Origin of the sequence: Veillonella caviae (assembly GCF_003992125.1) — a bacterium.
Classification (GTDB): Bacteria; Bacillota; Negativicutes; order Veillonellales; family Veillonellaceae; genus Veillonella; species Veillonella caviae.
In genome coordinates this window covers 57672-115342 of record NZ_RQUY01000002.1, presented here as the reverse complement: position 1 = coordinate 115342, position 57671 = coordinate 57672, and the positions used below count along the sequence as shown (strand labels likewise).

Below are 57671 nucleotides of genomic sequence, written 5' to 3'. Positions count from 1 at the left end.
TATATACCGTTTGCAATCCGAAATACCATTATAATCAGTAGGAAATAATAACCCCATGATGGTGCCACTATGGGCGATAATGGTACCTACACTCTGAAAAGCTATACCAATTTCGTGAAAGTCATATAAATGAGGTTTATATAATATTCTTTGATTGGCGAAGGCACTTAATGTAGCAGCTTGACCGATGAGTCTAATATCGTGAGCTACTAATCCTTCTTTAAATATATCTAGAGCTTCGCGGATAATAGATTCTTTTTCTTCTATCTTTTTTTGTAAATCCGCTTGTTGGTTAAAAGCTACCGTATCGATGATACCCCCTTCATCAAAAATAAGAATTTTTAATGGTGGGCATTGACCTAAATGTTGGCTAATAGATCCCGTAATATAATCAAATTGTGTAATGCCAGGATAAAAGGCTGCATCTGTAGGTTCTACAGATAAACAGATAGACTCTAATTCTTTTAAGGTCAATGTTTTTTGCAAAGCCAATGCGGTGGCCATAGCAGTTACAGAAATATCTGCAGAACTAGAGGCCATGCCTTTTCCTTGCACAATATCAGAGCGCACATATATAGGTGTATTAAATGATTCTTCATAACATGATGAAAAATCATTGAGCCTAATAGAGTCAATATCCATTGTATTGGCACCTTGTAATGTACGGAATACAATACGATGTGCTTCTTGAGCCTTAGGTTGTAATGAACAGTGATAAAAAGGCAAAGGATACATCACATCGCTAAGAGCATACGAATAGCGATTAATGGGACATGTAACAAGAAATGATTGTCCGTCGATAGATCCTTGAATGAATTCACCACATGTACCAGGTGCTCGTACATAATAGGCCACAATGCCCTCCTTAAGACTCATACAAATTCTAAGATACCTAGGCTATATACTTTCACAATTTATGGGCAATATATTGCCACATACTATTGGTTTAGCTATAAGGATAACCATTATAGGTTGAATATTATAAAATTCCAGTTGGTATATAAGCAGATAAAACCGTTAATGTTATGATATATACCAGCAACAAAATTACTTCTGTTACTTCTACAACAAATCCATATGTATCGCCTGTAGTACCACCTAATTGTTTTACAATGTAGTGATTTAATAAACGATTAATAAGAAAGCTTATTATCATGGAAAAAACATTAATTTCCATCATGCCTACCAATACATAGGATATGCCGAATAGAGCTATATTAGGCGATATAATAGGTATTTGCATGAGGCTCGTTATCAACCATACTATACCATATAAAAACCCAATAACAATACATAAACATATAGGCATACAGAATGTAGAAATAGTATTCCATGTGATAACATTCTTGGGAGCCAATTCCGCGAAGGCTTGGCCCATACCTGTTTTTCTTGCATATGGATAAGATCGAATACTATGGACCAATGTATAACGACTCATCAATGGCATCATAATTAAAATGATTGGAATAAACTCTGGAATTGGAATAGCTGTTAGCAATTGCCATTTTAATAATGTAACAAATACAAACGCTACCACTCCGAAGGATCCAATACGGCTATCCTTCATAATCTCTAATTGCTTTTCTCTGTCTCTACCAGAAAAAATACCATCACTAGTATCCATCAGCCCATCTGCATGAAGTCCTCCGGTGAATAGAAATTCACTAATGACTATGACAAGCATCAGCGGTGTAGTTGGTAAAAACTGAGAGCCTATGCCATATACGATAGTGAGAAATATACCTATAATAAGACCTACATAAGGGAATGCGGCTACTGATTTACCAAAATCCTCCATAGTCCATTCTGTTTGATTTACGATTTTTAATCTCGTTAAAAACTGTAATGCTATAAAAAATGGTGTCATTATACAGTTACTCCATCAAAATACCACTTTACTTGTTTACATATATTATTTATTACTAGATACCTTCTATACCTTCTATTAGGTTCTTAATTCATTGTGCCCCAAATAACCGCTGTAGATATGAGTATCGCAAGAAACGTCGCACCATACATCATATAAATAGTTCTAGTAATATGCAAACGATTCATGGTTTCTTTTGGGTCCCCCATGTATTCACGGAATGTACGTTTATTAAAATATTGATTAAAACCACCTAAACGAATATGTAATGCACCTGCCACAGGAGCTTCTGCATAACCGCCATTAGGACTAGGATGCTTCCATGCATCACGCAATCCAATACGTAAAGCTTCTGGGGCATCAAAGCGCATAATAAATGCCGTTATAACAAACAATAGAAAGGTAATACGTGCTGGAATCCAATTTAATATATCATCTAAACGAGCAGCAACGCGACCAAAGTACATATATTTATCATTTTTATACCCCATCATAGAATCCATAGTATTCGCTGTGCGGTATAAAATAGAACCAATGGGGCCTGCGATAAGGAAGAAAAACAACGGTGCTACAATACCATCCACAGTATTTTCTGCAATAGTTTCTACTGTAGCACGGGTGATTTCACTTTCATCCAAATGTTCCGTATCACGACCTACAATCCAAGATACGCGTTTTCGCGCATCATCGATGAAACCTTGTTTTAACAATCGAGTAATTTCAAACCCAGCACCACCTAAAGAACGGGGTGAAATCGTGACATACACAAGCACTACTTCTACAAGATAGTATACCCATTCATTGATAAGGCCTGCTAACCACAAGATAAGAGAAGTAATGATATAAATAGTAAGAAGGATAAATCCGACAGTAATACCTCCATACCATAATTTTTTAGTATCATTATCGGTGTCTTTATAAAATACAGCTTCAAAAAAACTAATTACTCGTCCAATGAGTACTACAGGATGCAAATTAGATCGTGGGTCACCGAGAATCATATCTAGGATGAATGCCAGTATAGGAATACAAACATAACTATGTTTGGTGAACCAGTCGAGTACTACTTGTAATTCCATAGCTATCACCGCATATCCTTTAATATAGACATGATATAGTCCATATCGAGATGTTCTTCTACAATATCAGCCAGTCGATTATAAGCATCATTCTTATGTTTAAAATAACGGAATAGTACAGGCTTTTCATCCAACCCTTTCGCCAATCGTAATTGATTGATAATAAAGCGACGGAATTCATCATTATCAAATACACCATGAACATAAGTGCCCATGATGCGGTGTGTACCATCAATAAAACCATCAACTACATCTACCGATTGTTCACTGCGACTAGTAATATTGAAACAACGTTGTACAGAAGCATCATTTGGAGTAGTATCCCCCATATGAATTTCATATCCTACAAGATTCTTGCCACTGTACACACCATTTAAGAAATGAAGATTTTCTACATCAAAAGTAACTTGGTGTGTTGTTTTTTTATCTTTCATTGTTGTAGTAGATTGAACTAAACCTAAACCTGTACTCTCTTCGATGTCACCTTCCATATGATGAGGGTCATAAATGGTAGTACCTAACATTTGATTGCCACCACATACGCCGATAATTGGTGTCCCCTTAACTGCTAATGATTTGATTTCATCGGCAAACCCAGTCTCTTGTAAGTACTTTAAGTCCGATAATGTATTTTTTGAACCTGGTAAAATTATCAAGTCGGGAGTACCTAATAGATCACCAGGGCCTACAAATCGAACCGACACATCTGGTTCGTAATTTAACGCATCAAAATCGGTAAAATTAGAAATTTTTGGCGTTTGTAATACAGCAATTTGAATTTCCTTTGTGCCCTCATATTTCTTATTTTCTAATGCCACAGAATCTTCTTCATCAATATCTAGATTTTCAATAGCAGGAATAACACCTACCACCTTTTTACCTGTTTTTTCTTCTATGAAAGTAAGAGCTGGTTCAAGAAGTTTAATGTCACCTCTAAATTTATTGATTACAATACCTTTAATTAAATCTCGTTCCTCTGGTTCTAACAATTCCAACGTGCCTACAATCGATGCAATAGCACCGCCTCTATCAATATCAGCAATAAGGAATACTGGGGCTTGTGTCATTTTGGCGATGCGCATATTTACAATATCATTAGCTTTTAAATTAACTTCTGCTGGGCTACCGGCTCCTTCAATGACAATCATTTCAAAATGGTCATCTAAAAAGGCTAATGATTCTTTAACTTTATCTAATGCTGTTAAAGAATATTGTGTGTGATATTCTTTTGCCGAAAATACGCCTACTGGTTTACCCATCAATACTACTTGTGATGATTGATTACCTGTTGGTTTTAATAAAACAGGATTCATTTGTACAATTGGATCTATACCAGCTGCTTCAGCTTGTGCTACTTGAGCTCGTCCAATTTCATCGCCCCATTTAGTAACATAAGAATTAAGAGCCATATTCTGAGCCTTAAAAGGAACCGTTTTAAATCCTTTACGATATAAAATACGGCACAAGGCTGTACATAATATACTTTTTCCTACATTAGAACTAGTACCTTGGAACATAATTTTCTTAGCCATCTATGTGAGCCTCCTGGGATTTTAATTCTATAGTAACACCACTAATGGTGAGATATACTTGATCAGCAGCTGTAGCTACTTCGCGATTGACACGACCTGCAATATCTCTAAAATATCGTGCCAATTTATTATCTGGTACGATACCAAGACCGATTTCATTAGTTACAAATATAATAACCTTATTATGAGACTGCTTGATATCTTGTAATAGATTATGAATATGTTCCATAATTTGTGACTCAAGATGATTAGCATCATCTTGATTTTCAATAGAACCAAAATTTAGCATATGGTTAGTAGTGAACATAGTTAAACAATCTATTAAAATAATATCGCTATCATTAGAAATCTGTTGCCAATAACCATGTAAATCATAAGGGATTTCAAAATTATTCCACTCTATACCACGACGCGCTTTATGCTTAGCAATACGGTCTCTCATTTCATTGTCAAAAGCTTGACCTGTTGCCACATAGGCTTTTTTCCCCGTGTAAGACAAGCTCAGACGTTCTGCAAATTCACTTTTTCCACTTCGTGCACCACCGGTGCACAATATAATTTTTGATTTCATAAATCACCTATACAAGTATATATAATTTCTGTATCATTATTAGTATAACAAAGGAGATGTACTATGGAAATTATGAACATGAAATTAAAATTGATGTCTACATTGTGGGAAAATACCTATCGTGTAGCAATTGAAGATGGCCAAGGCGGTTATATTGCTACTGTTCGTGCCGTAGTCAATGTTCCCATTGACCCATCGGAATTGCCACCTAACGCCCCCCAAGTAGAACCACAATTATTTGTATTGGTAGAAGATTTTAAATTTTGCGCTAATGATATCATTCGATTTGAAACGACCTTATCTGATTTATTACGAGAAAAATTCAGATATGAAATCCCACACATTTTTTTCTTCTACCCCAGCCCACAAGATGTGCTGAATCAAGAAATTACGCAAAACTAAATACTACCTATTTTACACAATCCAATAGACGTATTATATTGAATTACAATTAAATAGATAACAAATAAAAAAGCTATGTCATTCACATAGCTTTTTTATTTGTTATTCTGCACCTAGTTCTTCTTCTACACGACCTAATATAAAACATAAATCAGATAAACGATTTAAATATTTTAAATTTGATTCATGCACTTCTTCACCATTGTCTAAAACGCGCCACAATGCACGTTCTGCACGGCGCACAACAGTTCTAGCTACATGCAAATACGACGATGCTACATTATCGCCAGGAACTACAAATTGTGTAAGTGGCTCTAACGATTCATCAAACCGATCAATTACTTTTTCCAAATGTTTAACTTGTTGATCTGTTACTTTTGCAATCTGTCCCAAGCTTGCTACATCAGCCATCAAGGTCCACAACGTACGCTCAATATCGAGTAATTCAGTTTGAACCTTTTTGTTATGCGCATGTGCTCTTGCTAAGCCTAAAAAGGCTTGTAATTCGTCAATCGTACCATAGGCCTCCACGCGAAGTGAAGATTTTTGAACGCGTTCTCCTGTATAAAGGCCTGTGGTTCCTTTATCACCTGTTTTTGTATAAACGCTACTACCCATTTGCCGACCTCCTATTATTTATATTCTGGAAACCATAGATGGATCTCTCGACTAGCAGATTCCACGGAATCTGACGCGTGTACTACATTAGAGTCCATAGTTAAGGCATAGTCACCACGAATACTACCTGGTGCTGCATCTACTGGATTTGTTGCACCATTGATAGCTCGAACAGAAACAATAGCATTTTCACCTGCTAATACAAAGGCTAATACCGAGCCAGATGTAATGAAATCAACGAGTTCACCAAAAAATGATTTGCCTTTATGTTCAACATAATGTTCTTCAGCCAATTCTTTTGATGCTTCTAACAATTTCATTGCTTTAATGACGAGTCCTTTGCGCTCATATCGGCTTAGAATTTCGCCACATAGTTGACGACGTACGCCATCTGGTTTTATTAAAACTAATGTTTCTTGCATTAGTATGCCTCCTGTTCTACTATCTATACTTTTGATTTTGAGCTAATTGTTTTAACCTCGCAATACGATCTTCTGTGCGTGGATGCGTACTAAAAAGATTGGATAAGCTTTCACCAATGCCTACCATTGGATTAATGATAAACATATGTGCCGTAGCATTACTCGCATTTGGCAAGGAACCATATTTAGAATAATGGTCAATTTTTGCCAATGCTGATGCTAATGCCATAGGATTTTTTGAAAGTCTAGCGCCCCCCTCATCAGCACCAAATTCGCGAGTTCGAGAGATACTCATTTGAATAATCATAGCCGCAATAGGAGCTAAAATCATCATACCAATGAGTACCAATGGATTAGAACCTTCTTCGCGTTCGTCGGAACGACCGCCAAAGAACATACCGAATTGAGCAATCGTAGAAATAGCGCCACCAATGATGGCTGCAATGGTACTAATCAGAGTATCACGATTTTTAATATGCGTTAATTCGTGCCCTAGTACACCTTCCAATTCTTCATCTGTTAATAATTGTTGAATACCTGCTGTAACAGCCACTGCCGCATGCTGTGGATTACGACCTGTTGCAAAGGCATTAGGTACGTCACTAGGAATGATATACACTTTTGGCATTGGCAAATTGCCATTGTTAACCAAACGTTGAACCATACCGTAAAGTTTAGGGTTTGAATGTGCAGTTACTTCTTGTGCATTGTATTGAGCAAGTACTATCTTGTCACTATACCAATAAGACATAAATGACATAGCAGCTGACATGACGAACATCATCATAGCCCCTTTTGCACCTGCAAAGGCATTACCTAATGCTACAAGAAGCGCTGTTAGCAAAGCTAATAACATAGTAGTTTTTAAATTGTTCATAGATTCCTCCAACACTTGTTTTTGGACTATGCCATAACTGTTATTATTATACCACAAATTAAATAGTTGTGGCTCCTTTTGTATCAGCCACTAAGATGTATACTTTATTATCGATACCGTGAAGCGAAAAAACCTGTCCCATTGCATCAGCTACATTTTTTACATGCTCTTTATCTGCATAAGCAATTAATGTGGACCCAGAACCGCTGATAGTAGCCCCATAAGCACCAGTTGCTTTGGCAGCAGCAAAAACCTCATCACAATATGGAATCAATGTTTTGCGGTATGGTACATGTAAATTATCTTCTAAGGCAATAGATAAATTATCTAATTGATTCGTAATTAAACTCGTTACAAACAAAGATGCATGGCTGACATTTTGCACAGCCTCTTTAAATGGTACATGATTTGGTAATACAGAACGAGCATATTCTGTTGATACTAAAACTTCTGGCACTACCACGGCAAAACAAAGTGTTTCAGGTACGGGAATAACTGTATTTAACACGCGGTCTTTTAATCCTGTGGCACAGCATAGATTACCATAAATAGCTGGAGCTACATTATCTGGGTGTCCTTCCATACGGTTAGCAATCACTAATAATTCTTCTTTAGATAATGGTGTACTCACTAACTGATTGGCTAACAATAACCCACCAACAATAGCTGTACTACTGCTTCCTAAACCACGAGATGGTGGAATTAATGTATCCGATGTAATATGACCATATTGAATAGGTTCTTGAGCTTTTGCAAAAACTTGTTCTATAGCAATACCAATGAGATTTGTTTTAGGATCTTCTTGCTCTAATAATTCGGCACCATATCCTGTAAAGGTATAGGTAAATTCTTTAGCATCACTATTAGGTGTAAAGGAAAATATATTATATAAGTTTAAAGCTAGTCCTAAGCAATCAAATCCAGGTCCACAGTTAGCACTAGTAGCCGGCACTTGTACGCGAATTGTATTCATAAATTATGCTTCCATGATTCGGATAACACTGTTTACTTCTTGTACAGAACGTAAACTGTTAAAGGAATCTATTAAATTAAGGATATAAGAACGTGGGCATTTAGATGTTACGATAGCTAATACAGCTGTTTCCGGATCCATATTGCGTTGTACAATGGATAACACCGATATTTTTTGCTCTGCCATTTTTGCTGCAATTTTAGCTAATACACCTGTTTTATTATCTACAGCTAAACGAATATAATAGCTGGATTCAATTTTTCCAGGCGCATAAATATTTTTTTGATCGAAATAGAATGGTTTGAATCGTCCAGTAGAATCAAAAGCAATATTTTTTGCCACTTCCATAATATCGCTCACTACAGAACTACCTGTTGGCAAACTACCTGCACCGCGGCCATAGAACATAGCATCATCAATACCATTACCTTTAATATAAATCGCATTATAAGAGCCTCGCACGGATGCAAGAGGATGTGTTAATGGTACAAATGCTGGATATACATTTAAGGACAAGCCTTTATTAGTCTCTTTTGCAATACCAATAAGTTTAATATTATAACCAAACTCTTTACCGAAATCGATATCTTCTGTATCGATTTTAGTAATTCCTTCAACAGATACATCTTCAAAAAAAATGCGGCGATTAAAACTAATAGAAGCTAAAATAGCAAGCTTTCTAGCTGCATCAAGGCCTTCTACATCAGCAGTAGGATCTGCTTCTGCATAACCTAACGCTTGCGCTTCTTTTAATACATCGTTATAACTAAGGCCTTCATCTGTCATTTTAGATAAAATAAAATTAGTAGTACCATTCATAATACCTACTAATTCAGTAATACGATTGCCACCTAAAGAGTCATACAATGTTTTAATAATAGGAATACCACCTAATACTGAAGCTTCGAAACGTATGTCTACACCATTTTTATGAGCTAAGTCGAGTAAATATGGACCTGATTCAGCTAATAAATCTTTATTAGCTGTAACAACGGATTTTTTATGCTTTAATGCGGCTTCTACACATTCTTTAGCAAATGTAGTTCCCCCCATTAACTCTACAACTATACTGATGGAGTTATCTGTTAAAACATCTTGAATATCTGTAACATATTGAGCTGTACCAGGCAATGTAATATCTTTGTATTTATCTGGATTGCGTACAAAAATTTTTGAAATCTCAATATGCACATCAGAACGATTAGCAATCAATTCTGCATTGTCACGCAACAAATTAAATGTACCTTGAGAAACGGTACCAAAACCTAAAAGGGCGATTTTTACAGTCTTCATAATAGTCCTACTCTCTATACCTACGACTACGCTTGGCCTAAAATTTCAACCTTGATAATACCTTTCATAGAACGGATATCAAGCAATAAATCTTCTAAAGAACCTTGTAAGTTTTTAGTTTCAAAGGAAATACTACTATTAGCAATACCTTGTAATGGAATATCTTGATTAATTGTCAAAATGCTGCCGTTACGATCGGCAATAGCTTTCAATACGCTAGATAACATACCCGATTCATTTGACATGGAGACGGTAATACTAACGATTTTTCCTTGCGCAATCTCAAAAAATGGGAATACATAATCCTTGTATTTGTAATACGCTGAACGGCTGAGATCCATTTTTTCTACCGCTTCATTAATCGTTTTTACTTCCCCTAATTTCAAGATTTCCTTTACTTTAATTGTTTTCTTTATAGCTTCCGGCAAAATATCTTCTTGTACTAAATAAAATTTATCTTTCTTTGGTTTAGACATACTAATTCTCCTTACTTAATTTGATGTCTTACGAGCAACGAATTGACGGCCATATAAGGTTAATGTGCCATACATACCGATAAAAAATGGTATATATTCAGCCATAACGCGCCATGCTACAGCTATGATACCAACAGTACCAGATGGTACATAAGGGGCAAATAATACTACAAATAACCCTTCTGCAATCCCTGCCCCACCAGGCGTTGGCGCAAAATAAAGAATTAAATTGAGCAGAATCATACGGTCCAATACTTGTATGATAGGAACATCTGTAGTAAACGCAAACATTAAAGCTGGTGCTATGCCATAAAGACAAATCAAGCTTAATCCCGATTCGATAAAAACGATCAACGATTGCATGGGTTTTTTATACAATAAACCAAGACCTTGATTTAATGTTTCTAATTTAGCTAACCAGTCTTTTGTTTTATGAGCTTTAAATCGATGCGCTAGGGTATATACAAATTGTCGCATATATTTAGTTTGTAATAAATATGTTCCTAATAATGTAGCTATAACAGCTAAGAACGAAAGAATTAACAACATATCCCGTGAAATATAAGGGATTTCAATATTGTCATACATAAATACTAAGGGCAACATGATAACAAGGAACATAATAGAAAATACAGTGCGGATTAAAACGATAGGTGTCCCTTTTCCCAAGGGAATGCCATAGCTTTTTAATACTAACACTTGCGCTACAGCACCACCACTGGCGCCAGGAGTTAACATAGCCATAAAATAATTACTAAAAATAACCCGCAACACAGCTTTTATAGATAGATGATACCCACCAATTTTTACAAGTCGTTGTAACCGTAATCCATCAAAGTACATGCCTAATGTCAATGCTACAACAGATAACAATAATGATTCTTCATTAAAGGTTGATATTGTTTTCAATGCCTCTATATCTATGGTGTAATAGATAATCCCTATCGACACTAAAAACAGCAAGAGGAACATAGCTATGCCCCGTTTTATCATTTTACTCATAATAAATCACCATAATTGACTAATTCTATGTCGTGTTGTGTGATATATCTTCGTACATGGTCAGATATAAGACCACTTAGTTCTTCTTCCCAGTGATAGTTCCAATTATATTTATGGTTCAATTCCAAATTATTAGAACCAGGATGAGTCATGATTTCATGAACACCACCATAATTAGATACTTTTTTTAGAATCCCAATAAGTGCTGTTTCCGTTAATTGACCACCATTAATCATACCCCAAAAATATTGATTAAACCGAATACCATTTCGTCGAGCTATTGGCATAGCTTGACTAGCTACTGCGCTTAAACCTGTTTTTCCTAGTATACGTACAGGATTATGCACACCATTCAAAAAATTAATTTTTTCATTAGGTACTCGCATAGCTTTAATGTGATGAGCTAATGACTTTTCTATAACTATTGGCAAAATAGTTGGCAAAATATGCATATGTTGATGCCCATCTATGTGAGTGATACGTAATCCAGTATCTACAATTTTTTGTATTTGTGCCTCTATCTCCTTGCTCACTTCAGAATAGTTAATATGACCACTATATATGCGTTTCATAAATTCAATATAATTATCTACAAAAACGCCATCCTTAGTAACCAAACTCGGTACTTCGCTAGGGTCACTAACAGGAGATATGCCACCTACCAATGCAATATGTACACCGATTCCCAATTTTGGGTATTGCTGCGCCATTGAAACAGCTTCATCAAAAGCACTACCACTTGCTAATAGCGATGTGCTCGTTATAATACCTTTTGTATGCCCTTGAATGATTCCATCATTTACCATTGAATGCAAACCAAAATCATCGGCATTAATAATTAATTTGAACATATTCTATTTCCTTTTTATAAAAAAAAGGGAGAACAATGTTCTCCCAGAAAGGATATATGTTATTTTAACAAATACAAGCATATAAAATCAATACAATTTATAAACATTTGTATACTACATAAGGACTTTTTATATCATTTAGAAATACAATTAATCTAATTTTGTTATACATAACCAACAGAGTGTATATTATATATTACATTTCGACTTATAAATCGCATTGCAATCTAATGGCAGCTGTTCTCTCACCTTATACATACAAAGAGCAGCTGCTACTGATACATTAAGAGATTCAATGTTTCCATACATAGGAATTGTAATACCTTGATCTGCTAATTGCAGTATATCACTTGATACACCATTTCCTTCATTACCTACGATAATCATAGATTTATAGCTGTACTGCACCTCATCATAAGGCATAGCATTATCAAGTGTTGTCACATATGTAGTAATATCATTCTCTTTAACCACATCATAAAACTCAGAAATACCTACATCCTCAAAAATCGGAATATGATGTAATGCACTCATAGTACTACGTACACATTTTTCATTATATACATCTACTGTACCTTTTAACAAAAATACGGCTCTCACACCAGCGGCCACTGCTGTTCGTATAATAGTACCAAGATTGCCTGGATCTTGTACTCCATCAATAGCTATATATAATCCATCTGCAAATTCCATATGGCTTAACATATGCATAGGCTTTTGTGCAATACCAATAATCCCTTGACTATGTTGCGTATCCTCTAGTTTTGCAAATAAAGGGTCTTGTACTATGTATGTAGATATTCCTTTCGTTACCGCTAATTCAATAAGCGCTTGTATATCTGCAGCATCGCATTTAGATTCCTTCACCAACAAAACACGTAATACCCCGTTCTTAGCAATATCGCAAACTAAACGTAACCCTTCCACTAAATACTCTCCTAGTTTTTGACGTTGTTTACGTTGTTTTAATGACATTGCTCGTTTAATTGTCCGATTATCCTTAGACTGTATATATTCTAATTTTGGTGATTCCATAATTGATAGAATGCTCCTTTACGATTCATAAGCTCTGTAAACGTACCGACTTCTACGATATTACCATAAGACAGTACAACAATACGATCTGCCTGTTCCACAGTGGATAGTCGATGTGCTACATTGATAATAGTTTTTTCACCACGTATTGTTTCAATACTTTGTTGAATTTGATGTTCCGTATGACTATCAATATTCGACGTAGCTTCATCTAATAGTAAAATAGGTTTGTTTAAAATCAAGGTTCTTGCAAAAGCTAATAATTGCTTTTGTCCATCTGATAGCAAAGCCCCAAGGTAGCCAACAGGTGTATGATATCCTTTCGGCAACTTTTCTATCATACTATGTAGATTAACTTTTTTAGTAGCATGTATGATAGTTTCCCTATCAATAGTAGAATCATAGAGGTTTAAATTATCTTCAATAGATCCTTTAAATAAGTATGCATTTTGAAATACATATCCCATAATATTGCGTATCATAGAACTATCGTAATCAGCTAGATTATAGCCATTAATATAAATGGAGCCTCTCGTAGGTTGTAATATGCCCATCAATAATGAAAGTAATGTAGACTTTCCACTTCCTGATAAACCGACGATGCCGATATATTCTCCTCTATTAATAGTAAGATTAAAGTCCTCTAATGCATACATATCGTCATTATGATATGAATAAAACACATGATCAAAGACAATACTATCAATAGTTTTGAATTCCTCTGGTACAGTAGTGATTAATTCTCTTTTTGGTTCATCTAATACAGGAATTAATCGTTCTGCACCAGCCAAGGCACTTTGTAGTGAATTATATTTTTCTGCTATTTCTTTCATAGGTTGAAAAAAACGATCCATATATTGAATAAAAGCAAATACGGTACCTGCATCTGCTACAGAATCTAATAGATTGGTCATCGTAAATATGACGATAAGAGCCACAAAAAATAAGCCATCTACTAAAGGTCTAAAGATGGAGAATGTAGTCACCTCGAATAATCCAGCATTTAAAAACGCCTTATTAACAGAATCATATCGATTTTCAATGAGCTTTTCCCCCACATAGGTTTTAACGATAACTATATAATTCAATAATTCCTTAATACTTGAATTGGAAGTAGCTACAGAAGTCCTCACCTGACGAAAAGCGCGCCGTGAAAATTTTTGATAAACCCAAATAATCCCCCCCATAATAGGCAATAATAAGGTCATAACTAAAGCTAGTGGAACATTGATAGCATACATAAAACATAGTATACCGACAATCATAATACCATTACTGATGAGTTTTAAAATAACCTCTGTATATAAAGTACGCAATGATTCCACATCATTAGTAATGCGTGTCACCCAATTACCAATTGGTACTGATTGAAAATCGCCAGCACTTTTATGTAAAATCTTTTCAAATACTGTACTACGAATATGATAAATGATGTTCTGTCCAAAGGTGCTTAGTAGATAATTTTGTAACAAAATACAAATTATGCTTAGACCTATAGTTAATGCATATACACCAGCATAATAATATATAGTATTACTATCTTTAAGAGCAAATCCAAAATCAATAGCTTGTTTTGAAATATATGGTCGGCACAAAGATAAAAATAAATTGGAAAATAAAAAAATTGCCGCTACGACGAGAAACCCAAGATGAGGTTTTATAAATCTCGTCAAATACGCAAATAGAGCTACATCATTGTGCTGTTTCATGTATAGCCCTCCTATATTGTGCTTCATATAACTCAGAATAGAGACCATGAGAGGTTATTAATTCATCATGAGTACCTATTTCACGAATAGAACCATCATCAAAAACAATTATCATATCCGCTTCTTTAATTATTTCTAATCGTTGAGAAATACAAAGTATAGTTTTATTCTCTAATCGGCGCAATGTATGAACTATTGTATCTACTGTGATAGCATCTAATGCGGAAAAGCAATCATCTAATAATAAATATGGCGCATTTTTGTAAAATCCTCTAGCTATATTGATTCTTTGCTTTTGCCCACCTGACAAATCTCTACCTTCCTCTTCTAACAAATGAAAATTATCTTCTAAGCAATCTCCTAAATCACGATATAAGGTAGCCATCTGTGCTGATTCCTCTACAGACAAATGATTATTATTAAGATGACCAAAAGTAATATTATCCCTAATAGATGTACTTAATAAATATGACTGTGTTGGTACATATGCAATAGAATTACGCAAAGTACCTAGTGGGATAGTAGTAATGTCAATATTGTTAATGTAAATTGACTTAGCAGGTGTTTTCTGTAATCTTAGTAATAATTTAAATAATGTAGTTTTACCCGAACCTGGCTTTCCCACAATACCAATAAATTGATTCGGTTTTATTGTGAGATTAATTTGCTTTAATGATGTATTTTTAGCATCGGGATAAGAAAAATTTAAATAACGAATATCTATAGAACTTAATGGTAATTGGTTTTCACCAGGTTCATTATCCTCGTAGGGCAATTTCATAAAATCTACGATTCGATCTAAAGAAGCAAGACCTTTTTGCATAATAGCCACTAAAGACCCAAAGCCGATAAGAGGTCCTACAATAAGCATGATAAAAGCATTAATCGTTATAAATTCACCAACCGACATAAGTCCATCGACGGCTAATTGACCACACAAATACATGCTAATACTAATACAAATAAAAGGAGCAATCATAGTCAATGGAGACAAAACAGAATCATACATAGCGACTTGCATATTATGCACATAATTTCGATGATTTATAGAATTAAATAGATTGGTGATAATGTTTTCTTTGTTAAAAGCACGAATAACATCCATACCTTGGAATAATTCTTGGCCAAACTCTGTCATATCGCTATAAGTATTTTGTGCTTGACGCTGTTTCTTACGCAATTGACGTCCAAGCACAAAAATAGCGCATAATATGAAGAATATAGGCGTCATGATTTTTCCTACTAATGCAAAATCTATTTTTTGTATTAATATGATAGATCCTAATATCGAATAAAACATCATATCCACAATAATCATAACACCTAAACCGAGAGCAACACGTAGAGAGGTTACATCATTAGTCATGAGTGCCATAACCTTACCAGGACCATTTGCTTCGTAATAAGTAGTCGGTATATGTAGTGCATGAGTACATATTTTTTGCCGAAATACATATTCCATACGACGTATCGATCCTAATAAGGTACGCCTTGAAACAACCTTTAATAAGGTAACTATAAGGAAAAGGCCAACAAAATATAATATATAATTAACTAAACCAATTTTATCATTACTTAATGTATCGATAGCATCCCCAATCAATTGAGGCACAAATAAAAAGGCTATATCAATGGCAATGAGCATTAATAAACCAATACCATAACGCCAACCTTCGACACGAAAAAATTCTTTAAAAATAGCAGATGTCTTCATGCAATCCCCCTCTCTTACATATGTATCCTATCACGGACATCGTATTTCATCTACTACTAAATTAATATATCTCTTCTAATTTCCTACTATATTACACTAACTATTATATATATTACCGTCTATTTTGGAATTGAATATAGCAATAGTATATATCAATAATAAATTTATATTTATCGAAGTACATCGAAATTATTAGTTTACTATTGCATACAGAAATGATATACTACATATAGATATTAAATCTATCAATTATACAATTACACTCTTAGGAGGAATGAAACATGGAAAAACGTACAGGCATTGTAACATTTGCAGGCGGCCCTATCACTTTAGTAGGTCCAGAAGTAAAAGTAGGTCAACAAGCACCTGATTTCACTTTATTGTCCAATGATTTACAACCAAAAACATTAAAAGATTACGAAGGTAAAGTAAAAGTAATTTCCGTAGTACCATCCCTTGATACTGGTGTTTGTGATGCACAAACTCGTTGGTTCAATCAAGATGCTACAAAACTGTCTGATGAGGTTGTAGTTTTAACTGTATCTATGGATCTTCCATTTGCCCAAAAACGTTGGTGTGGCGCTGCTGGTGTTGATAAAGTAGAAACTTTATCTGACCATCGCGATGCTTCCTTTGGTACAAACTATGGTTTCTTAATCGAAGAACTTCGCCTTTTAACTCGTGGCGTTGTTATTATTAACAAAGACAACAAAGTAACATATGTTGAATATGTTCCAGAAGTAACTCAAGCAGTTAACTTCGATGCAGCTTTAGAAGCAATCAAAGCTGATATCTAATACTAAATTTCAGCGTACAATAAAAGCTAACTCATTAGAGTTAGCTTTTATTTATCTACAATCAATATTTAGGGATTTCCTCCCGCACTATAGTATGTATCTAATTACATATAGATACCATGATTCAATATACGTTTTATTAAGAGGTTTATCGTGCAATCTATGTTTATTAAAATATCTCGTAGTCTCACAGTAATTATGAATATTGCCATTTTTATTGTCGGTATTGCATTATGTGCGGCGCTCATCGATTCTTTAATCACTTTATGCATTACCGCATGGGACAAATTCTTTGTTCATGATGATTATAATAAAATTGTAGAAGAATTAATTACATTTTTCCTATACTTCGAATTCTTAGCACTCATTACAAAATATTTTAAAAACAACTTCCATTTCCCTCTCCACTATTTCCTTTATATAGGTATTACCGCTATTGTCCGTCTCATCATTGTATCTCATGATTTATCAACAGATATACTCATATGGTCTATTTCTATTTTAGTCCTTGTGATTAGCCTATTATTAGTTGAAAAATTTGTACAACGAGATTAATTTCATTCTTTATTTTGAAAGTATAAACTGAGTATATAACAATATCATAATGCTAATATTAATAATGATTTACTAAGACATTTATCATAATACAATATATAAAAGACCGGCCAAAGGACCGGTCTTTTATATTTCTAAATTAATTAGAAAATATTTTTACTGTAATTAGCATATTTATCTTCTAATTCTTCCATTTTATCGTTCATTTCGATTTGTAATTCAGAAGCTGTGTCATAGTCACCGCTACGTAATGCGTCTACAATACGAGTAAACAAGGATTTGCGATCATCGCTATCTTTTGCAAGGTAAAAACGCAAGTCGTTTACTTCCGCAAAACGTTTATCATCAATGCTGTTGCGACTATCAGTATGAATAGCAACCATATTTCGTACGATTTCCAAATTGTTAGGAATAATACGATGAGCTAATACAAGTTTCCAACGTTTCAAAATAGATGCAATAAACGATTCCATCAAATCACGGCTAAATGCATCACCTTGACACAATGTTTCTACCAATTCAGGATTATTTTTATAACCTAAGATATTTTCCCATACAGTAGCAGGTGCTACACCGAACATTTGATTACGTTCTTCTTGAGTAAAATCTTCAAATACATCTTTTTCAGAACGATATGCTCGATTTGTATCTAAATAGTCAGCTGATTCGCCTACTTCTTTAGATAATTCAGCCACTAATTGAGCTTGTGTTTTACCGCTGTTAATAGCGTATTTCATACCATCAAATGCAGAAATAAATATCAATGCTAATGCAGTGTAAGTATTAGTATAAGGATTCGGAGAGCGCAATTCATAACGAGTTGCCATAGGATTGTCAATATCGCGAATCAAACCACAAAGGATTGTACGGTTACGACTTGGTTCAGAAGGGTCTGTGCCAAGGGAGGTTACGATACATACAGGTGCTTCAAACCCTGGTTTCAAACGATTTAGGGAATCTGTTGTAGAACTAATGAATGGGTTAATAGCTTCGTAATGTTTTAACAAGCCCATAATAGCACCAATCCCCAAGGCGCTAGCCGCTTCTTTTTTCATATCTTCTGGGCTAAACAAGTTGACCATTTTGCCATTTTTCAATTTAGCCATAACACCAAAGTGAGTATGTTCACCAGAACCTGCTACACCGATAATAGGTTTTGCATTGAAAGTAACATCCAAACCATTTTCACGGAATACTTCACGAACGATAATTCGAGCTTGTAATTCATTATCTGCAGTTTGCAATGGATTATTGGAGAATTTCCAGTCGATTTCTAATTGTTCCAATACTGCATCTTCATGACCATCTTCGTCAAGTTTTGCTTTAACACCACCTACTTCTTTATGACCCATTTCAGCAACCATACCGTATTGATCAAGGCGTTCCACAGCTTGTTCAAGAGCAGTACGAACGGAACCATGTGTACGTTGCCAATATTGTTCTTGTAATCGTTGAGATACGGACAATTCTTTTTTAGTAATACTTTTGGTAGGTTTTTTTACCCAAAATTCAAGTTCTGTAGCAGATGTGAAAATAATATCTACCACGTCTTCTGCTTTCACATGAGGCATGCTTGGCAAACCTTTTTCTTTAATTAAAGAAAGCATTTCATTACGTACATAATCACAACTGCGTTTTAAAATGGAACGAGAGTCTACATAGCGGTAGTTGTGCATCAAGAATGCAGGAATACGCAAGGTACCAGTTGGTAATCCAGTTGCTTCATCGATATTTTCATAATTATAATCTACGAACCAATTTACACTTGGGTCCCCCCACATATCTACACGAGCGTTGTTCAATGTAGCAATATTAGTTAATACAACGGAAGAACCATCAGTTTGAACGGCACGACCTTCAAAAAAAGATTCATAATCATCAAAAAATGCAGACATTGGAATTTTTTCATCTGTATCATTACCAGCTAAATCTATACCTACTAAGGATACAAACTTAATTTCCGGATGTTGTTCTAATAATGCAAGAACACCTTCTTTACCATATTGACCTGCAGGAATGTAGTACAATAAATCTTTTGTAGCCATAATGTGCCTCCTAAAAATATATAAAAAAAGACCCCAACAACATAGATATACAAATATATATCTACTGAGTGGAGTCTTCATTGACTAATTATTTTCTTGAGTACATATTAGCACAAAATAAAAATATCTGTCAATAACTTTCTATAGAATTTTATAATTTAATAAGCTACGTATTAAATACTACAGCGATGGAATGTATAATGGCATTATATATCGCATTTTAAAGGTGAGCTTATATAAAATGAATCATTAGCCAAGTAATTCTTTTACAATAGCATTTACAATCTTGCCATCTGCACGGCCTTTTGTGTGTGGCATAACGTGTTTCATAACATTACCCATATTTACGGCATCACCACATTCAACAATAGCTTCTTTAACGATAGTACGAATTTCTTCTTCTGTTAATTGAGCTGGCATATATTTTTGTAATACTGTTATCTCATCCTTTACGTGAACGATTAAATCTTCACGCCCAGCTTTTTCAAACTCTTCTAAGGAATCTTGACGAGTTTTCATTTCTTTCGCTAAAATTCCTAAAATACCAGCATCATCTAATTCTACTTTATCATTAATTTCAGTATTTTTAATAGCACTGTTAACCATACGAATAACAGACAAAGCTACTTTACCTTCTTCACGGGCTTTCATCGCTGTTTTCATATCTTCTTTTAATTGATCTTTTAAGCTCATTATAGCCTCCTATATACACATTGATGTACATCCTATAAAACTGCAGTTTTATAGGATGTACATGAGATTAATTATAAAGAAACCCTAATTCATTTCTTAAATAGATTAGAATTAGGGTTATCATTCTTATGCTCTGAATTTGCGTTTTCTTGCTGCTTCAGATTTTTTCTTTCTTTTAACGCTTGGTTTTTCGTAGTGTTCGCGTTTTCTTACTTCAGACAAAACACCTGCTTTTTGGCAGGAGCGTTTGAATCGACGAAGAGCACTTTCAAGCGTCTCGTTTTTACCGACTTTAATTTCAGACATCTATATCCCTCCCTCCAAAAATAATATCAGGGAAGTGCTGATAATTTAACATACGCACATATACATATTATATGTAGAACACTACATTCTGTCAATATATACCAGCATATTTTATAGGAATTTTATAGAAAATTTTATGTAAAATTAATCTATACCTCAGGCCATCCCATAGGTTCACCACCAAGCAAATGAGCATGCATATGGAATACAGTTTGACCTGCTTCACTGCCAGTATTGAAAATCAATCGATAGCCAGATTTGCTAATGCCTAATTCTTTTGCTACATCCCGAACAAATGGCAAGAAACCATCTACATACTCTTCATTTTTCTCTGTTAAATGAGCAATATTAGCAACATGCTTTTTAGGGACAATCAATACATGTACTTTTTTTACAGGACTAATATCATGAAAAGCATAAAATTTATCATTTTCTAATACTTTGTTAGATGGAATTTCACCATTTACAATTTTACAAAAAATACAATCACTCATAGATTGACCTCCTAGGTATATTATTCGATAATAACAAAGCCATTTTCTACGGACACAACTGTACCACCAATTAAATCGCCTACATTATGTTGTTGATCAGATTTAACTTTACCATGAATATACTCATTTGTTAAGCCTATATAATAGCCATCTTCTTCTTTTTCGATGAGAATCTCTCCATGCTTGCCAATGCGCGACATAGCATATGCAGTATATCCGGACTCACTAAGACTATTTAAAAGAGCTACACGAGTCTTTTTAACAGCTTCAGGTACTTGATCATGCATAGTAGCCGCAGGTGTACCTTCACGAATAGAATATGGGAATGCATGAATATGAGTAAAACCGATGTCTCGTACTGTATCTATAGTTTCATCAAAATCTTCATCTGTCTCTTGTGGAAATCCTGCAATAATATCTGTTGTAATAGACAAATCAGGAATACGTTTACGCAAATTCTTGATTAAATCTTTGTACTCTTGTAATGTATAATGACGTCTCATTAAAGATAATACATGATCTGAACCGGCTTGCAATGGCAAATGCAAATGTGGACAGACTCGCTTATTAGTAGCCATTAATTCTACTAATTCATCAGACACCTCTACAGACTCAATGGAACCAAAACGTATGCGATGAAGATCTGGAATATCCAATAAGGCTTTTACCACATCCGCCAATGTAGGACGGCCTGGCAATTCCACACCGTAATTACCTAAGTGAATTCCAGTGAGTACAATTTCATGGAAACCATTATTCACCAAACGATTTGCTTCGTTCACAATATCATCAATTTTACGAGATTTTAATTTACCTCGTGTGTAGGGAATGATACAGAAAGCACAATAATTATTACAACCTTCTTGGATTTTCATGAAAGCTCGTGCTTTGTCAGATTCATTACCAAACAATGGCATTTCTTCAAAATTCGATTCTTTCATAATATCCCGAACAGCATTGATTTGGCGCTCTGTAGATTCTAATTGTTCTACTAGTTCAACGATTTTAGAGCGATTATTAGTACCAATAACAAGATTAACGCCTTCAATAGCAGCAATAGCATCTGGTGCAAGCTGAGCATAGCATCCTGTAACAATGACATAAGCATTGCTATTTTGACGTTTCGCTTTACGAATTAATTGACGAGATTTTTTCTCCCCCATATTCGTAACAGAACATGTATTAATAACGTAAATATCCGCCTTCTCATCGAAACCTACGGCTTCATAATTATTTTGTAAAAAAAGACCTTTCATAGCATCTGTGTCATATTGATTCACACGGCACCCTAAGGTCGTAAAGGCAACGGTTTTCATTGCACCTCCACTTCTATACCATTGTATATATTTTATAACTCTAATTCATACTGCATCATAGCTAGTGCAGTTATAGCAGCAGTTTCAGCCCGTAATATGGTAGACCCTAATGTAACAGATTGACCTCCACTTTTTATAATATCATTGATTTCATTCTCTTGAAAGCCCCCTTCAGGGCCAATGCAAATTAATACATCTTGGCTATTCTTATTATTTTGCAACGCGTGTTTAATTGAATATCCACATTCATTTTCATAAGCCACTAATTGTAACGCTTTTTTTTCAATTGCCAATACCGATGGTAATGTTTCATCAATTACAAGAGTTGGTAATTGGGTGCGACCGCATTGTTGTGCCGCTTCTAACATAATCTTTTCCCAACGACTATATTTTGCCTCTAGTTTTTTTCTATCATATTTAACTACATTGTTAGCTGTAGCCACTAAATAAATAGTGTCCACATTAAGCTCAGTAGCTTTTTGTAGTACCCATTCTAATTTATCACCTTTTAATAAAGATTGTACTAGGACTATACGATATGAAGCTGGATTTATTTCAATAAATTCTATTAATTCAGCCCGTGCTTCACCTTGTACTTCTTCCACAATAGTATATAATCCACAACGTTGATCACTACCTGTAACCATGATGGGCTTATTGATATTATGACGAAATACATGTAGCACATGATGGGTTGTCTCTTTTGGTAACACTATTTCAGTATCTAAAGGTGTAGGAATAAATATTTTTTTCATAATTCTTACCTTATATGTTTATAACCATAATAGTTGATAAGCTATTAGACTCGGATATATAAATATACAATGTACTACTAGTATATATTATACTGTAATGCTGGGGTATAAATTACAGTTTCTGTAGAGCAAAGGTATGCCAGGATCCTTCCACTAACTCTGTTTTTATCTGCCAATGTTGTGTAATGTAAGGCATAATTTCGTCATAGCGATCATCAATAATCCCACTAATAATCAATGCTCCATCCACCTCTAATTTATCACCTATAATGGGTAGTAAAATTTTTAATGGATCCACTGTTAAATTGGCTATAATAATAGCGGCACGACCATTAAAATCATGCGCTAAATCACCATGAATAATAGTAGCATCCACATTATTGTTACTTGCATTAATGCGTGCTTGATTAGCTGCATTCTCGTCAATATCAATACCTATTAAGTTCGTAATACCTAATTTAGCAGCAATAAGTAATAAAATACCTGTTCCAGTGCCTATATCAAGGCATATATCATTTTGGATTGCATCACCTCGTCTATGGACATACTCTTGAAGCAATCGAGCACAACTACGTGTTGTTTCATGACTACCAGTACCAAAGGATAGATCAGAATCAATTTCTATAATCTCTTTATTGTCTACATTATCATAATCCTGCCAAGCCGGTTTAATTATGAGATTAGGTAAGATTTCTGTAGGTTCAATATATTGTTGCCAAGAATTATACCACGTAGATTCATCTAATATATGGCTTTCTATACTATCTATATTAATTTGAGCCTCTTTAAAACGTAATCGTATATCTGATTTAATTGCTTCTTCATCACAACTGCTATCAACGTAGACAACAAACTTTTGTTTTTCTGGTTCCTGGTCCAGATTTTCTTCTATAATTCCATTATCTGCATAATCGCTAAAAAGAGTAGTCACCTTATCGGTGGCTACTCTTTCGCAGACAATAGATATTTCTATCCATTGCATAAGGGCTCCTTTACTATATACGCATAGGAAAAAAACATTCCTGTACAAGAGCTGTTCATTTAGTTAGGCAATCTTTTATTTTTTCAAACAAACTTTTACTTACTTGTAAATTATTAACATCTTCATTACTTTCATTAGCAAAACGAAGCAATAATTCACGTTGTGCATCAGTTAACTTTTTAGGTGTTTGAACTGTTACAACAATATGTTGATCACCACGTTGTTTTGGATTGCGTAAATATGGAATACCTTTGCCCTTAACACGGAACGCTGTACCTGTTTGAGTACCTTCCGGAATCTTTAGTTCTACTTTACCATCTAAGGTATTTACTTGTACAGTAGCACCTAAAGCAGCTTGAGCAAAGCTAATATTAACATGGCTAATTACATCATTGCCAGAACGCTCAAATTCCTTATGAGGTCGAACATAAATATATACGTACAAATCACCTTTAGGACCACCTAAAACACCTGGTTCACCTTCATTGGCTACGCGTAAACGAGATCCATTATCCACTCCTGGTGGGATTTTAATGGCAATCTTACGTTTTGCCAACATTTCACCTGTACCACGACACTTAGTGCATGGCTTTTCAATGCTTTTACCAGATCCATGGCATCGCGAACATGTTCGAGCTGATTGCATACGACCGAATGGTGTATTTTGAATCACCGTTTCTTGACCAGAACCATGACAATTTGGGCAAATGTCTACCTTTGTTCCAGGCTCAGCCCCTGTGCCATGACAATGGTCACATTCTTCGTGACGAGTGATTTCAATATCCATAGATTTACCAAAAGCAGCATCTTCAAAAGAGATATCGATGTCTTCGCGAAGATCATTGCCCTTTTGCGGGCCTTGTTGTCCACGACCACCGCCGCCAAAGAACATATCAAAGATATTATCAAAACCGCCAGCGCCGCCTCCGAAACCGCCGAAACCACCAAAGCCACCTTGGAAACCACCGGCCCCAGCGCCGCCTCCTTGTTTGAAGGCGTCGTGGCCAAATTGGTCATATTGAGCTTTTTTAGTTTCATCAGACAAAACTTCGTAAGCTTCATTAGCTTCTTTAAATTTCTCTTCCGCTTCTTTTGGATTATCTTTATTTACATCTGGATGGTATTGGCGAGCCTTTTTACGAAAGGCTTTTTTGATTTCATCCTGAGATGCATTTTTGCTAACCCCTAGGATGTCATAATAATCTCTTGCCATTGTTTACCAACCCTTCTTATTTCTTTTCGTCATCCACTACAGTATAGTCTGCATCTACTACATTATCATCAGATTTTGCACTATTATCTGCACCAGCTTCACCAGCTGCTTGTTGTGCTTGTTGAGCTGCTGCATACATTTGTTCAGCCAATTTGTGCAATGGTGCAGTCAAAGCTTCGCTATCTTTTTTGATATCTTCAATATTGCCAGATTCAATAGATTTTTTAAGTTTATCTTTTGCTTCTTCAACTTCTTTCATCAATGCAGCATCGCCTTTACCTTCAAGGTCTTTCAAAGCTTTTTCCGCTTGATATACTAAGGAATCAGCATTATTTTTCACATCTAATTCTTCTTTTTTAGCTTTATCTTCCGCTGCATGAGCTTCGGCTTCTTTTACCATGCGGTCAATTTCTTCTTGTTGCAAACCACTAGAAGATGTAATAGTGATTTTTTGTTCTTTTTGAGTACCTAAATCTTTAGCTTTTACATGCACGATACCATTCGCATCGATATCGAAAGTAACTTCGATTTGAGGAACCCCACGAGGAGCTGCAGGAATACCATCCAAATTGAATCGACCTAATGTCTTGTTATCTGCTGCAAATTCTCGTTCACCTTGCAATACATGAATATCTACAGATGGTTGGTTATCTGCTGCGGTGGAGAATACTTGAGATTTAGAAGTAGGAATTGTTGTATTACGATCAATAATACGAGTAAATACACCACCCATAGTTTCAATACCTAAGGACAATGGAGTTACGTCGAGAAGCAATACATCTTTCACTTCACCTACTAATACACCGCCTTGAATAGCAGCACCAATAGCTACACATTCATCAGGGTTAACATTTTTAGTTGGTTCTTTACCAAGTTCGCGTTTAATTGCTTCTTGTACTGCAGGGATACGAGTAGAACCGCCTACCAACAATACTTTATCGATATCAGAAGCCTTCAAATCAGCATCAGACATAGCTTTGCGAGTTGGTTCGATAGTAGCTTGTACAAGATCTGCAGTCAATTCATCGAATTTAGCACGAGTTAATGTTACGTCTAAATGTTTAGGACCAGTTGCATCAGCAGTGATGAATGGTAAATTGATGTTAGTACTTGCTACGCCAGATAATTCGATTTTCGCTTTTTCTGCGGCCTCTTTCAAACGTTGATCCGCCAATTTATCATTGGACAAATCAATACCCGTTTCTTTTTTGAACTCTTCAATTAAGTAGTTCATAATGCGTTGGTCAAAATCATCACCACCAAGATGGTTATTACCAGAAGTAGCTAATACTTCAAATACGCCATCGCCTAATTCAAGGATAGATACGTCGAATGTACCCCCACCAAGGTCGAATACGAGGATTTTACCATCTTCGTCTTTATCTACGCCATATGCCAATGCAGCTGCAGTTGGTTCGTTAATAATACGAAGTACTTCAAGACCAGCAATAGCACCAGCATCTTTTGTAGCTTGACGTTGAGAATCTGTAAAGTAAGCTGGAACAGTAATAACTGCTTGGCTTACAGTTTCCCCTAAATATGCTTCTGCATCGGATTTGATTTTTTGAAGAATCATAGCAGAAATTTCTTGTGGGGTATATGCTTTACCTTCTACATTCACTTTGTAGTCAGTACCCATATGACGTTTAATAGAAATAATTGTGTTTTCAGGATTGGATACAGCCTGACGTTTAGCCAATTGACCAACTAAACGTTCACCATTTTTCGCAAATCCCACAACGGAAGGAGTTGTACGCGCCCCTTCTTGGTTCGTAATAACGACTGGTTCGCCGCCTTCCATAACTGCTACACAAGAGTTTGTTGTACCTAAATCAATACCAATTACTTTTGCCATAATATATGACCTCCTACATTAATTCTTTATTCTACAACCTTTACCATCGCTGGACGAATGCATCGACCATCAACAGTATAGCCAGTTTGCAATACTTCACAGACCGTATCGGATTCAAAATCTTCAGACGGCACACGCATAATAGCTTGATGTAAATTTGGATCAAATGGTTGACCTACTGCTTCAATAGGTGCCACTCCATGTTTTGATAACATAGCCATTAAATTTTGATGAATCATTATAAATCCATCAAGGAATACTTTCGCATCTCCTTCAGCGGGAGCTTGTACAGCTCGCTCAAAATTATCTAACACAGGTAGCAAATCTTTTAGCACATCGCCTTTTACAAAACCTGCCAACTGTTCTTTCTCTTGATTAGTGCGTCTTTTAAAATTTTCAAAATCCGCTTGTAAGCGCTTATAGCGATTATCAAAATCTGCTTTTAGCTCTTCTAATACTTGACCTGCATCTACTACAGCATCAGCAGCATTTTGCTCTTCTGTAGACTCTGTGACTTCCTCTTCAAGAATTTCTTCTTTTACTTGTTCTTCAGCCATGCCTTTACCTTTCTATGATTGATGTCTTGCTATGGATTCCATTAATTGTTTCATATATGTCAACATATTAATTATGCGACCATATTCCATTCTAATAGGGCCTAAAATTGCTAAAGTACCAAGACTCTTATCTTGATGTGAAAAATCAGCTTGTATTAGGCTCATGTCATTTAACACAGCAGCATTATTTTCAGATCCGATTTTTACCCTAATAGGATGAGGTGAATCATCTTCCAAAACTTTGCCTAACTGATGTTGCTCTTCTAATAATGAAAGCACTGATTGTACTTTCTCAACAGATTTGAATTCTGGTTGATTTAATAATTCTGTAGCACCTACGGAATAAAATAGTTTGCGTTTCGTAATCGCCCGAAGCAAGGACTCACCAATTTGTAATAATATTGCATGAGACCCATTGATGCGAGATATGATGACACCAATTGATTCAGCCGTTATATCTTGTAACAGCCAGTTTTGTACAGCCTTAGAAAATTGCATTGCCATGCGCTGTAATTCATCTGCCTCTACAGCTTCACTAAATATAATCAACTCATTATCTAATGCTCCCGTAGCAGTAATAACAACCATTACTGCTTGATAAGTATCTAACGGTAGAATATGAATATATTTTAGTAACACTCGATCATGAGCCGGCGCTAAGAATAAACTCATACTATGGCTCACTTGGGAAATCAATTTAGCCATATTTAAAAATAGTTCGGTACTTTCACCACGAGATATATCCCACAATGAACGTATCCGCTCAGCGTCCTCAAAAGGTACTGGACCTTGATGCATCATAGAATCAACATATAAACGATAACCTTTAGTAGATGGTATGCGACCTGATGACGTATGTGGCTGTTCTAAATAACCTTGTTCTTCTAAATCAGACATTTCATTTCGAACAGTAGCAGGACTGATACCCAAATTATAATTTTTAGCAATTGTCCTAGACCCCACAGGTTCCGCAGACTTCACATAATCTTCTATTATTGCTCGTAAGATGCGTTGTTTTCTTTCATCCATAATGACACCTCACTTGTTAGCACTCATAAAGTTTGAGTGCTAATCGCATGTATAATATTACCACACAGAAAATAAATGTCAAGTCAAAATATCCTTAAAAAGTCAAATAAAATCAGTTTAGTCAAAAAGACAATTCCAGATTTACAAACAATTAATCAAAAAGACAATTATTGATCTATCAAAGTTAGTCAAAAAGACAAGAATAATGCTAGACGAAATTAATAAAAAGCAAATTCCCCATAGCATGATATAGAGTGAAAATAATCATAATAACATACACAGACTCATCACTATACACAAAAACTAAGAAATATAGGACGGCTCCCTCATATAATTTAATTTTTAAATATTAAACATATGAGATTCGCAACTATACTCCTTAGTTGTTTCATGATATTTTCTATTATAATTCAATATCCTCTAATGGATTTCCTAAACGCAATAACAATTTTCCCATCCGTTCGCGGGGCTCTCCATTTTCTGCATACCAATTGATAAGTATATCAGCAGCTTTTTTAGATTGATTTATAGTCAAATTTCTAGCTAATATAGTTCCTGCTTCTGGCCTCATTCCTGTATTGCCGCCAACAGCAAGCATGAAACCTTGAGAGGTTCCAATAAAAGCAATGTCTTTCACCATCGAATCTGGACAATTCCGACCACATCCACTAACGCCAATTTTACATTTATGACTTGTTTTACGTCCATAATGATGTTGTTCTATATAGTCAGCTAATTCAGAGGTGTCCATTTGTCCATTTTTACAATGTCCTTTACCCACACAAGCAATGAGAGAATTTACACCACGATGTATGACTGGTACTACACCATCAGGCAATTCAGCAATAAGTAATTCTTTATCTTCTTTCTCTATACCTGTAATCTGTATACCTGTCACTACATGACGAAAGGATTCTCCATATTTTTCAGCTAACGCAATACATGATTTCATTTGTTCTATAGAAAATTCATTATGTAAACCGTGTAATATAACAGATGTTTTCATCGTTCCTCCTATAAACATGCATATTCATCATCATCCTAATTATCATATCATGATTTATATTGAGAAACTGTAAAAAGCCTTACATATCTATAAATTGAGAAAACACATAGTTTCCATGCTTGATCCCCTCAGGTGTCATTATATACGCATTATCCCGATAAACTAATAATTGTTTATCTATCAAATTCATGAGAACATCATTATACTTAGACTGTATAGCTATACCAAACTTTTTATAAAATAACTGTTCCTGTATCCCCCATTTAGTTCGTAATGCTAAAAAGCAATAATCTTCAATAGCTCGACTTTCATCAATGATCTCTTCTTCAATAATTGGGAGTATAAAATTATCGATGGTTCTCGCATAAGGCATAACATTTCGATTGTTGGCGCGTCGCACACCATCATAAAAAGAATGTGCGCCAGCACCAAATCCTAAGTAATCACTATATTGCCAATATTTCAAATTATGTTTACTATAAGCTCTGTCTTTAGCAAAATTAGAAATTTCATATCGTTCAAATCCTAATGCTTCAATCCCCATCATCATCGTTTCATACAGAGCATCTTCTACATGCTCGCTAGGCAAGGTAATGAGATTTCTATGAACTAAATGATATAAATACGTTCCTTTTTCTACTTGTAAACCATAAGTAGAAATATGATTGATAGGCAATTGTGATACCATATCTAAATCTTGTTCAATATGTTCAATAACTTGGTTAGGTAATCCATAAATAAGGTCTAAATTAATATCCTTAAAACCTACTTCATGAGCCCAATTCACTGCCTGTATAGCATCTTGTCCCCTATGACTGCGATGCAATGCTACTAGATTCTTATCATTAAATGTTTGAACACCAAAACTAATCCGACTAAATCCAAGCTGAACCAGTTCAGCTATATAAGCTTTTGTCAACTCGCCTGGATTCGATTCAATAGTAAATTGACAATCATCCGTAATATTGAAAAGCGCCTTAATTTGATTCAATATAGAATATAATTGTTCAATAGATAATTCTGTCGGAGTGCCCCCACCAAAATAGACTGTATCAACAGGTTTTTGACATACTTCTGGATGTGCATCAACGAACATCGTCATTTCTTGTAATAATGCATAGAGGTATGTATCGTAATAGTCCTGTAAATTTTGGTATGCAGGGAAGTCACAATAGATACATTTTTGTTTACAAAACGGGATATGGATGTAAATCCCCATATCCCGCTGTACAAGTAGTGATGATTCTATATTATTCATTTAATCTTCTACCTTTAAGATAGCCATAAATGCTTCTTGTGGAATTTCTACAGAACCTACTGATTTCATACGTTTCTTACCAGCTTTTTGTTTCTCTAACAATTTGCGTTTACGAGAAATATCGCCGCCATAACATTTTGCTAATACATCCTTGCGCCATGCTTTTACCGTTTCACGAGCTACAATTTTAGTCCCCACTGCAGCTTGAATCGGAATTTCAAACATTTGACGCGGAATGAGTTCTTTTAATTTTTCAGCTAATGCACGACCACGTGTAGCAGCTCGATCTTTATGAACGATAATAGACAATGCATCTACAGGGTCTCCATTTAAGAGAATATCCATTTTCACCATTGGTGATTGTTGATAACCAATCAATTCATAATCTAATGATGCATAGCCTTTTGTAGCGGATTTCAATTTGTCAAAATAGTCATAAATGATTTCACTTAATGGCAAGTGATACACTACCGATACACGTGTTTCATCAAGGTATTCCATAGATTGATATTCACCACGTTTTTCTTGCGAAAGTTCCATAATAGTACCTACAAAATCCTTTGGTACAATAGTGGTCGCTTTTACATATGGTTCTTCCACATAATCGATTTCCGTCGGTGGTGGTAATTTTGCGGGATTATCTACTTCTAACATTTCACCATTTGTCTTATACACTTTATAATTTACAGATGGTGCCGTTGTAATGAGTGTTAAATTGTATTCTCGTTCCAAACGCTCTTGAATAACATCCATATGTAAAAGACCTAAGAAACCACATCGGAAACCAAAACCTAATGCCAAAGATGTTTCTGCCTCATATTCTAAAGCTGCATCGTTAAGCTGTAATTTTTCCAATGCGTCGCGAAGATTTTCATAGTCCTTAGACTCTGTAGGGTATAAGCCACAATATACCATAGATACAGCTTTGCGATACCCTGGTAATGGTTCTGGCGCAGGATTTGATGCTAATGTTACCGTATCACCTACATGACAATCAGCTACATTTTTAATACTCGCTGCGATACAACCTACAGAACCACAAGGTAGTTCGTCTACAGGCAGAAGATTAGGTGTAAATATACCAAGCTCCGTAACATCAAAATCTTTTTTATCATGCATCATACGAATAGTATCTTTTAATTTTAGAGAACCTTCCTTTACACGCACATAAGCAATAGCGCCTTTATATGCGTCAAATCGAGAGTCAAAAATAAGTGCCCGTGTAGGTTCATCAGATTTATCTGGTGGTGCTGGTACTTTATTGACAATAGCTTCTAAAATATCAGGAATACCGATACCAGATTTAGCAGAACATAGTACAGCCTCTGAAGCATCAAGACCAATAATGTCTTCAATTTCTTGTTTTACCCGATCTGGGTCTGCTGAAGGTAAATCAATTTTATTAATAACCGGAATTATTTCCAAATCATGTTCTAAAGCGAGATATACATTCGCTAACGTTTGTGCTTCTACACCTTGTGCAGCATCTACTACTAATAATGCCCCTTCACAAGCAGCTAGTGATCTAGATACTTCATAACTAAAGTCTACATGGCCTGGTGTATCAATAAGGTTTAATGTATATTCCTCACCATCTTGAGCTTTATATAAAATACGCACAGATTGAGCTTTAATAGTGATACCACGTTCTCTTTCAAGATCCATGGAATCAAGAACTTGCGCTTCCATTTCACGTTTTTGCAAAGTTCCAGTATATTCAATCAGTCGATCTGCAATGGTTGATTTACCATGATCAATATGGGCTATAATGCAAAAGTTTCGAATTTTTTTCGTTGACATAGTACTTGGGCAAATATGATATTTGCCGTCTCCTTTCTAACATACCTGATCGATAACAGCCCCTCCTAGCAATTGAGTGCCGTTATAGAATGCTACAGATTGGCCAGGTGTAATAGCACGTTGAGGTTCTTCAAAAATAACTTCCATCGTTTCATCATCTAATATACGAGCTACACATGGGGATGGATTTGCAGCATAGCGAATTTTACCCTCCGCATGTAATTCTTTGTGAATTGTATCATCTAAAAAATTATAGAATTTACAAATCATACGCTTCGTAAATAATCGATTATTAGGACCTACAATGACTTCGTTTTTCTCTCCATTAAATCCAATAACGTATAATGGATGTTTATAAGCAATACCAAGACCTTTTCGTTGCCCAATAGTGTAATTAAATAGACCTGTATGACGACCTAAGACTTCACCATCTTCAGTAACAATATTACCAGCTTTAGGCTTAGATTTCATTTCCTCTTGTACTAATTTTTGATAATTTCCATGAGGTAAGAAACAAATATCGACGCTATCTGGTTTTTTCGCAACGGGCAAATCAAATTCTGCTGCCATTTTACGAGTTTCAGTCTTACATTGTCCACCTAATGGGAACATAAGATGACTAAGAATGCGTTGATTCATATTATACATCACATAACTTTGATCCTTAGTAGGGTCAATCCCCTTATGTAACTCATAAAGGCCTGTAGTTTCATTATAATTAACCTGTGCATAATGACCAGTCACCATATGCGTAGCACCCAGTTCTAACGCTTTATTAAGCATGAGGTCGAATTTAATATTTTTATTACAGAATACACATGGATTTGGTGTACGACCATAAGCATATTCTTTTACAAAATAATCTACCACATTATCATAAAATATATCTCGTGCATCGATAACATGATGTTCAATGCCGAGAAAATCACACATTTTTTTAGCATCTGTAACTGCTAGAGGGACCGAATCATACGGTGTACCACTCACCCAGAGCCATAGTGTAATACCAAATACTTTATAACCTTGTTTTAATAGCATAGCAGCTGTTAATGAACTGTCTACGCCTCCACTCATTGCTACAGCAATAACTTTTTCCATTCTTTCTCCTTTAAGTCACTAGACAAAAAACTATCAGGGTGAAAGCCTGACGTGATAAACACTAAATCGGGGTAAAAGTCCGAGTAGTAATACTATACCATTTAAGAACGATATTTCAAAATTTCTTCTGCTGCACCGAGAATGCCAAGCATAGAATGTTCAAATACAAGTCCACCTTGCATAAAAATAGTATATGGTGAACGAACAGGACCATCTGCACTTAACTCAATAGAAGAGCCTTGAACGAAAGTTCCACCAGCCATAATAATCTTATCCTCATAACCAGGCATATCCCCTGGAACGGGATGAACATGAGCATCTACCGGGGAATAGGCTTGCATACCACGGCAAAATTGTTCCATTTCATCCCCATTAGCAAGATTTATGGCTTGAATTAAATCATAGCGCTTTGCATCAACCTTAGGGAATACATCATAACCTAATAATTCGCCTACAGCCGCTGTATATACAGCACCTTTCAATGCTTGCAATACAACATGAGGAGCCATAAATAAACCTTGGAAGAATAAACGATACCCTGGTGTGTAAGAACCCATGTGATCACCTAGTCCTGGAGCTGTTAATTGATATGCAGCATCTTCTACTAAGTCCTGACGACCTACAATATAACCACCTGTTGGCGCCAATCCACCACCAGCATTTTTAATAAGCGATCCAGCCATAATATCAGCGCCGGCTTCTAATGGTTCCTGTAGTTCTGTAAATTCACCGTAACAATTATCTACAAAACATATAGTATTAGGATTCTTTGCTTTCACTACGTCTACGATAGATTTAATATCCCCAATAGATAATGGTTCACGAGTGCTATATCCACGGGATCGTTGAATCACAACTGTGCGCGTATTAGAATTTACTGCATTTCTAATAGCTTCTAAATCATAAGTATTATCTTTTAATGGTACCTCTGTATAAGTAAAACCTTTCTCTATTAAAGAGCCTCTAACAGGTCGTGCAGCACCAATGACGGATTGCATCGTATCATAAGGAGCCCCTACAGCATAGATGAATTCTGAACCATTGGAACCATTCCCCATGAGAGCTATCAATGTGGTAGCCAATGCATGAGTACCTGATACAAAATGAGGTCTTACGAGTGCTTTTTCACCTTTAAATACATAGGCGAATACTTCATCTAATTTTTCTCGTCCACTATCATTATAGCCATAACCAGTGGTACCATTAAAATGATAATCAGATACTTGGCATTTTTTGAATGCTTCTAATACTTTTTTAGTATTCGCTAATGCAATAGGCTCAAATTGTTTAAACTGCGGTTCCGCCATTTCTAAAGCTTTACTACGTATTTCTTCTAATGTCATTATATTTCCTTAACTCTCCTATATTACATCATTATATATTCTTATAATTATCAACACATATATACTATTAGAAAAGGTGTTGTCACTATAAAGACTGCGCAATTATACGTTCCGCTTTTTCTAAAATAGTCATCGGTAACGTCGTTTTGTCTATATCAATCCACTGAATATAAGGCATTCTTTTATACCATGTAATCTGTCGTTTCGCAAAATGGCGAGTATTTTTTTTAATTAAATCAATAGATTCTGCCTTACTGATATGACCTTGTAAATACTGTACCACTTCTTTATAACCAATTCCTTTGAAAGCCTGACAATCTGGATTTACACCATTATTGAGGAGTGATGCTACTTCATCAAATAAACCATGCTCTACCATCATATCTACCCTAAGATTAATGCGATTATATAAATCTGAGCGGTCTCGGTGTAAACCGATAACAGGACCCTTATATGACAGGCCCTCCTTTGTCTGGTTAATTAATGACTTATATTCGCCGGCCTCCATCAACTCAATAGCACGATATAAACGGTGTTTATCTGTAAAAACAATTTCAATATTGCCTTTTATAGCTAATGATTCTGCCTTACGACGTAAACCTTCAATACCAGATTTTGTATATAAAGCATCTAATTCAGCACGCAAAATCTCATTAGGACGTATATCATTAAAATTGTAATTCTCCAATAATGATTGTACATATAGTCCCGTGCCACCGGAAAGAATCGGAAGCCCTTCTTTCCTATTAATATCAGAAATCAGTTGACGTGCCCCTTGCTGAAACTGAGATACACTATACGAATCATCAGGTTCTAAAATATCTATTAAATGGTGTGGAACAGTATGTAACTCAATGAGACTCGGTTTTGCAGTACCGATATTTAACCCCTTATATACTTGGTAAGCATCTCCAGATATAACTTCACCATTATGCCTCTGTGCTAAAGATAATGTTAAATCTGTTTTTCCTACTGCTGTAGGTCCTACAATGGTAATTAGTCGTTCCATATGCTCTCCTTATATACACCATAGCCTATACGACTATATTTACCTCCATACCATTGATGTGGTGGATACTGCTTAAATACGTTACTAAAAGGCCGTTCTTTAATAATGACACCTAGTCGAGCTACGCGTTGTGCTTCTTGAATCACTGTATCGGTAATGGTACTTTCCATGGTATGCCCTCGTAGAGGTTTAAATTGTGGACTTTCCTGTACCGGTACTTCAAACATAGGATCAAAATAAATGATGTCAATACTGCCATCTGGTTTAGATGCTAATACATCATGAAAATCACTATGTATCGTGTTAATCCTACGTAATGCACGAGTAATTTGTTCATCACTATGGTCAAAATGACTTAATCCATATGAGGTAGATAGCCAAATTGGGAATGATGCCTCTACACCTACAATGAGAGCATTAGGGCAAGCATAAGACATTACGATACTATCACTTCCAAGTCCTAATGTACAATCTAGTATTGTAATAGATTGAGATTCACTACCATACAAGCTTTGAACTGCAGATATAAGATGGTCTTCTTCACCACGACTTAACCGTAGCAAACGTAACTGAGCCATTGATAAATGAAAAGTATATTGCTGTTCTTCGTTAAAATGAACACATAGGTCTTGTCCACTTAATACAGCAATAGAATCACCACTACTAAAAAAATCCCGAAGAGGGCGTTTTCCTCTTTCCTCATAGTCTAATGACCAGCATTGAGCTATACGACGTGCCTCTGATTTAACAGATTCTGCTGCTTTTTGTGAAGTAGTAATAATCATAATTAACCTTCTAAGAACGTAAGAACAATTTACCTAATTCATCAGGAGTAAATTTAATGATCGTTGGCCGTCCATGAGGACATACATAGGGTTTTTCCGTATGAAATAAATCTTCTATTAAAGTAGTGATTTGATACATATTCAGATTATGCCCCGCTTTGATAGCTCCTCTACAAGAAGCATAAGCCAACATTTCATGGCGTAATTGCGCTTTTGTAGGCTGTTCATTATCATGTAAATAAGAAAATACATATTGTAAAATTTCTTGCGCTTTACTCTCTACAAGATCCACGGGAGTACCGACGATTTTCATTTGTGTAGGGCCTCCTAATTCTACATCAAAACCTAAGTCTAATAGAGCATCCCGTTCTGTTTCTATAATATTTATCTCATCCTCTGTAGCCTCATGATAGATGGCAACCAACAAGTTTTGCATAGGTATTGACTCTGATGACTTACATAATGTATCATAACGCACCCGTTCATGAGCAGCGTGTTGATCGATAATATATAAATCATCACCTTTTTTCGCTAAAATATAGCATGATGCTACCTGGCCCATAGGAATAAATCCAGAATTTTGAATATTTCGAGGCTCATTATCTAGCAACGAAGAATCCTCTAAAACTTGCGAATATAAGGTGCGGAATTTCTCCTTATCTTCTTCTGTATAACTGCTATGTACAGTAGGAATCGCTGTAAAGGTTTCATCATCGAAGGCCTCTTGCTCATATGTTGCCTTTGTAGGCGGTGGTGTAAAACCATGTTCTTTTAAAGAATCTACAAAATCACGAGTATTATGGCGCAATACTTCATATCCTTTTGTATGACGACCACCAAAAACCTTGTCGTAATCAATAGTAGTGGCAATGTATTCTGCCCTATCTCTACTATTAGAATTTGAGCTAATCCCCTCACGGGCAACTGGTGTTGATTGATACGAATCATACGGTGTCAGCCCGTGAATATTAGAATTTTCCATGCCACTAGTATGCTGACTAGGAGGAATAAACTGCGAAGATTCGCGATGATATCGATCATGTAGTGGATTATTGAGAGCATTTAAAATCCCATGATATACGGCTTTAAATAGAATCTTATCATCAGAGAATTTAACTTCACTTTTACGAGGATGTACATTGATATCCACCATGTCAGGAGGAACTGTTATATGTAGTACCACTAAAGGATGCCCCGTTTTGGGCAATAGTGCATGATATGCATTATCAATAGCCTTAGCAATAGTTTTATCAGAAATGACGCGATTATTTACAATTATAGTTTGCCATATGCGCGTACTTTTTAATAAGGTAGGCTTTGATACCACCCCTTCGATATAAATCTGCTCACTTTCATAGGCAACAGGAAAAATATCTTGCTTCGTTTTATACCCATACAGAGCCGTTACTGTATCTACCAACTCACCATTACCTGGTGTAATAATGACAATTCGTTTATCCACGACTAATTTAAATGCAATATGTGGATTACTAAGAGCCAACTTTCCTAGGATATCTTGAATTTTAGATGCTTCCGTACGCTCCGTTTTTAAGAATTTACGACGCGCTGGAGTGTTATAAAATAGATCCCGAACTTCTATAGTCGTACCTGGTGCCGCACCATAGGGACTACAATCTGTAAAAGCACCGCCATCGATGAGAATACGAGTAGCCATATCATTATCTACAGTTCTTGTAGTCAACGAAAAATGAGATACAGAAGCGATACTGGCTAATGCCTCCCCGCGAAACCCTAAAGATGCGATATCGAATAAATCCTCTACTTGCTGAATTTTAGAAGTCGCATGGCGTAGCACGGCCAGCCTAGCATCTTCTTCTGTCATGCCCTTACCATTATCAGTAATACGCATATAATTAGTACCGCCATCACCAATTTCTACCTCAATAGAAGTTGACCCAGCATCAATAGAATTTTCTACCAATTCCTTAATAACAGATGCAGGGCGTTCCACTACTTCACCAGCGGCAATTTTGTTAATCGTTGTTTCATCTAGCACATGAATAGTAGCCATTATTTACCGCCTCCATTGCGAGCTTCCAATTGCAATTGATGAATAGCATTTATTGCTTCAATAGGGGTCATAGTATTTATATCCAGTGCTAATAATGTATCCACCACAGAATGAGTAAATAAGTTACCAAACCCATCTGATTCAGATCCTATTTGAGGCATAGATTTTTGTGATGCTAGTTCTGTTGTAGCAACACGGCTTTGTAAATCTTCTGTACTAGAGCCGGGCTCTTCTAAAGTAGACAAAATAATTTCTGCCCGTTTTAATACTTGTGGAGGCAATCCTGCTAATTTAGCCACATGAATACCGTAGCTTCGATCCGCGCCCCCCTTAATAATACGACGCAAAAACGCAATATCCTTGCCTTTTTCTTTTACCGCTACTGTATAATTTTTTAACCGTGGATATACACCTTCTAAAGGTATTAACTCATGATAATGAGTAGCAAATAATGTTTTAGCATGAATATGTTTACAAATATGTTCCACCACAGCTTGTGCAATGCTAAGACCGTCAAATGTACTAGTGCCTCGACCGATTTCATCGAGGATAACTAAACTTTTGGAAGTAGCATTATCTAAAATATAAGCAACCTCTTTCATTTCCACCATGAATGTACTTTGCCCTGTAGAAATATCATCACTAGCACCAACGCGGGTAAAGATGCGATCTACTGGCGAAATCGTAGCCTCTCGAGCGGGAATAAATGACCCAATTTGAGCCATAATCATCAATATAGCCACTTGACGCATATATGTAGATTTACCTGCCATATTAGGACCTGTAATAAGTAGAAATTCTTCATTGTCATGATTGAGTACTACATCATTAGGTACAAATACTTCTCGCTTTAAAAAAGATTCGATAACAGGGTGACGACCATCTCTAATATTAATAGATCCATTCATAACAATACTTGGACAAATATAATTAGATTCATATGCTACAGTGCTTAATGATGCTAATACGTCTAGTTCGGCTAATGCACGAGCTGTTTCTTGTACGCTTTTTATAACACCTTTAATATGTAAACGTAATTCTTGGTACAACCGTTGTTCTAAGGCAATTATTTTCTCTTTCGCACTAAGAATCTTAATTTCAAATTCTTTTAATTCAGGTGTAATATATCGTTCTGCATTGGCTAATGTTTGCTTTCTAATAAAATAAGGTGGTACATTTTCTGCATGTAATCGAGTCACTTCAAAATAATAGCCAAATATTTTATTATAACCTGTTTTTAATTTGATTCCTGTTTCTTCACGGGCTTTATCCTCTAATCGCTTTAGCCATTCTTGACTATTCGTAGATAGGGAACGTAATTCATCAAGTTCTTCATTATATCCGTCGCGAATAACACGACCTTCTTTTAATGTTAATGCTGGTTGCTCAGCAATAGCACGGTATAACAAATCATATATATCTTGATGATCATGGATACGCTCATTTATAGACGTTAAAGCAAGTCCAGAAAACTCTCCTAATATACGCTTAATGTGAGGTAATACCTGCAAGGACTCGCGAAGAGATGTAAAATCTCGAGGCGATACAGAACCTGTTTCAATACGACCTACAATGCGCTCAAAATCATAAATACTGTCAAGATAATGTTGTAATTCACTACGTTCACTAATACACGTAATTAACTCAGAAATAGCCATTTGTCGACGTTGAATGTGAGGCACATCAATAAGAGGACTTTCTAACCATTGTTTTAATAAACGAGCCCCCATAGGGGTTAATGTTCTATCTAGTACATCTAATAATGTGCCTTTTACACCACCATCCCGTAAATTATGAGTAATTTCTAAATGGCGTAAAGAAGCAGTATCTAAAATAAGACGATTCCCTACGTCTAATTGGTGTACATAGTTAATATGAGATGTCTCAATTTTTATAGCTTCTTCTAAATAAAGAAGCATAAAGCCAAGAGCTTCTAATACATCTTCTTCCATAAGCCCCATGTGTTGGAAGTGATTATTCGCTTTCTGACGCGCTGCCCCTGCCCCCTCTATAGGGGAAAATGGAGAAAATACCATTGTATCAAATTGGTTATCAATGAAATCGGTAATAGGCGCAGGTATAATAGTGCCCTCAGGAATGATAATCTCCGATGGACGATACATACTCAACGCATCATAAAAATGACTCATTTGATCTTGGTTAACACGATCCCAAATAACTTCACCAGTAGAAATATCTGAAAAAATTAAAATCCATGCATCTTTAACGGCATAAAACAAAGCTAAGAAATTATTGCTCCGCGCATCATTCCCGTTTTCCGTCATTACCGTACCCGGTGTAATCACTTTAATTACATCTCGCTTAACAATGCCCTTTACAGATTTAGGATCTTCTAATTGCTCACAAATGGCAACCTTATAACCTTTCTTAACTAATGTATCTATATAACCTTCGGCAGCATGAAAAGGAACGCCACACATAGGTGTTCGTTCCTCATTGCCTGCAGGGCGTCCTGTTAAAGTAATATTCAATTCTTTAGATGCCACTAATGCATCATCATTAAACAACTCGTAAAAATCACCTAAACGAAAGAACAATAATTCATGTGGATGACGCGATTTAATATCCATATATTGTTCCATCATAGGTGTTAGTTTTTTTGCCATTGTTACCTCTTTTGAATTGTACCGTAGCACACCCATGTCTGTGCTTTATCGATATAAACTGGTACAGTCATTCCTACTGCAAGGGATTCATCTTTTGGAAATAATACCATTTTATTTCCTGATGTACGTCCAAACCACATAGTCTCATCTTTTGCACTTGGCCCTTCCACGATTATATCAAACACATGATTTTCCATTTCTTTATTCAAATCTAAAGAAATCTCATTTTGAACATCCATTAATTGCTGTAGCCGTACGCGTTTGACTTCTTCAGGCACTTGCTCATCCATGGTTGCTGCCGGTGTACCAGAACGTTTTGAGTAAATGAACGTATATGCCATATCATAACGTACATCTTTTAATAATTGTAATGTTTCCGCAAAATCATCATCTGTTTCACCTGGAAAACCAACAATAATGTCAGTTGTAACAACTACATCTTTTATTGTTTTTCTACAATACTCTAATAACTCTTTATAATGCTCTACCGTATAATGGCGGTTCATTTTTTGCAAAATCCGATTAGAACCAGATTGTATTGGTAAATGTAAATGTGTCACAATATTGCTAGACCGCCCCAAAGCGTCAATCATAGATTTTGTCATATCTTGAGGATGACTAGTCATATAACGAATACGCTCAATACCAGGAATACCATCTAAGGCATCCACTAAAGTACCAAAATCTGTACCATTCTTGAAATCAAGACCATAGGAATTTACATTTTGACCTAATAATGTAATCTCTTTAAATCCTTTAGCCCCCAACTCTGTAACTTCTTTTACAATAGCTTCTACAGGGCGACTAATTTCACGACCACGTACGTGTGGTACGATACAATAGGTGCAGAATTTATTACAGCCATTCATAATGGGCACCCATGCAAAAAAGGTACCATTTGGTTTTGCTTTTAATTCAGGCAACACTGTATTATCCATATCAACATTAATTTGATGTTGATGAGTTCTCTGTACTTCATCAATCATTTCATTTATATGTTGGATATTATGTGTACCTAGCACGATATCAATATGAGGGGCCCTTTTAAACATGTCTGCTTGGTTTTTCTGTGCCATGCAACCTGTAATAGCGATAATCAAATCTTTATTTTTTTGCTTTAATCGTTTCAACTCACCTATACGGCCAAACACCTTAGTTTCTGCCGTTTCACGTACAGCACAAGTATTCAAAATAATCAAATCCGCTGTTTCTACCTCTTCCGTAGGAATATATCCTACCATTTCCAATTGATGAGATAAACGTTCAGAATCTGCTGTATTCATTTGACAACCATAAGTATAAATATAATATGACTTCATTCTTGCTCCTACATACGTTTTATAATTTTACGCTTAGTTTCTATAATATTCTTAACTTTAATAGACATGCGCTCTACAGACATGCCAGTAATATATTCTAATTCATTACGAACCGATTTTTGGACTCGTTGCATCAATGGTTTTACAGGATATCCGTGCTCAATAACAACTGACATATCAATAATTAACCCATTTTGCCCTTTAGGGCTCTTATTGAAAGCAATATCTGACGACGCATCAACGCCTGCTACTTTTTTTAGTCCATTGCGAATTAATTTAATAATTACATCATCATCAAAAGTAAGGCGACCATAATAACTAAAGGATGGTCTCACTACAGAACGTTCAAACCCTTCAGAACCAATTTGACCTATTTTATCTGGATCTTGTTTACGTAATGTACGACGACGCCAAATCGTTTTAATAGGATCAATTAAATATCCTTTAAAGTGAGGTTTTAATTCCATCGTTGGTACAGGAATAATATGTTTCCCTTCCTTTAATCGTGCATGTTGCGCCTTTTCAATCTCCTTCGGTGTCGCTACATCTTCAATACGAATATAACGATTGGGCTCCTGCAATCCTAAAGCCTTTGTAATTTTTTTTACCATATTATCGGAAGTACCGATAATCATAAGTTTATGAGGATTAATTTTCTCTAATTGCTCTCGCACAGATTGTACTTGTACAGAGTCTTGGAAAATAGCTCGACGAACTGCTTTAAGTCGACTTGACTCTTTTTTCGCTGAAAAACCAGCTACAATTTTATTATCGTGAATTAAAATTCCATCATCAATAATACACTCTATATTATTTTCGTGTGCTAATACAAGGGCTCGATGGCTTTTACCTGTCCCACTACTGCCAACAAAAGCAATGACTTCCATAGTAAACCTCACAGCAGATATTAATACGATTATATAACCAAAGCGAACTTTATAACAAACGAATAAGGCATAATACGTTCATATAATAAATTAAATATTTTCACTAATACGACCTAAAAAATCAGTTAACTGCTCACTACGCACCGTAAATTCACCTAAAAAATGTGGATAGCGATTGGGAATACCATGGTAATCGGAACCACCGGTAACAACTAAACTTCGTTGATTCGCTAGAGTAAGATATTTATCTATATCGTCCTTTGTATGCTTAGAATGATAGACTTCAACGCCATCAAAATCGAATTCTAATAATTCTTCTACATAAGTATCATTATTAATTAACTTCGGATGTGCCATAATAGCTAACCCATTTGCATTGTGAATAATATCAATAATCTCAGGTACTGATAGCTTCACTTTTGGTACATAGCAAGGACTTTTAGAGCTCAAAATCGTGCTAAATACCGTTTGCACATCTGTAGCATATCCATGATTAATTAGCAGTTGCGCCACATGAGGTCGACCATAGGCCTTAGTATGAGGGTATAGTTTTTGCAATTCTTCAAAGGAAATATGATACCCATGTTCATTGCATCGATTAATAATTTCAATGATGCGAGATTTCCGTTTGTTCTTGAAAAAATCTATAAACTCACATATCCCCCTATGGCGACGGTCAAAATTATAACCTAAAATATGAATATCTTTGCCTTTATAATGACCACTAAATTCACAACCAGTAATAATTTTAACAATTGATGGCTGTGAAAGTAACTCATCAATACCATCAATTTCATCATGATCGGTGAGAGCCATTATAGAAATATTATGTTCCATAGCATGTTGTAATAATGATTGAGGTGTTTCTACACCATCTGAAAATGTAGAATGCATATGAAAATCAACTAGCATAGTCCCCCCTTATTACAAATACCTTATCTCTTTATTATGACTGATTGAAGAAGGAAATTCAAGTATTTGAATATGGCTGTATAGGTAACGTAATAATATCACATATACTTCTGAATAACTATTATAAATCATCATACAGTCTCTCATAAGCGGATTAGATAAGTACAACAATTTAGATTCATCAAATTATATAAAAATGCGATTCTAATGAACAATTCACTAGAATCGCAATGTCAAACACTTGTAGAGCTATATTTTTTATAATATACAACTATTTAGATATGCTACACAAATTAAATACTAAATTATCAGAAATCAACACATCTGTAATCGTTCTTATTAAGAACTATAATTGTGCTAATAAGTCTTGCACTGTAATGAGAACTTCTGAAATAGGACAATTAATAGTTTCCCCTGTTTTGCGAACACGAATCTCTACGTCATCGCTTTCCAATGTATTTTTGCTAACTGTGATACGCAATGGGTAACCAATAAGATCCGCATCTTTGAATTTTACACCAGCTCGATCTTTACGATCATCAAGAAGAACATCCACATTATCACTCAATAAGGTATTATAAATAGATGTACTTGCTTGCATCAAAGCTTCATCCTTAGCATTGATAGGTACGATAACAACTTCAAATGGTGCAATAGCACGAGGCCAAATGATGCCATTTTCATCATGATATTGTTCAATAGCTGCTGCTAATGTACGACTTACACCGATACCATAGCATCCCATAACCATTGGATTAGGACGCCCATTTTGGTCTAAAAATGTAGCCTGTAAACTTTCGGAATATTTTGTACCAAGTTTAAATACTTGCCCCACCTCAATGCCTTTGCTGCGTTCCAATGGTGCTGCACAAAGAGGACATACATCTTCATCTGTAATTAAACGAATAGGTGCTACTACAATATCATCAATATTGAAATCGCGTTTTGGATTGATATTAATATAATGTGCATCTGTCTTATTAGCACCGCCACATACATTATAGGCTTCCATAACAGATTCATCCACTACAATAGAAAATTCCTCTGTTTGTTTTAATCCTACAGGACTAATAAAACCAGCTGTAAGACCTACGGCTTCTAATTGTTCTGGTGTAGCCATTTCTGGTTCTACAGCACCATTTACAGCATGTTGTACCGCTACTTCATTGACTTCATGATCACCACGAACCATAGCGAGGATAACTTTACCTTCAATAGAAAATACAACAGCTTTAATTGTTTTATTTAATGGAAGCTTGAGCATATCGGCTACAGCTTCAATAGTAGACGCGTGAGGAGTCTCTACTACTTCTAAAGGAGCTAATGCTTCTTCATCTTGTTTCATTACACCTGGTTTACCAATCTCAATATTGGCTGCATATTCACAAGAAGTACAGTGAACGATATCCGCTTCGCCAGCTTCTGCAATTGCCATAAACTCATGTGTATTGCTACCACCGATAGCACCACTATCCGCTTCTACTGGTCTGAATGTTAATCCACAACGACTAAAAATACGACTATAAGCATCATACATAGATTGATAAGATGCATCAGCACCTGCTTCATCAACGTCAAAAGAATAACCATCTTTCATAATAAATTCGCGACTACGCATCAAACCATAGCGCGGACGACGTTCATCACGGAACTTGCTTTGAATTTGATAAAGATTAACTGGCAATTGACGATATGAGTTAATTTCATTTTTAACTAATGTAGTAATCATTTCTTCATGTGTAGGTCCTAAACAGTACTCCACATCATGACGATCATTAATACGCATCATTTCTGCACCATATGCATTCCATCGGCCAGACTCTTTCCAAATTTCTGCAGGTTGCAAAATAGGCATCATAATTTCTTGTGCCATAGATGCATCCATTTCTTCACGAATGATAGTTTCAATTTTTTTTATGCTTCGCCATCCTAAAGGTAAGAAACTATATAGTCCGTTGGCAACTTTACGCATAAAACCTGCACGCAACATCAATTGTTGACTCACCACATCTGCGTCAGAAGGTACTTCACGCAATGTTGGGGCATATAATTTACTGGCTAACATAGTTTACTCCTTACTAAGTGTTTCTAAATATTCATCAATTTCTCTAAATAATGTATCTACGAGTTCTGCTTCAGGAACGGTCTTGATAATTTCACCTTTACGGAATATGATACCTTGTCCATTACCACCAGCAATACCAAAATCTGCTTCTCGTGCTTCTCCAGGGCCATTTACAACACACCCCATAACAGCTACCTTAATAGGGGCTGTAACAGATGCTAAACGATCTTCTACAATACTAGCCATATCAAACAAGTTTACTTGACAACGGCCACATGTAGGACATGATATCATAGTGGCACCAAAATTACGTAGACCTAAGCTACTGAGTATGCTTTTACCTACTTCTATTTCGTGAATAGGATCACCTGTTAAAGACACCCGCAAGGTATCACCAATACCATCCAACAGTAATGCTCCAATACCCATAGCAGACTTAATAGTGCCTTGTTTAATTGTACCCGCTTCAGTAACACCGAGATGTAGTGGATACGGTATTTTATCAGATAATTTACGATAAGCTTCTACCATTAAAGGTACTTCTGTAGCTTTAATGGATAATTTCATATGCTGATAGTCTAATTTTTCTAAAATACGAACATGTTCTAATGCTGTTTCAACCATACCATCAGCTGTAGGATGTCCCCCGTGGGCCTCTAAAATATGCTTAGGTAAAGAACCAGCATTAACACCAATACGAATGGGAATTTGCTTTGGCTTAGCCTTTTCTATAACGGCTAACACCTTATCTTCGCCACCAATATTACCTGGATTTATACGAAGACCATCAACATTATTATCAATAGCTTCTAATGCCAATTTATAGTCGAAATGAATATCTGCAATCAAAGGGATTTGAATACCTGCTCGTACAGCTTTCAGTGCCTTTGCAGATGCCATTGTGGGCACTGCTACGCGTACTAATTCGCAACCAGATTCTGCCAATCGATTGATTTCTGCAATGGCTGTTTCTGTATGCACCGGATCAGTGGTAATCATAGACTGAATACTTACTGGTGCAAAATCACCGATTTTAACATTTCCTACATAGATACCATTAGTTGGTTTTCTAGTAATCATTTCTTACTCCTTTCGATTACTAATTAGAGTAATCGAATTATATCTTTTGTCGTTACATAAACGAATAAAGTAATCATTAAAACTACACCTGCCATTTGAATGTACATAAGTGCTTTAGCAGGCAATTTACGTCTTGTAAGAGCTTCTACTAAAATTATCACTAAATGACCACCATCTAGAACAGGCAAAGGTAATAAATTAATAATACCTAGATTAATACTCAATAAAGCAGCAAATGCTAAAAGTGGTATAAAACCTTGCTGCGCTATGGATCCTGCCATTTGCGAAATCCCTACAGGCCCTGATAGTTCACCTTTTTCAGTACCTGTAATCATGTTCCACAAACCTTCTATCATAGAATGAATCACTAACACTGTTCGATCTATAGCTTTTGTAATTGATTCGCTTATAGATAAAGGTGTTTTATCATAAGATGGGTAAATACCAATACGCACTGCATCTTGTTCTTGTTTAGGCACAATGGTAGCTTCAAATTCGTTACCATCACGGCTAATAACCATAGCTACAGCATGTCCTGCTGTACCTTGTAAATGAGTGCTAATCTCGTTCCATTTAGTAATGGGATGATTATCTATTGAAACAATTGTATCCCCTTCTTGTAGATTAGCTACTGCTGCTGGCTCGCCTCTAACGAGGCCACCTATAATAGGTTTATCAGACATAGTTAACGTGCCAACTGTCACATTAATACTAAAAAAGATGACTATAGCCAATATAAAATTAAATATAGCTCCTGCAGAAATAACGATAAATTTTTGATATGCTTTTTTATTATAAAAAGAACGTTCATTCAAATCTTCATCTGGTGTCATCCCTGCAATGCGATTAAACCCACCTAAAGGAATACAACGAATTGAATATAATGTTTCGCCATATTGCGCTTTCACCAATACAGGTCCAAAACCGATTGCAAACTCATCCACCTGCATACCAGAGAGTTTTGCTGTAATAAAATGACCTAATTCATGAATAAACACGATTAAGCCAAATACAAATATTGTGGCTAAAGCCGTAATCATAGTATCTCCTATTTATTACTTTTATATCAATTCCTTAGCCGTAGCACGAGCCCATTGGTCGTTAGCCAATAAATTGTCTAATGTAAAATCACCTGTGTTATTAAATTGATCTAACACAGCAGTAACAATTTTATAAATATCACCAAATTTTATAGCGTCTTCTAAAAAGGCATAAACGGCCGTCTCATTGGCTGCATTAAATACAGCAGGCATAAAATGACCTTCTTTGCCCACTTGATAAGCCAATCGTAAAGCGGGAAAATCATCAAATCTAGGCGGTATAAACTCAAGGGTTAAAAGTTCCTTAAAGTCTAAGTGATTCATTTCTAATGGCAATCTACGCGGATAGGTTAATGCATACTGTATAGGTTCGCGCATATCAGGATTACCCATTTGTGCTAATATAGCACCATCCTGTAATCGAATCATAGAATGGATAATACTTTGAGGATGCACAACTACATCTATATGATCATAATCTACACCAAATAACCAATGTGCTTCGATAACTTCTAATCCCTTATTAAATAAAGATGCCGAATCGATAGTAATCTTATTTCCCATATTCCATGTAGGATGTTGTAAGCAATCGGCTGCAGTAGCAGTAGCAATTTTTTCACTAGGCCAGTTTCTAAGAGGGCCACCGGACGCAGTTAATATGAGAGAATGAACATTTGACTTATCTTGACCTTCCAAACATTGAAATATAGCGCTATGCTCGCTATCAATAGGCAATATGGATATACCATACTCTTTCGCTAATGATGTAATTAATGGGCCACCAGCAACTAATGTTTCCTTATTAGCAAGACCAATCGTTTTCTTGTGCTTAATAGCTTCCACAGTAGGTCGAATACCAACAGCACCTACAATAGCAGTAATTACCATAGTCGCTTCTTGAATGGTAGCAGCTGCGATTAAAGCTTCTTCACCACAAATAAGTTTTGTAGGCCCTGTATATCTAGCAGCTAAAACCTTATATGCTTGTTCATCTACAATACCTGCTATAAGAGGGTTAAATTCATTGATTTGAGCCTCTAATATATCAATATTATGATGTGCCACCAATGCTACGACACCAAAGGACTCTGGATGTTGTCTTACTACATCTAAAGTTTGAGTGCCAATAGAACCGGTGCTGCCTAATATACTCAAATATTTCATATATTCCTTCTATCTATCTCTTCAAAGATTATGCGAATAAAAACATCAATAATAATGTAATAGGTGCAGTAAAAAGTAAACTATCAAAGCGATCTAACACACCACCATGACCAGGTAACAAAATACCAGAATCTTTAACATTACATAAACGTTTTAATTTTGATTCAAATAAATCACCCAATGGTGCCAATACACCACAGATAATACCTACATATAACCCTAATAATACGGGAATAGATGTTATTAATGCATATACACAACCAGTGATGATACAACCTATGAATCCACCAATAAAACCTTCTAAAGTCTTATTTGGACTAATGGTAGGTACAATTTTGCGTTTACCAAAGGCACTGCCTGCAAAATACGCAAAAGTATCGCTAGCCCAAGTAGAGAATAATAGCAACCATAAAATAACAACGCCCCAAGCATCACCATCAACAGGCATATGCAAGTTTTCATAAGTACCATTATGTCTAATAAGAAGTAATGATAGAAAACCTAAACCTACATATAAGAAGCCAAAAAGACTGTGTCCTACACTAGACATAGTATATTTATGTTCTCCAAAGGTACATATCATATAATTAGCTAAAAGGAAAAATCCAAATATAGCTATACTAATTATATACACATCAAACCACAATGGAATCAATATGCCTAATATAGCCAAATAGCCCCATAATACCGGTACTCGAATGCATTTTGCTTTGCTGAGTAGCACAAACTCACGCCACCCTAATAATGCTAATGCAGTAATTAACACATCATAAATAAATCCACCATATGTAATAGCCCCTAAGGCGATTATAAATCCTATGATGGCAGTAATCACACGAGTTTTAAGCATAATTACTCCTCTTGCAAGCCTCCAAATCGGCGTTCACGATGTTGATACGCTGCTACAGCTTCCAACAATGTTTCTTTAGTAAAATCAGGCCAATGTAAATCTGTAAACCAAAATTCTGCATACGCTAACTGCCATAAGAGAAAATTACTAATACGATAATCGCGACTTGGTCTAATCAATAAATCTACATCACCAAATTCTTTTGTAAATAAATGGCTAGTTACATAGTCTTCAGTGATATCATCGATTGTTAATGTACCATCTACAACAGACTGTGCCATAATGCGCATAGTCCGTACTATTTCATCACGCCCCCCATAGTTGATAGCCAACTGTAAAGTGAGACCTGTATTATTCTTAGTTAATGATTCTGCATCTGCAATAATGTCTTGCAATTCCTGTGAAAGGCCTTGAATATAGCCAATAAATCGTATCCGTACATTATGCTCATGCATATGGGATATATTTTTTTGAAGATATTCTTTAATAAGCTCCATCAACAATGATACTTCTTGTTCTGGACGTTTCCAATTTTCTGTAGAGAATCCGTATACCGTTAACGCCTTAATACCAATTTCATCAGCACCAAGAACGATTTGTTTTAACACATCTGCACCAGCACGATGCCCCATAAATCGTGGTAACCCTCTTTGTTTTGCCCAACGCCCATTGCCATCCATAATAATAGCAACATGACGAGGAATATTTTGGGCTTCTAATGAAATTGTTTCACTAGAGGGTTTTCTTTTAAATAATGTTTTCAGCATACATGACCTCCTGTACATGGCCAAATTCACTTACTACCATAGGCCTATATAATAAAACATAGACCCCCTCTTCATGGTTAGTGATGCGTGCTACATAATAGCCACTCTGGGCTATATAAAAAAAGCGATTAAAATTATCACCTATCATTACCTTAAAAGGAATTTGGGCAGCCTGCAAAAGAGGCTTTGCAAGCTGCCATGGCATTCCAATAAGGCTACTAGAGTCAGTCATTATACTTCTAATACGTCCTTTTCTTTTACGGCTTTTAATTCATCAATATGTTTGATTTTCGCATCTGTTAATTTTTGAATTTGATCCAAACCGTCTTTTACAACGTCTTCAGTCATTGTTTTAGCTTTCTCTTCTTTTTTCAATGCATCATTAGCATCACGACGAATATTACGAATCGCTACTTTTGCATCTTCAGCTTTTTTATGTACTACTTTTACAATTTCTTTACGACGTTCTTCTGTTAATTGAGGAATAGTTAAACGAATTTGAGCACCATCATTACCTGGATTCAATCCCAAATCAGACTGTAAAATTGCCTTCTCAATAGCACCAATCATGCTTTTATCCCAAGGGGCTACAACAATCATGCGTGGTTCTGGTACAGAAATATTAGCCACTTGATTAATTGGTGTTGGGCTACCATAGTAGTCAACCATTACTTTATCAAGCAAAGCAACGCTAGCACGACCTGTACGAATAGAAGCAAATTCATGTTTCAAAGACTCGATAGACTTATTCATGCGTTGTTCTTGGTCTTGTAATAATTCTTTTAACTCCATTTTGTGTCTCCTTGAATACGTGAACCGAATGTCACAATAAATTATTCTCCGCGCACAATGGTGCCCACTTCTTCACCCTTTGCTGCTTTTGTAATATTACCTGGAATATCCATACTGAATACGATAATTGGAATATTATTATCTTTACACAAAGTAGTCGATGTGGAATCCATTACTTTTAATTCCTTTGTAATAATATCATTATACGTTAATTCATCAAATTTAACAGCATTTGGATTCGTTTTAGGATCAGAATCATAAACACCATCAGCGAATTTTTTAGCCATCAAAATAGCATCTGCCTCAATTTCAGCAGCCCGCAATGCAGCTGTAGTGTCTGTTGAGAAATATGGTTTACCAAGGCCAGCGCCAAAAATAACAATCCGTTTCTTCTCTAAATGACGAATAGCGCGACGACGAATATATGGCTCAGCAATTTCTTGCATTTCAATAGCTGTTTGTACCCGTGTATCTACACCAGCTTGTTCTAATGCATCTTGTAATGCTAAGGAGTTCATAACTGTTGCGAGCATCCCCATATAATCAGCAGTAGCACGATCCATACCTTGATTACTACCTGCTAAACCTCTCCAAAGATTGCCACCACCAACAACAATAGCAATTTCCAAATCAGTAGTATTAGCAATATCTGCAATTTCTTTTGCAAATGTTTCTACTACATCTGGATTAATACCAAAACCTTGATCACCAGCCAAGGCCTCCCCACTTAATTTCAACACAATACGTTTAAAGTGTCTTTTTGCCATATTTTACTCCTCTATTGCAAAATAAGAGAACACTGTACGGTGTCCTCTTATTTAAAATCTTAATTATTTACCAACAGATGCCATTACTTCTGCAACAAAGTCATCTTGACGTTTTTCGATGCCTTCGCCCAAACCGTAGCGAACAAAACGGCGTACGTTGATATTTTCACCGATTTTTGCAATGTTTTCATTAATGATATCTGTAACAGTTTTGTCACCATCTTTAATGAATACTTGTTCTAATAGGCAATTTTCTTTATAGAATTTTTCAATACGACCAGCAACCATTTTTTCCAAAACTGCCTCTGGTTTTGGTTTACGACCAGCTTTTACGTCTTCTTCAGCTTCAACTTTAGCTTGTTCCAACAATACTTGTTTTTCATGTTCGATTACAGAAACAGGTACTTCTTCACGATTCAAGTATGTAGGGTTTACAGCAGCGATTTGCATTGCAATATCGCGAGCCAATGCTTGGAAATCTTCAGTTTTAGCAACAAAGTCAGTTTCGCAGTTAACTTCTACTAAAACACCGATACGACCGCCAGCATGAATATAAGATTGTACTACACCTTCTGCAGCAATACGGCCAGCTTTTTTAGCTGCTGCAGCTAAACCTTTTTCACGAAGAAGGTCAACCGCTTTGTCAATATTACCATCAGTTTCAACCAATGCTTTTTTAGCGTCCATCATACCTGCGCCAGTCATGTCGCGCAATTCTTTTACCAATGCAGCAGTAATTGCCATTATTGTGTTACCTCCTAGTACTAATTAAGGTAAGGCTAAAAATCCCTTACCTTAATTATATATGTTATAGATTTATCTTTCAAATACTTATATAAGGGCAATTGATGTCTATCAAAATCATAGTTATCAATTTAGCACATATATCTAGTAAAACTGACTATTAAGCCTCTTCGCCTTCTTGTGCTTCAGCTACAATACCGTCTTCACCTTGACGACCTTCCAAGACAGCGTCAGCCATTTTAGAGGCCAACAATTTAACGGCACGAATAGCGTCATCATTTGCTGGGATTGGGAATTCTACTTCATCAGGATCGCAGTTAGTGTCAACAGTAGCTACTACTGGAATACCCAATTTTTTAGCTTCTGCAATAGCAATTTTTTCTTTTTTAGGATCCACTACAAAAAGAGCACCTGGCATTTTAGGCATATCTTTAATACCACCAAGATATTTTTCAAGTTTTTCCATTTCATGACGAAGACCGATAACTTCTTTTTTAGGAAGTACTTCAAAAGTACCATCTTCAGCCATAGTTTCTAATTGTTTTAAACGTTTAATACGTGTTTCAATAGTTTTGAAGTTTGTCAACATACCGCCTAACCAACGTTCGTTTACAAAGAACATATTAGCGCGGATAGCTTCTTCTTTAATAGCTTCTTGAGCTTGTTTTTTAGTACCTACAAACAAAATTACTTCGCCTTGGGAAGCAACTTCACGCAAGAAAGAATAAGCTTCTTCTACTTTTTTAACTGTTTTAGACAAGTCAATGATATAAATACCATTGCGTTCAGTGAAGATGAATTTCGCCATTTTAGGGTTCCATCTTCTAGTCTGATGACCAAAGTGTACACCAGCCTCTAATAATTGTTTCATTGATACTACTGCCATAGTGGCACCTCCTGTTAATTAACCTCCGCCGCTTCATCCTTTGGCTCACTCAAAATTGAGCACAGTACCAAAGTCCACTGACGTGCGTATTTTTAATACCTAGGTATTTTATCATAACAATATAGATAAAATCAATATAAACTATGAAATTTTATCTACACTATATAAAAATAATCCTCGCAAGAAACTTTATGTCTAACGAGGATTACATATATTGATTTTCACATCATAGCAAAATTTTAATTATTGCGAATGGATTCAATCATATCTGCTCTATTAGGAGCACCAAACACAGCAGAACCAGCTACTAACACAGTAGCACCAGCTTCTTTAATTGGAATACAAGTGATATCGTTTATACCGCCATCAACCTCTATGACAGCTGTCATATTACCAGCAGCATCCAATAAGGATTTAGCTTGTTTTACCTTTTCAATAGCTCTAGGAATAAAAGACTGTCCACCAAAACCTGGATTGACAGACATAATAAGAATCATATCTACATCCGCGGCTACATCTTCTAATATAGATACAGGTGTACTTGGATTGAGTGCAACGCCTGCTTTCATACCTAAAGATTTAATATGTTGAATCAAGCGATGTATATGAGGTACAGTTTCTTGGTGAAATGTAAAATACTCTACTCCAATTTTGGCATATTCTTCCACATAGTCACCAGGATTTGTCACCATAAGATGCACATCAAAGGGCAAATTCGTATGAGGCCGTATAGCTTTTACAATAGGCGCACCAAAAGTTAAGTTAGGAACAAAGTGGCCATCCATCACATCAATATGGAGTAAATCGGCACCAGCTAGTTCGATACTTTTAATTTCATCACGTAAATTAGAAAAATCAGCAGACAACATAGATGGAGCAATTTTAATCATGTTAAAACCTCTTTCTTTGACTTTGAATATCCTTACGTATGGACATATATGCAGCATAACGACTTGGTGTAATACGATTAGAGTTTATTGCCTCCTTAACCCCACATACAGGTTCATGTTCATGGTAACAAGGACTAAATTTACAATTTTCAACATAATTATTAAATTCAGGAAATAAAGTTGGCAATCTCTCTAATGATATATCACTAAATTCAATGGCGCTAAACCCCGGTGTATCCATAATGAAAGAATCATCATCTAAACTAAAGAGTGACGCATGACGTGTCGTATGTTTCCCTCTTTTAATTTTATCGCTAACTTCTCCTGTTTGAAATGCAAATTTAGAATCTACTGCATTGAGAAGGCTGCTTTTGCCAACGCCAGAAGGACCAGCAAAAGCTGTAACTTTATGTGATAATATCTCTTTTAATGTAGCAATACCTAGATTAGCATAAACGGATGTAGTAATCACAGTATATCCAATAGATTGATACAATACGACTAATTCATCAGTTTCAGAATCAGCTAAATCACATTTGTTAATACACAATACGATAGGTATATCTGCATGTTCAATCATGACTAACATCTTATTTAATAATAAAAGGTTAATATCTGGTTCATGAGCGGCCACAACAAGGACTACTTGATCAATATTAGCTACTGCAGGACGTATCATAGAATTTTTTCGTGGCAAAATAGTTTCAACAAAGCCATCATCAGAAATTTCTACTCGATCTCCTACCAATAGGCTATATTTATTTTTTTTAATACGTCCTCGCACCTTACATTCATGAACAGTACATACTTCATCTTGTACATAGAAGTAACCATTCACATTTTTGATTACTATTCCACTATTCATAGACCCTCTACAAAGTAGTATCTTGAACCAAAGCGCCATTCAAATAGACTTCGATTCGAACATTACCAACACCAGATACATTTTTCACGATTCGATCACCTGGCTTATTGACATCATCATAAATAACTGTACTACCTTCATCATCTTTTACTACAATACGTAATTCTTGTTTTTTAGATCCAGATGGTACTGTCACATCCACCGTACCTTTTGTGCGATTAGAAGACGATTGTTTAGATTCTTCCTTTTTCTTCTCCTCTTTGAATTCAGTTGTCAAATTAATTGCTGTTCCTTCATCAATTTCATCACCAGATTTAGTACTTTGGTTAGTAACAACCGATTTCTCTTCTATAGATCCAACGATTTGATTAACACTAAGATTATGTGATGCCAATACATCTCTTGCATCTTTTAGTGTCATACCAATTAAATCTGGCATTTTAACTTTCTTTGCTTTTGCTTTATTAACTACAACATCTACAGTCGTACCTTTTGCCACCTTAGAGTCTCCCGACGGTGTTTGAGCAATAATTACATTGTCAGGTTTACCATCCATAGATTGTTGTGTAATTTTTCCCACAACTAAACCTATATCTTTAAGTCTTTGGCGCGCTTGTTCTAGGGATAATCCAGATAAGTCTGGCACTGTAATATCACCGACACCCTT

The 57671-nt window shown here is 35.7% G+C and carries 56 protein-coding genes (2 of these 56 cut by a window edge); 3 read left to right on the top strand and 53 right to left on the bottom strand.

The window, feature by feature from the left end; all coding sequences use genetic code 11:
• The 5 genes from EO120_RS01550 to cobU form a co-directional block, all read right to left on the bottom strand.
• A protein-coding gene (locus tag EO120_RS01550; protein WP_127133753.1) for a GHMP family kinase ATP-binding protein crosses the window boundary here: on the bottom strand, positions 1–855 show its 5' portion. It extends 78 nt beyond the left edge of the window; the window shows 855 of its 933 coding nt (coding positions 1–855); the start codon lies at positions 853–855; its stop codon lies off the left edge, out of view.
• A gap of 124 nt (positions 856–979) precedes the next feature.
• Positions 980–1867, bottom strand: coding sequence for an adenosylcobinamide-GDP ribazoletransferase (gene cobS, locus EO120_RS01545; RefSeq protein ID WP_127133752.1), 888 nt, complete (start codon positions 1865–1867; stop codon positions 980–982).
• Between the two features lie 86 nt (positions 1868–1953).
• Positions 1954–2946, bottom strand: coding sequence for an adenosylcobinamide-phosphate synthase CbiB (gene cbiB / locus EO120_RS01540; protein ID WP_127133751.1), 993 nt, complete (start codon positions 2944–2946; stop codon positions 1954–1956).
• 5 nt (positions 2947–2951) lie between these two features.
• Positions 2952–4478 carry a cobyric acid synthase gene (locus tag EO120_RS01535; protein WP_127133750.1) on the bottom strand — a complete coding sequence of 509 codons (1527 nt, stop codon included), beginning with the start codon at positions 4476–4478 and terminating at the stop codon, positions 2952–2954.
• Positions 4471–5049: a bifunctional adenosylcobinamide kinase/adenosylcobinamide-phosphate guanylyltransferase gene (cobU, locus tag EO120_RS01530; RefSeq protein ID WP_127133749.1), complete on the bottom strand. Its 579-nt coding sequence runs from the start codon at positions 5047–5049 to the stop codon at positions 4471–4473. The genes EO120_RS01535 and cobU overlap by 8 nt, the downstream gene beginning before the upstream one ends.
• Before the next feature lie 63 nt (positions 5050–5112).
• Between cobU and EO120_RS01525 the strand changes: the two genes are divergently transcribed.
• The gene (locus tag EO120_RS01525) at positions 5113–5451 is read left to right on the top strand and encodes a hypothetical protein (protein ID WP_127133748.1); all 339 of its coding nucleotides are present in this window, start codon (positions 5113–5115) and stop codon (positions 5449–5451) included.
• A gap of 102 nt (positions 5452–5553) precedes the next feature.
• Here EO120_RS01525 and EO120_RS01520 read toward each other — a convergent pair whose 3' ends face one another.
• From EO120_RS01520 to EO120_RS01470, 11 genes are all read right to left on the bottom strand, one after another.
• The gene (locus tag EO120_RS01520; protein WP_127133747.1) at positions 5554–6069 is read right to left on the bottom strand and encodes a cob(I)yrinic acid a,c-diamide adenosyltransferase; all 516 of its coding nucleotides are present in this window, start codon (positions 6067–6069) and stop codon (positions 5554–5556) included.
• Positions 6070–6083: 14 nt separating this feature from the next.
• Entirely contained in the window at positions 6084–6491 is a 408-nt protein-coding gene (gene ndk / locus EO120_RS01515; protein ID WP_127133746.1) for a nucleoside-diphosphate kinase, read from the bottom strand.
• Positions 6492–6510: 19 nt separating this feature from the next.
• Positions 6511–7368, bottom strand: coding sequence for a zinc metalloprotease HtpX (gene htpX / locus EO120_RS01510; RefSeq protein WP_127133745.1), 858 nt, complete (start codon positions 7366–7368; stop codon positions 6511–6513).
• 58 nt (positions 7369–7426) lie between these two features.
• The gene (thrB, locus tag EO120_RS01505) at positions 7427–8341 is read right to left on the bottom strand and encodes a homoserine kinase (RefSeq protein ID WP_127133744.1); all 915 of its coding nucleotides are present in this window, start codon (positions 8339–8341) and stop codon (positions 7427–7429) included.
• Positions 8342–8344: 3 nt separating this feature from the next.
• The gene (locus EO120_RS01500) at positions 8345–9634 is read right to left on the bottom strand and encodes a homoserine dehydrogenase (RefSeq protein WP_127133743.1); all 1290 of its coding nucleotides are present in this window, start codon (positions 9632–9634) and stop codon (positions 8345–8347) included.
• Positions 9635–9660: 26 nt separating this feature from the next.
• Positions 9661–10110, bottom strand: coding sequence for an ACT domain-containing protein (locus tag EO120_RS01495; RefSeq protein ID WP_127133742.1), 450 nt, complete (start codon positions 10108–10110; stop codon positions 9661–9663).
• Positions 10111–10125: 15 nt separating this feature from the next.
• On the bottom strand, positions 10126–11112 hold the full coding sequence (locus tag EO120_RS01490; RefSeq protein ID WP_127133741.1) for a lysylphosphatidylglycerol synthase transmembrane domain-containing protein: 987 nt from the start codon (positions 11110–11112) through the stop codon (positions 10126–10128).
• Positions 11109–11963, bottom strand: coding sequence for a ChbG/HpnK family deacetylase (locus EO120_RS01485; protein ID WP_127133740.1), 855 nt, complete (start codon positions 11961–11963; stop codon positions 11109–11111). The genes EO120_RS01490 and EO120_RS01485 overlap by 4 nt, the downstream gene beginning before the upstream one ends.
• Before the next feature lie 189 nt (positions 11964–12152).
• Complete coding sequence (locus EO120_RS01480; RefSeq protein ID WP_127133739.1) at positions 12153–12998, bottom strand: TrmH family RNA methyltransferase; 846 nt, start codon at positions 12996–12998, stop codon at positions 12153–12155.
• Positions 12980–14707, bottom strand: coding sequence for an ABC transporter ATP-binding protein (locus tag EO120_RS01475; RefSeq protein WP_127133738.1), 1728 nt, complete (start codon positions 14705–14707; stop codon positions 12980–12982). Before EO120_RS01475 ends, EO120_RS01480 begins: the two co-directional genes overlap by 19 nt.
• The gene (locus EO120_RS01470; RefSeq protein ID WP_127133737.1) at positions 14691–16421 is read right to left on the bottom strand and encodes an ABC transporter ATP-binding protein; all 1731 of its coding nucleotides are present in this window, start codon (positions 16419–16421) and stop codon (positions 14691–14693) included. Before EO120_RS01470 ends, EO120_RS01475 begins: the two co-directional genes overlap by 17 nt.
• Positions 16422–16702: 281 nt before the next feature.
• On the opposite strand from EO120_RS01470, the gene tpx reads away from it, so the two are divergent.
• A complete protein-coding gene (tpx, locus tag EO120_RS01465; protein ID WP_127133736.1) occupies positions 16703–17218 on the top strand; it encodes a thiol peroxidase in 516 nt (171 codons plus the stop codon).
• Positions 17219–17380: 162 nt separating this feature from the next.
• The gene (locus EO120_RS01460) at positions 17381–17773 is read left to right on the top strand and encodes a phosphate-starvation-inducible PsiE family protein (RefSeq protein ID WP_127133776.1); all 393 of its coding nucleotides are present in this window, start codon (positions 17381–17383) and stop codon (positions 17771–17773) included.
• A gap of 143 nt (positions 17774–17916) precedes the next feature.
• Here EO120_RS01460 and EO120_RS01455 read toward each other — a convergent pair whose 3' ends face one another.
• The 37 genes from EO120_RS01455 to pknB all read right to left on the bottom strand — a co-directional run.
• The gene (locus EO120_RS01455) at positions 17917–19818 is read right to left on the bottom strand and encodes a type I glutamate--ammonia ligase (protein ID WP_127133735.1); all 1902 of its coding nucleotides are present in this window, start codon (positions 19816–19818) and stop codon (positions 17917–17919) included.
• A gap of 249 nt (positions 19819–20067) precedes the next feature.
• Complete coding sequence (locus EO120_RS01450; protein WP_127133734.1) at positions 20068–20511, bottom strand: GatB/YqeY domain-containing protein; 444 nt, start codon at positions 20509–20511, stop codon at positions 20068–20070.
• 126 nt (positions 20512–20637) lie between these two features.
• Positions 20638–20817: a 30S ribosomal protein S21 gene (rpsU, locus tag EO120_RS01445; protein ID WP_004695751.1), complete on the bottom strand. Its 180-nt coding sequence runs from the start codon at positions 20815–20817 to the stop codon at positions 20638–20640.
• A 149-nt stretch (positions 20818–20966) separates the two neighbouring features.
• Positions 20967–21311: a histidine triad nucleotide-binding protein gene (locus EO120_RS01440; RefSeq protein WP_127133733.1), complete on the bottom strand. Its 345-nt coding sequence runs from the start codon at positions 21309–21311 to the stop codon at positions 20967–20969.
• Positions 21312–21331: 20 nt separating this feature from the next.
• Positions 21332–22627, bottom strand: a complete 1296-nt coding sequence (gene mtaB / locus EO120_RS01435) for a tRNA (N(6)-L-threonylcarbamoyladenosine(37)-C(2))-methylthiotransferase MtaB (RefSeq protein WP_127133732.1) — start codon at positions 22625–22627, stop codon at positions 21332–21334.
• Between the two features lie 32 nt (positions 22628–22659).
• A complete protein-coding gene (locus EO120_RS01430) occupies positions 22660–23382 on the bottom strand; it encodes an RsmE family RNA methyltransferase (RefSeq protein ID WP_127133731.1) in 723 nt (240 codons plus the stop codon).
• A 112-nt stretch (positions 23383–23494) separates the two neighbouring features.
• Positions 23495–24364, bottom strand: a complete 870-nt coding sequence (locus EO120_RS01425; protein ID WP_127133730.1) for a 50S ribosomal protein L11 methyltransferase — start codon at positions 24362–24364, stop codon at positions 23495–23497.
• A gap of 55 nt (positions 24365–24419) precedes the next feature.
• Positions 24420–25577 carry a molecular chaperone DnaJ gene (gene dnaJ / locus EO120_RS01420; protein ID WP_127133729.1) on the bottom strand — a complete coding sequence of 386 codons (1158 nt, stop codon included), beginning with the start codon at positions 25575–25577 and terminating at the stop codon, positions 24420–24422.
• Between the two features lie 16 nt (positions 25578–25593).
• Complete coding sequence (gene dnaK, locus EO120_RS01415; protein ID WP_127133728.1) at positions 25594–27432, bottom strand: molecular chaperone DnaK; 1839 nt, start codon at positions 27430–27432, stop codon at positions 25594–25596.
• 26 nt (positions 27433–27458) lie between these two features.
• A complete protein-coding gene (grpE, locus tag EO120_RS01410) occupies positions 27459–27989 on the bottom strand; it encodes a nucleotide exchange factor GrpE (protein ID WP_127133727.1) in 531 nt (176 codons plus the stop codon).
• A 12-nt stretch (positions 27990–28001) separates the two neighbouring features.
• The gene (gene hrcA / locus EO120_RS01405) at positions 28002–29018 is read right to left on the bottom strand and encodes a heat-inducible transcriptional repressor HrcA (protein WP_127133726.1); all 1017 of its coding nucleotides are present in this window, start codon (positions 29016–29018) and stop codon (positions 28002–28004) included.
• Positions 29019–29421: 403 nt separating this feature from the next.
• A complete protein-coding gene (locus EO120_RS01400; RefSeq protein ID WP_127133725.1) occupies positions 29422–30024 on the bottom strand; it encodes a nitrite/sulfite reductase domain-containing protein in 603 nt (200 codons plus the stop codon).
• Positions 30025–30103: 79 nt separating this feature from the next.
• Complete coding sequence (hemW, locus tag EO120_RS01395; RefSeq protein ID WP_127133724.1) at positions 30104–31282, bottom strand: radical SAM family heme chaperone HemW; 1179 nt, start codon at positions 31280–31282, stop codon at positions 30104–30106.
• The gene (lepA, locus tag EO120_RS01390) at positions 31283–33082 is read right to left on the bottom strand and encodes a translation elongation factor 4 (RefSeq protein ID WP_127133723.1); all 1800 of its coding nucleotides are present in this window, start codon (positions 33080–33082) and stop codon (positions 31283–31285) included.
• A gap of 36 nt (positions 33083–33118) precedes the next feature.
• Positions 33119–34180, bottom strand: coding sequence for a tRNA 2-thiouridine(34) synthase MnmA (gene mnmA, locus EO120_RS01385; RefSeq protein ID WP_127133722.1), 1062 nt, complete (start codon positions 34178–34180; stop codon positions 33119–33121).
• 101 nt (positions 34181–34281) lie between these two features.
• Complete coding sequence (locus tag EO120_RS01380) at positions 34282–35523, bottom strand: methionine gamma-lyase family protein (RefSeq protein ID WP_127133721.1); 1242 nt, start codon at positions 35521–35523, stop codon at positions 34282–34284.
• An 85-nt stretch (positions 35524–35608) separates the two neighbouring features.
• Entirely contained in the window at positions 35609–36532 is a 924-nt protein-coding gene (gene miaA, locus EO120_RS01375; protein WP_127133720.1) for a tRNA (adenosine(37)-N6)-dimethylallyltransferase MiaA, read from the bottom strand.
• Positions 36520–37317 (bottom strand): class I SAM-dependent methyltransferase, encoded by a 798-nt coding sequence (locus EO120_RS01370; protein WP_127133719.1) that lies wholly within the window; start codon positions 37315–37317, stop codon positions 36520–36522. The genes miaA and EO120_RS01370 overlap by 13 nt, the downstream gene beginning before the upstream one ends.
• Before the next feature lie 10 nt (positions 37318–37327).
• Positions 37328–39349, bottom strand: coding sequence for a DNA mismatch repair endonuclease MutL (gene mutL, locus EO120_RS01365; protein WP_127133718.1), 2022 nt, complete (start codon positions 39347–39349; stop codon positions 37328–37330).
• On the bottom strand, positions 39349–41976 hold the full coding sequence (gene mutS, locus EO120_RS01360) for a DNA mismatch repair protein MutS (RefSeq protein ID WP_127133717.1): 2628 nt from the start codon (positions 41974–41976) through the stop codon (positions 39349–39351). The genes mutL and mutS overlap by 1 nt, the downstream gene beginning before the upstream one ends.
• A gap of 2 nt (positions 41977–41978) precedes the next feature.
• Positions 41979–43295 carry a tRNA (N6-isopentenyl adenosine(37)-C2)-methylthiotransferase MiaB gene (gene miaB / locus EO120_RS01355; RefSeq protein ID WP_127133716.1) on the bottom strand — a complete coding sequence of 439 codons (1317 nt, stop codon included), beginning with the start codon at positions 43293–43295 and terminating at the stop codon, positions 41979–41981.
• A gap of 8 nt (positions 43296–43303) precedes the next feature.
• A complete protein-coding gene (locus EO120_RS01350) occupies positions 43304–44182 on the bottom strand; it encodes an Asp23/Gls24 family envelope stress response protein (protein WP_127133715.1) in 879 nt (292 codons plus the stop codon).
• A 90-nt stretch (positions 44183–44272) separates the two neighbouring features.
• Positions 44273–45094: a PHP domain-containing protein gene (locus EO120_RS01345; protein ID WP_127133714.1), complete on the bottom strand. Its 822-nt coding sequence runs from the start codon at positions 45092–45094 to the stop codon at positions 44273–44275.
• Positions 45095–45440: 346 nt separating this feature from the next.
• The gene (locus EO120_RS01340) at positions 45441–47159 is read right to left on the bottom strand and encodes a proline--tRNA ligase (RefSeq protein WP_127133713.1); all 1719 of its coding nucleotides are present in this window, start codon (positions 47157–47159) and stop codon (positions 45441–45443) included.
• 3 nt (positions 47160–47162) lie between these two features.
• Positions 47163–48239: a flavodoxin-dependent (E)-4-hydroxy-3-methylbut-2-enyl-diphosphate synthase gene (gene ispG, locus EO120_RS01335; RefSeq protein WP_127133712.1), complete on the bottom strand. Its 1077-nt coding sequence runs from the start codon at positions 48237–48239 to the stop codon at positions 47163–47165.
• A gap of 23 nt (positions 48240–48262) precedes the next feature.
• Positions 48263–49279, bottom strand: a complete 1017-nt coding sequence (rseP, locus tag EO120_RS01330) for an RIP metalloprotease RseP (protein WP_127133711.1) — start codon at positions 49277–49279, stop codon at positions 48263–48265.
• A gap of 21 nt (positions 49280–49300) precedes the next feature.
• Positions 49301–50443: a 1-deoxy-D-xylulose-5-phosphate reductoisomerase gene (locus EO120_RS01325; RefSeq protein WP_127133710.1), complete on the bottom strand. Its 1143-nt coding sequence runs from the start codon at positions 50441–50443 to the stop codon at positions 49301–49303.
• A gap of 28 nt (positions 50444–50471) precedes the next feature.
• Positions 50472–51293, bottom strand: coding sequence for a phosphatidate cytidylyltransferase (locus EO120_RS01320; protein ID WP_127133709.1), 822 nt, complete (start codon positions 51291–51293; stop codon positions 50472–50474).
• Positions 51294–51295: 2 nt separating this feature from the next.
• On the bottom strand, positions 51296–52060 hold the full coding sequence (locus tag EO120_RS01315) for an isoprenyl transferase (protein ID WP_127133708.1): 765 nt from the start codon (positions 52058–52060) through the stop codon (positions 51296–51298).
• The gene (locus tag EO120_RS01310; RefSeq protein WP_127133707.1) at positions 52041–52292 is read right to left on the bottom strand and encodes a hypothetical protein; all 252 of its coding nucleotides are present in this window, start codon (positions 52290–52292) and stop codon (positions 52041–52043) included. The genes EO120_RS01315 and EO120_RS01310 overlap by 20 nt, the downstream gene beginning before the upstream one ends.
• Complete coding sequence (gene frr / locus EO120_RS01305; RefSeq protein ID WP_127133706.1) at positions 52292–52852, bottom strand: ribosome recycling factor; 561 nt, start codon at positions 52850–52852, stop codon at positions 52292–52294. The genes EO120_RS01310 and frr overlap by 1 nt, the downstream gene beginning before the upstream one ends.
• Positions 52853–52893: 41 nt before the next feature.
• Positions 52894–53619: a UMP kinase gene (pyrH, locus tag EO120_RS01300; RefSeq protein WP_127133705.1), complete on the bottom strand. Its 726-nt coding sequence runs from the start codon at positions 53617–53619 to the stop codon at positions 52894–52896.
• A gap of 63 nt (positions 53620–53682) precedes the next feature.
• Positions 53683–54363, bottom strand: a complete 681-nt coding sequence (gene tsf / locus EO120_RS01295; RefSeq protein WP_127133704.1) for a translation elongation factor Ts — start codon at positions 54361–54363, stop codon at positions 53683–53685.
• Positions 54364–54523: 160 nt separating this feature from the next.
• Positions 54524–55249 (bottom strand): 30S ribosomal protein S2, encoded by a 726-nt coding sequence (gene rpsB, locus EO120_RS01290; RefSeq protein ID WP_127133703.1) that lies wholly within the window; start codon positions 55247–55249, stop codon positions 54524–54526.
• A gap of 239 nt (positions 55250–55488) precedes the next feature.
• Positions 55489–56139, bottom strand: coding sequence for a ribulose-phosphate 3-epimerase (rpe, locus tag EO120_RS01285; RefSeq protein WP_127133702.1), 651 nt, complete (start codon positions 56137–56139; stop codon positions 55489–55491).
• A gap of 1 nt (position 56140) precedes the next feature.
• Positions 56141–57004: a ribosome small subunit-dependent GTPase A gene (gene rsgA, locus EO120_RS01280; protein ID WP_127133701.1), complete on the bottom strand. Its 864-nt coding sequence runs from the start codon at positions 57002–57004 to the stop codon at positions 56141–56143.
• Between the two features lie 7 nt (positions 57005–57011).
• A protein-coding gene (gene pknB / locus EO120_RS01275) for a Stk1 family PASTA domain-containing Ser/Thr kinase (RefSeq protein WP_127133700.1) crosses the window boundary here: on the bottom strand, positions 57012–57671 show its final stretch. It continues 1263 nt past the right edge of the window; the window shows 660 of its 1923 coding nt (coding positions 1264–1923); the start codon falls outside the window, past its right edge; its stop codon occupies positions 57012–57014.

Coding starts and splice junctions, on each gene's coding strand:
- dnaJ (WP_127133729.1), bottom strand. CDS start 25,577: ATGGCAAGAGATTATTATGACATCCTAGGGGTTAGCAAAAATGCATCT.
- EO120_RS01315 (WP_127133708.1), bottom strand. CDS start 52,060: ATGCTGAAAACATTATTTAAAAGAAAACCCTCTAGTGAAACAATTTCA.
- lepA (WP_127133723.1), bottom strand. CDS start 33,082: ATGTCAACGAAAAAAATTCGAAACTTTTGCATTATAGCCCATATTGAT.
- EO120_RS01430 (WP_127133731.1), bottom strand. CDS start 23,382: ATGAAAAAAATATTTATTCCTACACCTTTAGATACTGAAATAGTGTTA.
- EO120_RS01485 (WP_127133740.1), bottom strand. CDS start 11,963: ATGTTCAAATTAATTATTAATGCCGATGATTTTGGTTTGCATTCAATG.
- ispG (WP_127133712.1), bottom strand. CDS start 48,239: ATGATTACTAGAAAACCAACTAATGGTATCTATGTAGGAAATGTTAAA.
- EO120_RS01325 (WP_127133710.1), bottom strand. CDS start 50,443: ATGAAATATTTGAGTATATTAGGCAGCACCGGTTCTATTGGCACTCAA.
- tpx (WP_127133736.1), top strand. CDS start 16,703: ATGGAAAAACGTACAGGCATTGTAACATTTGCAGGCGGCCCTATCACT.
- mnmA (WP_127133722.1), bottom strand. CDS start 34,180: ATGGAAAAAGTTATTGCTGTAGCAATGAGTGGAGGCGTAGACAGTTCA.
- ndk (WP_127133746.1), bottom strand. CDS start 6,491: ATGCAAGAAACATTAGTTTTAATAAAACCAGATGGCGTACGTCGTCAA.
- rpsB (WP_127133703.1), bottom strand. CDS start 55,249: ATGGCAGTAGTATCAATGAAACAATTATTAGAGGCTGGTGTACACTTT.
- EO120_RS01480 (WP_127133739.1), bottom strand. CDS start 12,998: ATGGAATCACCAAAATTAGAATATATACAGTCTAAGGATAATCGGACA.
- rpsU (WP_004695751.1), bottom strand. CDS start 20,817: ATGTCTGAAATTAAAGTCGGTAAAAACGAGACGCTTGAAAGTGCTCTT.
- cobU (WP_127133749.1), bottom strand. CDS start 5,049: ATGAAATCAAAAATTATATTGTGCACCGGTGGTGCACGAAGTGGAAAA.
- miaB (WP_127133716.1), bottom strand. CDS start 43,295: ATGAAGTCATATTATATTTATACTTATGGTTGTCAAATGAATACAGCA.
- EO120_RS01310 (WP_127133707.1), bottom strand. CDS start 52,292: ATGACTGACTCTAGTAGCCTTATTGGAATGCCATGGCAGCTTGCAAAG.
- EO120_RS01425 (WP_127133730.1), bottom strand. CDS start 24,364: ATGCAATGGATAGAAATATCTATTGTCTGCGAAAGAGTAGCCACCGAT.
- EO120_RS01490 (WP_127133741.1), bottom strand. CDS start 11,112: ATGAGTAAAATGATAAAACGGGGCATAGCTATGTTCCTCTTGCTGTTT.
- grpE (WP_127133727.1), bottom strand. CDS start 27,989: ATGGCTGAAGAACAAGTAAAAGAAGAAATTCTTGAAGAGGAAGTCACA.
- EO120_RS01520 (WP_127133747.1), bottom strand. CDS start 6,069: ATGGGTAGTAGCGTTTATACAAAAACAGGTGATAAAGGAACCACAGGC.
- EO120_RS01500 (WP_127133743.1), bottom strand. CDS start 9,634: ATGAAGACTGTAAAAATCGCCCTTTTAGGTTTTGGTACCGTTTCTCAA.
- pyrH (WP_127133705.1), bottom strand. CDS start 53,619: ATGGCAAAAAGACACTTTAAACGTATTGTGTTGAAATTAAGTGGGGAG.
- EO120_RS01380 (WP_127133721.1), bottom strand. CDS start 35,523: ATGACATTAGAAGAAATACGTAGTAAAGCTTTAGAAATGGCGGAACCG.
- mtaB (WP_127133732.1), bottom strand. CDS start 22,627: ATGAAAACCGTTGCCTTTACGACCTTAGGGTGCCGTGTGAATCAATAT.
- EO120_RS01320 (WP_127133709.1), bottom strand. CDS start 51,293: ATGCTTAAAACTCGTGTGATTACTGCCATCATAGGATTTATAATCGCC.
- rpe (WP_127133702.1), bottom strand. CDS start 56,139: ATGATTAAAATTGCTCCATCTATGTTGTCTGCTGATTTTTCTAATTTA.
- dnaK (WP_127133728.1), bottom strand. CDS start 27,432: ATGGCAAAAGTAATTGGTATTGATTTAGGTACAACAAACTCTTGTGTA.
- mutL (WP_127133718.1), bottom strand. CDS start 39,349: ATGGCTACTATTCATGTGCTAGATGAAACAACGATTAACAAAATTGCC.
- thrB (WP_127133744.1), bottom strand. CDS start 8,341: ATGAATACAATTCGCGTACAAGTGCCGGCTACTAGTGCTAACTGTGGA.
- mutS (WP_127133717.1), bottom strand. CDS start 41,976: ATGGCAAAAAAACTAACACCTATGATGGAACAATATATGGATATTAAA.
- rseP (WP_127133711.1), bottom strand. CDS start 49,279: ATGATTACGGCTTTAGCCACAATATTTGTATTTGGCTTAATCGTGTTT.
- EO120_RS01345 (WP_127133714.1), bottom strand. CDS start 45,094: ATGCTAGTTGATTTTCATATGCATTCTACATTTTCAGATGGTGTAGAA.
- hrcA (WP_127133726.1), bottom strand. CDS start 29,018: ATGGATGAAAGAAAACAACGCATCTTACGAGCAATAATAGAAGATTAT.
- EO120_RS01340 (WP_127133713.1), bottom strand. CDS start 47,159: ATGTTAGCCAGTAAATTATATGCCCCAACATTGCGTGAAGTACCTTCT.
- EO120_RS01370 (WP_127133719.1), bottom strand. CDS start 37,317: ATGATTATTACTACTTCACAAAAAGCAGCAGAATCTGTTAAATCAGAG.
- tsf (WP_127133704.1), bottom strand. CDS start 54,363: ATGGCAATTACTGCTGCATTGGTAAAAGAATTGCGCGACATGACTGGC.
- EO120_RS01470 (WP_127133737.1), bottom strand. CDS start 16,421: ATGAAGACATCTGCTATTTTTAAAGAATTTTTTCGTGTCGAAGGTTGG.
- EO120_RS01495 (WP_127133742.1), bottom strand. CDS start 10,110: ATGTCTAAACCAAAGAAAGATAAATTTTATTTAGTACAAGAAGATATT.
- EO120_RS01450 (WP_127133734.1), bottom strand. CDS start 20,511: ATGAGCTTAAAAGATCAATTAAAAGAAGATATGAAAACAGCGATGAAA.
- EO120_RS01350 (WP_127133715.1), bottom strand. CDS start 44,182: ATGGAAGTCATTGCTTTTGTTGGCAGTAGTGGGACAGGTAAAAGCCAT.
- EO120_RS01535 (WP_127133750.1), bottom strand. CDS start 4,478: ATGGCTAAGAAAATTATGTTCCAAGGTACTAGTTCTAATGTAGGAAAA.
- rsgA (WP_127133701.1), bottom strand. CDS start 57,004: ATGAATAGTGGAATAGTAATCAAAAATGTGAATGGTTACTTCTATGTA.
- EO120_RS01440 (WP_127133733.1), bottom strand. CDS start 21,311: ATGAGTGATTGTATTTTTTGTAAAATTGTAAATGGTGAAATTCCATCT.
- EO120_RS01455 (WP_127133735.1), bottom strand. CDS start 19,818: ATGGCTACAAAAGATTTATTGTACTACATTCCTGCAGGTCAATATGGT.
- cbiB (WP_127133751.1), bottom strand. CDS start 2,946: ATGGAATTACAAGTAGTACTCGACTGGTTCACCAAACATAGTTATGTT.
- EO120_RS01460 (WP_127133776.1), top strand. CDS start 17,381: ATGTTTATTAAAATATCTCGTAGTCTCACAGTAATTATGAATATTGCC.
- EO120_RS01400 (WP_127133725.1), bottom strand. CDS start 30,024: ATGAAAACATCTGTTATATTACACGGTTTACATAATGAATTTTCTATA.
- cobS (WP_127133752.1), bottom strand. CDS start 1,867: ATGACACCATTTTTTATAGCATTACAGTTTTTAACGAGATTAAAAATC.
- hemW (WP_127133724.1), bottom strand. CDS start 31,282: ATGAATAATATAGAATCATCACTACTTGTACAGCGGGATATGGGGATT.
- EO120_RS01525 (WP_127133748.1), top strand. CDS start 5,113: ATGGAAATTATGAACATGAAATTAAAATTGATGTCTACATTGTGGGAA.
- miaA (WP_127133720.1), bottom strand. CDS start 36,532: ATGGAACGACTAATTACCATTGTAGGACCTACAGCAGTAGGAAAAACA.
- frr (WP_127133706.1), bottom strand. CDS start 52,852: ATGGAGTTAAAAGAATTATTACAAGACCAAGAACAACGCATGAATAAG.
- htpX (WP_127133745.1), bottom strand. CDS start 7,368: ATGAACAATTTAAAAACTACTATGTTATTAGCTTTGCTAACAGCGCTT.
- EO120_RS01475 (WP_127133738.1), bottom strand. CDS start 14,707: ATGAAACAGCACAATGATGTAGCTCTATTTGCGTATTTGACGAGATTT.